At 36.6% G+C, this 57,671-nt stretch carries 52 protein-coding genes (1 of these 52 running past the window's edge); 41 read left to right on the forward strand and 11 right to left on the reverse strand.

Annotated elements, in window-relative coordinates; translation table 11 throughout:
* From dnaA to rpsR, 9 genes are all read left to right on the forward strand, one after another.
* A partial coding sequence (dnaA, locus tag IGJ18_RS00005) for a chromosomal replication initiator protein DnaA (RefSeq protein WP_010720504.1) occupies positions 1–1,335 on the forward strand: 1,335 nt, incomplete at its 5' end.
* Between the two features lie 189 nt (positions 1,336–1,524).
* Positions 1,525–2,655, forward strand: coding sequence for a DNA polymerase III subunit beta (gene dnaN, locus IGJ18_RS00010; protein WP_010720503.1), 1,131 nt, complete (start codon positions 1,525–1,527; stop codon positions 2,653–2,655).
* Positions 2,656–2,866: 211 nt separating this feature from the next.
* The gene (gene yaaA / locus IGJ18_RS00015) at positions 2,867–3,109 is read left to right on the forward strand and encodes a S4 domain-containing protein YaaA (protein ID WP_010720502.1); all 243 of its coding nucleotides are present in this window, start codon (positions 2,867–2,869) and stop codon (positions 3,107–3,109) included.
* Positions 3,096–4,217 carry a DNA replication/repair protein RecF gene (recF, locus tag IGJ18_RS00020; RefSeq protein WP_034697664.1) on the forward strand — a complete coding sequence of 374 codons (1,122 nt, stop codon included), beginning with the start codon at positions 3,096–3,098 and terminating at the stop codon, positions 4,215–4,217. The genes yaaA and recF overlap by 14 nt, the downstream gene beginning before the upstream one ends.
* Positions 4,218–6,164, forward strand: coding sequence for a DNA topoisomerase (ATP-hydrolyzing) subunit B (gene gyrB / locus IGJ18_RS00025; RefSeq protein WP_010736776.1), 1,947 nt, complete (start codon positions 4,218–4,220; stop codon positions 6,162–6,164).
* Between the two features lie 19 nt (positions 6,165–6,183).
* Complete coding sequence (gyrA, locus tag IGJ18_RS00030) at positions 6,184–8,682, forward strand: DNA gyrase subunit A (protein ID WP_010720499.1); 2,499 nt, start codon at positions 6,184–6,186, stop codon at positions 8,680–8,682.
* 398 nt (positions 8,683–9,080) lie between these two features.
* Positions 9,081–9,380, forward strand: coding sequence for a 30S ribosomal protein S6 (rpsF, locus tag IGJ18_RS00035; protein ID WP_010720498.1), 300 nt, complete (start codon positions 9,081–9,083; stop codon positions 9,378–9,380).
* A 51-nt stretch (positions 9,381–9,431) separates the two neighbouring features.
* Positions 9,432–9,944 carry a single-stranded DNA-binding protein gene (gene ssb, locus IGJ18_RS00040; protein ID WP_010720497.1) on the forward strand — a complete coding sequence of 171 codons (513 nt, stop codon included), beginning with the start codon at positions 9,432–9,434 and terminating at the stop codon, positions 9,942–9,944.
* Positions 9,945–9,969: 25 nt separating this feature from the next.
* Positions 9,970–10,206 (forward strand): 30S ribosomal protein S18, encoded by a 237-nt coding sequence (gene rpsR, locus IGJ18_RS00045; RefSeq protein ID WP_002288370.1) that lies wholly within the window; start codon positions 9,970–9,972, stop codon positions 10,204–10,206.
* Positions 10,207–10,353: 147 nt separating this feature from the next.
* Here the strand turns inward: rpsR and IGJ18_RS00050 are convergent, their stop codons facing one another.
* Positions 10,354–10,761 carry a hypothetical protein gene (locus tag IGJ18_RS00050; RefSeq protein ID WP_010736777.1) on the reverse strand — a complete coding sequence of 136 codons (408 nt, stop codon included), beginning with the start codon at positions 10,759–10,761 and terminating at the stop codon, positions 10,354–10,356.
* Between the two features lie 238 nt (positions 10,762–10,999).
* Between IGJ18_RS00050 and IGJ18_RS00055 the strand changes: the two genes are divergently transcribed.
* Both IGJ18_RS00055 and rplI read left to right on the forward strand, forming a co-directional pair.
* Positions 11,000–12,973, forward strand: a complete 1,974-nt coding sequence (locus IGJ18_RS00055) for a DHH family phosphoesterase (protein ID WP_063626389.1) — start codon at positions 11,000–11,002, stop codon at positions 12,971–12,973.
* Positions 12,974–12,978: 5 nt separating this feature from the next.
* Positions 12,979–13,431, forward strand: a complete 453-nt coding sequence (gene rplI / locus IGJ18_RS00060) for a 50S ribosomal protein L9 (protein ID WP_010720494.1) — start codon at positions 12,979–12,981, stop codon at positions 13,429–13,431.
* Between the two features lie 392 nt (positions 13,432–13,823).
* Here the strand turns inward: rplI and IGJ18_RS00065 are convergent, their stop codons facing one another.
* Positions 13,824–14,486: a glycine zipper family protein gene (locus IGJ18_RS00065; RefSeq protein WP_226062565.1), complete on the reverse strand. Its 663-nt coding sequence runs from the start codon at positions 14,484–14,486 to the stop codon at positions 13,824–13,826.
* Positions 14,487–14,954: 468 nt separating this feature from the next.
* Here IGJ18_RS00065 and dnaB point away from each other — a divergent pair, with 468 nt between their 5' ends.
* From dnaB to IGJ18_RS00095, 6 genes are all read left to right on the forward strand, one after another.
* Entirely contained in the window at positions 14,955–16,322 is a 1,368-nt protein-coding gene (gene dnaB / locus IGJ18_RS00070; RefSeq protein ID WP_010720492.1) for a replicative DNA helicase, read from the forward strand.
* Between the two features lie 437 nt (positions 16,323–16,759).
* Positions 16,760–18,052 carry an adenylosuccinate synthase gene (locus IGJ18_RS00075; protein WP_010720491.1) on the forward strand — a complete coding sequence of 431 codons (1,293 nt, stop codon included), beginning with the start codon at positions 16,760–16,762 and terminating at the stop codon, positions 18,050–18,052.
* 336 nt (positions 18,053–18,388) lie between these two features.
* Positions 18,389–19,252 (forward strand): DegV family protein, encoded by an 864-nt coding sequence (locus IGJ18_RS00080; protein WP_010736781.1) that lies wholly within the window; start codon positions 18,389–18,391, stop codon positions 19,250–19,252.
* 254 nt (positions 19,253–19,506) lie between these two features.
* Positions 19,507–19,611, forward strand: coding sequence for a putative holin-like toxin (locus IGJ18_RS00085; RefSeq protein WP_422717962.1), 105 nt, complete (start codon positions 19,507–19,509; stop codon positions 19,609–19,611).
* 349 nt (positions 19,612–19,960) lie between these two features.
* Positions 19,961–20,077 carry a putative holin-like toxin gene (locus tag IGJ18_RS00090; RefSeq protein WP_438842704.1) on the forward strand — a complete coding sequence of 39 codons (117 nt, stop codon included), beginning with the start codon at positions 19,961–19,963 and terminating at the stop codon, positions 20,075–20,077.
* A gap of 393 nt (positions 20,078–20,470) precedes the next feature.
* Complete coding sequence (locus IGJ18_RS00095; RefSeq protein ID WP_223603319.1) at positions 20,471–20,557, forward strand: putative holin-like toxin; 87 nt, start codon at positions 20,471–20,473, stop codon at positions 20,555–20,557.
* Positions 20,558–20,874: 317 nt separating this feature from the next.
* Here IGJ18_RS00095 and IGJ18_RS00100 read toward each other — a convergent pair whose 3' ends face one another.
* A complete protein-coding gene (locus IGJ18_RS00100; protein ID WP_010720489.1) occupies positions 20,875–22,497 on the reverse strand; it encodes an ABC-F family ATP-binding cassette domain-containing protein in 1,623 nt (540 codons plus the stop codon).
* A 393-nt stretch (positions 22,498–22,890) separates the two neighbouring features.
* Here IGJ18_RS00100 and IGJ18_RS00105 point away from each other — a divergent pair, with 393 nt between their 5' ends.
* Positions 22,891–23,412, forward strand: coding sequence for an HdeD family acid-resistance protein (locus IGJ18_RS00105; RefSeq protein WP_053766578.1), 522 nt, complete (start codon positions 22,891–22,893; stop codon positions 23,410–23,412).
* 100 nt (positions 23,413–23,512) lie between these two features.
* Here the strand turns inward: IGJ18_RS00105 and spxB are convergent, their stop codons facing one another.
* The gene (gene spxB, locus IGJ18_RS00110; protein ID WP_438842705.1) at positions 23,513–25,243 is read right to left on the reverse strand and encodes a pyruvate oxidase; all 1,731 of its coding nucleotides are present in this window, start codon (positions 25,241–25,243) and stop codon (positions 23,513–23,515) included.
* Between the two features lie 167 nt (positions 25,244–25,410).
* Between spxB and IGJ18_RS00115 the strand changes: the two genes are divergently transcribed.
* Positions 25,411–26,229 (forward strand): ZIP family metal transporter, encoded by an 819-nt coding sequence (locus IGJ18_RS00115; RefSeq protein WP_010720486.1) that lies wholly within the window; start codon positions 25,411–25,413, stop codon positions 26,227–26,229.
* Positions 26,230–26,328: 99 nt separating this feature from the next.
* Here the strand turns inward: IGJ18_RS00115 and IGJ18_RS00120 are convergent, their stop codons facing one another.
* On the reverse strand, positions 26,329–26,520 hold the full coding sequence (locus tag IGJ18_RS00120) for a hypothetical protein (protein WP_088745091.1): 192 nt from the start codon (positions 26,518–26,520) through the stop codon (positions 26,329–26,331).
* A gap of 216 nt (positions 26,521–26,736) precedes the next feature.
* Between IGJ18_RS00120 and IGJ18_RS00125 the strand changes: the two genes are divergently transcribed.
* Positions 26,737–27,318: a TMEM175 family protein gene (locus tag IGJ18_RS00125; RefSeq protein WP_438842706.1), complete on the forward strand. Its 582-nt coding sequence runs from the start codon at positions 26,737–26,739 to the stop codon at positions 27,316–27,318.
* A 90-nt stretch (positions 27,319–27,408) separates the two neighbouring features.
* Entirely contained in the window at positions 27,409–27,549 is a 141-nt protein-coding gene (locus tag IGJ18_RS00130; protein WP_014834373.1) for a hypothetical protein, read from the forward strand.
* A gap of 513 nt (positions 27,550–28,062) precedes the next feature.
* On the opposite strand, the gene IGJ18_RS00135 is transcribed toward IGJ18_RS00130, so the two are convergent.
* The gene (locus IGJ18_RS00135; protein ID WP_010720483.1) at positions 28,063–28,512 is read right to left on the reverse strand and encodes a hypothetical protein; all 450 of its coding nucleotides are present in this window, start codon (positions 28,510–28,512) and stop codon (positions 28,063–28,065) included.
* A 531-nt stretch (positions 28,513–29,043) separates the two neighbouring features.
* On the opposite strand from IGJ18_RS00135, the gene IGJ18_RS00140 reads away from it, so the two are divergent.
* From IGJ18_RS00140 to IGJ18_RS00155, 4 genes are all read left to right on the forward strand, one after another.
* Positions 29,044–30,492, forward strand: a complete 1,449-nt coding sequence (locus tag IGJ18_RS00140; RefSeq protein WP_034697678.1) for a helix-turn-helix domain-containing protein — start codon at positions 29,044–29,046, stop codon at positions 30,490–30,492.
* Between the two features lie 375 nt (positions 30,493–30,867).
* Complete coding sequence (locus IGJ18_RS00145; protein ID WP_081128382.1) at positions 30,868–31,419, forward strand: hypothetical protein; 552 nt, start codon at positions 30,868–30,870, stop codon at positions 31,417–31,419.
* Positions 31,420–32,222: 803 nt separating this feature from the next.
* Positions 32,223–32,942 (forward strand): spr1630 family ClpXP-sensitive toxin, encoded by a 720-nt coding sequence (locus IGJ18_RS00150; protein ID WP_034697686.1) that lies wholly within the window; start codon positions 32,223–32,225, stop codon positions 32,940–32,942.
* A gap of 36 nt (positions 32,943–32,978) precedes the next feature.
* A complete protein-coding gene (locus tag IGJ18_RS00155) occupies positions 32,979–34,145 on the forward strand; it encodes a spr1629 family repressor/antitoxin (RefSeq protein ID WP_081128379.1) in 1,167 nt (388 codons plus the stop codon).
* Positions 34,146–34,303: 158 nt separating this feature from the next.
* Here IGJ18_RS00155 and guaA read toward each other — a convergent pair whose 3' ends face one another.
* Together guaA and coaA are read right to left on the reverse strand one after the other, a co-directional pair.
* A complete protein-coding gene (guaA, locus tag IGJ18_RS00160) occupies positions 34,304–35,869 on the reverse strand; it encodes a glutamine-hydrolyzing GMP synthase (protein WP_010720480.1) in 1,566 nt (521 codons plus the stop codon).
* Positions 35,870–35,928: 59 nt separating this feature from the next.
* Positions 35,929–36,852 carry a type I pantothenate kinase gene (coaA, locus tag IGJ18_RS00165; RefSeq protein WP_010720479.1) on the reverse strand — a complete coding sequence of 308 codons (924 nt, stop codon included), beginning with the start codon at positions 36,850–36,852 and terminating at the stop codon, positions 35,929–35,931.
* A gap of 265 nt (positions 36,853–37,117) precedes the next feature.
* Between coaA and IGJ18_RS00170 the strand changes: the two genes are divergently transcribed.
* From IGJ18_RS00170 to deoD, 13 genes are all read left to right on the forward strand, one after another.
* Positions 37,118–37,723: a class I SAM-dependent methyltransferase gene (locus tag IGJ18_RS00170; protein ID WP_010736788.1), complete on the forward strand. Its 606-nt coding sequence runs from the start codon at positions 37,118–37,120 to the stop codon at positions 37,721–37,723.
* Between the two features lie 353 nt (positions 37,724–38,076).
* Positions 38,077–40,398 carry a hypothetical protein gene (locus tag IGJ18_RS00175; RefSeq protein WP_438842707.1) on the forward strand — a complete coding sequence of 774 codons (2,322 nt, stop codon included), beginning with the start codon at positions 38,077–38,079 and terminating at the stop codon, positions 40,396–40,398.
* A 168-nt stretch (positions 40,399–40,566) separates the two neighbouring features.
* Positions 40,567–41,583, forward strand: coding sequence for a LacI family DNA-binding transcriptional regulator (locus tag IGJ18_RS00180; protein ID WP_010720475.1), 1,017 nt, complete (start codon positions 40,567–40,569; stop codon positions 41,581–41,583).
* Positions 41,584–41,723: 140 nt separating this feature from the next.
* Positions 41,724–43,025, forward strand: a complete 1,302-nt coding sequence (locus IGJ18_RS00185) for a pyrimidine-nucleoside phosphorylase (RefSeq protein WP_438842708.1) — start codon at positions 41,724–41,726, stop codon at positions 43,023–43,025.
* A 14-nt stretch (positions 43,026–43,039) separates the two neighbouring features.
* Positions 43,040–43,702, forward strand: coding sequence for a deoxyribose-phosphate aldolase (gene deoC, locus IGJ18_RS00190; RefSeq protein WP_010720473.1), 663 nt, complete (start codon positions 43,040–43,042; stop codon positions 43,700–43,702).
* A 17-nt stretch (positions 43,703–43,719) separates the two neighbouring features.
* Entirely contained in the window at positions 43,720–44,118 is a 399-nt protein-coding gene (locus tag IGJ18_RS00195) for a cytidine deaminase (protein WP_010720472.1), read from the forward strand.
* A 73-nt stretch (positions 44,119–44,191) separates the two neighbouring features.
* Positions 44,192–45,274 (forward strand): BMP family lipoprotein, encoded by a 1,083-nt coding sequence (locus IGJ18_RS00200; protein ID WP_010720471.1) that lies wholly within the window; start codon positions 44,192–44,194, stop codon positions 45,272–45,274.
* A gap of 500 nt (positions 45,275–45,774) precedes the next feature.
* Positions 45,775–47,337 (forward strand): ABC transporter ATP-binding protein, encoded by a 1,563-nt coding sequence (locus IGJ18_RS00205; protein WP_010720470.1) that lies wholly within the window; start codon positions 45,775–45,777, stop codon positions 47,335–47,337.
* A complete protein-coding gene (locus IGJ18_RS00210; RefSeq protein WP_010720469.1) occupies positions 47,330–48,463 on the forward strand; it encodes an ABC transporter permease in 1,134 nt (377 codons plus the stop codon). The genes IGJ18_RS00205 and IGJ18_RS00210 overlap by 8 nt, the downstream gene beginning before the upstream one ends.
* Positions 48,463–49,419 (forward strand): ABC transporter permease, encoded by a 957-nt coding sequence (locus IGJ18_RS00215; protein WP_010720468.1) that lies wholly within the window; start codon positions 48,463–48,465, stop codon positions 49,417–49,419. Before IGJ18_RS00210 ends, IGJ18_RS00215 begins: the two co-directional genes overlap by 1 nt.
* Positions 49,420–49,516: 97 nt before the next feature.
* Positions 49,517–50,683, forward strand: coding sequence for a phosphopentomutase (deoB, locus tag IGJ18_RS00220; protein ID WP_010720467.1), 1,167 nt, complete (start codon positions 49,517–49,519; stop codon positions 50,681–50,683).
* Between the two features lie 212 nt (positions 50,684–50,895).
* Complete coding sequence (locus tag IGJ18_RS00225) at positions 50,896–51,714, forward strand: purine-nucleoside phosphorylase (protein WP_053766559.1); 819 nt, start codon at positions 50,896–50,898, stop codon at positions 51,712–51,714.
* A 21-nt stretch (positions 51,715–51,735) separates the two neighbouring features.
* Complete coding sequence (gene deoD / locus IGJ18_RS00230; RefSeq protein ID WP_010720465.1) at positions 51,736–52,443, forward strand: purine-nucleoside phosphorylase; 708 nt, start codon at positions 51,736–51,738, stop codon at positions 52,441–52,443.
* Positions 52,444–52,497: 54 nt separating this feature from the next.
* On the opposite strand, the gene gpmA is transcribed toward deoD, so the two are convergent.
* The 3 genes from gpmA to rpiA all read right to left on the reverse strand — a co-directional run bounded on the left by gpmA (position 52,498) and on the right by rpiA (position 54,895).
* A complete protein-coding gene (gene gpmA / locus IGJ18_RS00235; protein WP_010720464.1) occupies positions 52,498–53,184 on the reverse strand; it encodes a 2,3-diphosphoglycerate-dependent phosphoglycerate mutase in 687 nt (228 codons plus the stop codon).
* A gap of 308 nt (positions 53,185–53,492) precedes the next feature.
* The gene (locus IGJ18_RS00240; RefSeq protein ID WP_010720463.1) at positions 53,493–54,074 is read right to left on the reverse strand and encodes a recombinase family protein; all 582 of its coding nucleotides are present in this window, start codon (positions 54,072–54,074) and stop codon (positions 53,493–53,495) included.
* Positions 54,075–54,211: 137 nt separating this feature from the next.
* On the reverse strand, positions 54,212–54,895 hold the full coding sequence (gene rpiA, locus IGJ18_RS00245) for a ribose-5-phosphate isomerase RpiA (RefSeq protein ID WP_010736793.1): 684 nt from the start codon (positions 54,893–54,895) through the stop codon (positions 54,212–54,214).
* Between the two features lie 308 nt (positions 54,896–55,203).
* Between rpiA and rpsL the strand changes: the two genes are divergently transcribed.
* The 3 genes from rpsL to fusA form a co-directional block, all read left to right on the forward strand.
* Complete coding sequence (gene rpsL, locus IGJ18_RS00250; RefSeq protein WP_002294318.1) at positions 55,204–55,617, forward strand: 30S ribosomal protein S12; 414 nt, start codon at positions 55,204–55,206, stop codon at positions 55,615–55,617.
* 91 nt (positions 55,618–55,708) lie between these two features.
* Complete coding sequence (gene rpsG, locus IGJ18_RS00255; protein ID WP_010720461.1) at positions 55,709–56,179, forward strand: 30S ribosomal protein S7; 471 nt, start codon at positions 55,709–55,711, stop codon at positions 56,177–56,179.
* A gap of 78 nt (positions 56,180–56,257) precedes the next feature.
* Positions 56,258–57,671, forward strand: partial view of an elongation factor G gene (fusA, locus tag IGJ18_RS00260; protein WP_010720460.1) — the 5' portion only. The gene runs 671 nt beyond the window's last position; the window shows 1,414 of its 2,085 coding nt (coding positions 1–1,414); it begins with the start codon at positions 56,258–56,260; the stop codon falls past the right edge of the window.

The raw sequence follows: 57,671 nt of genomic DNA on the forward strand, positions 1-57,671 counted from the left end.
ATGGTATCCCTCGATGCTTTATGGAACGAATTAAAAACAACTTATCAAAAGGATCTCTCACCTGCGAGCTATAATACTTGGATCGAAACCGCTCATCCACGTTCATTGGATCAGAGTCAATTAGTCGTCGAAGTACCAAGTAAAATTCATAAAGAATATTGGGAAAAGAATCTAACAACCAAAATTGTTGAAGTTGGTTACATGCTAACTGGAAAAGAGATCATTCCAAGGTTTGTAACTGGTGAAGAGGTGGAGCAAGAAGTCGTCGAAGAAATCAAAAGTCCTAAAATACCTGTTGCAAATCCAATAAAGAAGGCGATGTTGAACCCGAAATATACATTTGATACCTTCGTTATCGGTAAAGGAAACCAAATGGCTCATGCGGCAGCTTTAGTCGTTGCAGAAGACCCTGGTTCCATTTATAATCCTTTGTTCTTTTATGGTGGTGTCGGCCTCGGTAAAACCCATTTGATGCATGCTATCGGACATCAAATGTTGTTAAGCGAGCCTGATGCAAAGGTCAAATACGTTAGTAGTGAAACATTTGCCAATGACTTTATTAACTCGATCCAAAACAAAACTGCAGAGGAATTTCGCCAAGAATACCGAAACGTCGATCTTTTGCTGGTCGATGATATTCAATTCTTTGCTGAAAAAGAAGCAACACAGGAAGAATTTTTCCATACTTTCAATGCACTCTACAATGAAGGAAAACAAATTGTATTGACGAGTGATCGTTTACCAAATGAGATTCCAAAATTACAAGAACGTTTGGTTTCACGTTTTGCGTGGGGATTGTCAGTTGATATCACACCACCCGATTTAGAAACGAGAACTGCGATTTTACGTAAAAAAGCAGCAGCCGAACGTTTGGAAATACCCGATGATACCTTGAGTTACATTGCCGGACAAATTGATTCAAACATCCGTGAATTAGAAGGAGCACTCGTTCGTGTTCAAGCATTTGCTGCGATGAATAGTGAAGATATCTCAACTAGTTTAGCTGCAGATGCACTGAAAACACTAAAATCTGGTAAAGGTCATCCGCAATTATCTATCTTACAGATCCAAGAAGAAGTCGCGAAATATTATCATATTCAGTTAAAAGACCTAAAAGGAAAAAAACGTGTCAAATCAATCGTTGTACCGAGACAAATCGCTATGTACTTAGCAAGAGAGCTAACGGATAGTTCTTTACCAAAAATTGGTGCTGAATTTGGTGGGAAAGACCATACAACAGTGATTCATGCTCACGAAAAAATCCAGCAATTAATGGAATCAAGTGTCAGCATGCAAAATGAAGTATCCGAAATCAAAAATTTCTTATTAAATTAACTTTGAAAAACGAAAAAACGCTTTGTGGATAAAATCAAAAAAAGCCTAAAAGTTATACACAGATTTTCCACAGCTGTTTTTTCTTTTATTTCTTGCATTTTTTTAGTTTTCCACAGAATCAACAGTACCTAATACTTTTATTATTTATATATTAACTAATAATAAATAAACGCTTAAAGGAGACACAACATGAAAGTAACTTTAAATCGAGCAAGTTTTATGCAAGAATTGCAAACTGTTCAACGTGCTATTTCAAGTAAAACCACTATTCCAATCTTGACTGGAGTCAAAATTACTTTGACTCAAGAAGGATTAACGCTAACTGGGAGTAATGCAGATATTTCTATTGAAACTTTTTTATCTGTTGAAAATGAAAAAGCCCAAATGCAAATTGAATCAACTGGAGCAATTGTGTTACAAGCTCGTTTCTTTAGTGAAATTATCCGTCGCTTACCAGAAGACACCTTTACTCTTGAAGTCTTAGAGAATAAACAAGTAGCCATTACTTCAGGAAAAGCCAACTTCTTAGTAAATGGGTTAGATGCAGACAATTACCCTCATTTACCTGTCGTTGAAAGCCATAATCAAATGAAATTACCGGTACATGTCTTAACGAAATTGATCAATGAAACAGTATTCGCTGTCTCACAACATGAAAGTCGTCCAATTCTAACAGGGGTCCATTTTATTTTAGAGGGAAATTCTCTTTTGGCTGTCGCAACTGACTCCCACCGTCTAAGCCAACGAGTGATTCCAGTTGAACAAGCAGCTGATCATTTTGATATCGTGATTCCTGGTAAAAGTCTGACTGAATTATCTCGTTCATTGACAAATGAAGAAGAAATCGTTGAGATCAGTATCATGGAAAACCAAGTACTCTTTAAAACAGAAAACATGTATTTTTATTCCCGTCTGTTGGAAGGAAACTACCCCGATACGAATCGGTTGATTCCTTCAAGCTTCAATACAGAAGTAGAATTTTCTGTTCCAAGTTTCCTTGCAGCGATTGAACGTGCCTCATTACTTTCTCATGAAGGACGTAATAATATCGTTCGTTTATCCATCCAATCAGATGCGGTGATTCTATATGGAAACTCACCTGAAATCGGAAAAGTAGAAGAAAGTCTGAATTATGTGGCAAGTAGTGGGGATCCTTTGGATATTTCCTTTAACCCTGATTACATGAAAGCTGCGTTACGTGCGTTTGGTGATATGAGTATCAAAGTGAAATTTATTTCTTCTATTCGTCCGTTTACATTAGAACCAACAGAAGATGGTGTTCAATTTATCCAGTTAATCACACCAGTACGTACGAACTAATCTGTATATCATTTTGAAAAAGTAATGAAAAAAACAAAAAATAAACAAAAAGCCATAAAATCACTTTTAAGGCTTTTTGTTTATTTTTGTTTAAAACACCTTTTTTCGCTTAAATCGTCTTATATGGAAAAATATATGGATAAATTTGTTTTATTGCCTAAAAAAAGGTATAATAGAGTATACATTTATTAATGAAAATGAGGGATGAACATTGAAACAACAAGTCATTCTAAAAACAGAATTTATGACGTTGGGTCAAATGCTAAAAGAAGTCACAGTAATTAGCAGTGGTGGACAAGCAAAATGGTATTTAGCTGAAAACACTGTCTTGGTAGACGGCGAACCAGAGAATCGTCGTGGACGAAAACTTTATCCCGGCATGATGGTTGAAGTTCCAGAAGTGGGAACTTTTTTTATGGTAAAAAAAGGAATAAACGATAATGAGGCTGAATAAGCTGTATCTAAAAAATTATCGAAACTATCAGGAATTAAAGATTACGTTTACTAAAAACCTTGTCATTTTTTTAGGAGAAAATGCCCAAGGTAAGACGAATCTTTTGGAAAGTATTTATGTTTTGGCTATGACGAGAAGTCACCGTACTAGCAGTGAGCAAGAATTGATCGGATGGCAAGGCGAGCAAGCACTGATCCAGGGCGAAGTGACAAAAGGAACCTCTAAGATTCCTTTGGAGATCCTTCTTTCAAAAAAGGGACGCAAAACAAAGATCAATCATATCGAACAAAAAAAATTAAGTAGCTATGTTGGTCAATTAAATGTCATTTTATTTGCACCTGAAGACCTTTCATTAGTAAAGGGTAGTCCGCAGATTAGGCGAAAATTTCTTGATATGGAGTTAGGACAGATCAATCCGATCTATCTTTACGATTTGGTTCAATATCAAGGTATCCTAAAACAAAGAAATCAATATTTGAAACAACTGAATGAAAAAAAACAAACAGATTTACTTTATTTAGATATTTTATCTGAACAGTTAGCTGAATTTGGAAGTAAAGTATTGAAAGCACGTGCACAGTTTGTTCGACGACTGGAATTTTGGGCAAATACATTGCACCAACAAATCACCCATCAAAAAGAGCAATTAGAGATTGAATATGTCACCTCGTTTTCTTCTTTAAGCACACAAACACAAGAAGAGATCCAAACACAATTTTTAGAATTGTTGAATCAAAACAAAAAGAAAGATATGTTTCGCGGAACAACGACAATTGGACCACATCGTGATGATCTTTCTTTTTTCGTCAATCAAAAAAACGTGCAAACGTATGGTTCTCAAGGACAGCAGCGGACCACTGCTTTAAGTGTCAAGTTGGCTGAAATTGATTTGATCAAAGAAGAAACTGGGGAGTATCCAATTCTTTTACTTGATGATGTAATGAGTGAGCTAGATGATAATCGCCAACTACATTTACTAGAAACGATTGAAGGAAAGGTACAGACTTTCTTAACAACAACGACACTTGATCATGTAAAAAACAAAATGACTGTTGAACCAGAGATTTTTTATGTTCAGCAAGGGGAAATAAAAGGAGAAGAAGGCTAAATGACAGATGAAAAAAGTTTAGTAGAACGTGCAAAAGAATATGATGCCAGTCAGATCCAAGTTCTTGAAGGACTTGAAGCCGTTCGAAAACGTCCTGGTATGTATATCGGCTCCACAAGTTCGGAAGGATTACATCACTTAGTATGGGAAATCGTTGATAACTCTATCGATGAAGTCCTAGCAGGATTTGCGACGAAAATCCAAGTAATAATTGAAAAAGATAACAGTATTACTGTCATCGATGATGGCCGAGGTATCCCCGTTGATATCCAAGCCAAAACTGGTCGTCCAGCGGTAGAAACGGTGTTTACGGTACTCCATGCTGGTGGGAAATTCGGCGGAGGCGGTTATAAAGTATCTGGTGGTCTTCACGGGGTAGGTTCTTCGGTTGTAAATGCGCTCTCCACTCAGCTTGATGTAAAAGTCTACAAAGATGGAAATGTGTACTATCAGGAATATCGTCGTGGTGCTGTTGTCGATGATCTGAAGATTATTGAACAAACCGATCGAAACGGGACAACTGTTCATTTTATACCAGATCCAGAAATCTTTACGGAAACAACAGTTTTTGATTTTAATAAGCTAGCGACCCGTATCCGCGAATTAGCATTCTTGAACCGGGGAATGAAGATCTCGATTGAAGATAAGAGAGAAGAATCTCCAGTAGTAAAAGAGTACCATTATGACGGTGGGATCAAGAGCTATGTGGAATATTTGAATGCAAATAAAACGGTCATTTTTCCAGAGCCAGTTTATTTAGAAGGAGAACAACAAGACATCACGGTAGAAGTTTCCATGCAATATACCGATGGTTACCACTCCAACATCATGAGTTTTGCAAATAATATCCATACTTATGAAGGTGGTACACATGAATCTGGCTTCAAGACAGCGTTGACACGTGTGATCAATGACTATGCACGTAAACAAAAATTGATGAAAGAAAATGATGATAACTTAACTGGTGAAGATGTGCGGGAAGGACTGACCGCAGTAATTTCGATCAAACACCCAGATCCACAATTTGAAGGGCAAACCAAAACAAAATTAGGTAATTCTGAAGTTCGGACAGTAACAGATCGTCTGTTTAGCGAGCATTTCATGAAATTCTTGTTAGAAAATCCAAGTGTTGGACGACAAATCATTGAAAAAGGATTGTTGGCTTCTAAAGCACGTCTAGCAGCGAAACGTGCCCGTGAAGTAACCAGAAGAAAAGGCGCATTAGAAATCAGTAATTTGCCTGGTAAACTGGCGGATTGCTCAAGTAATGATCCAGAAAAATGCGAATTGTTCATCGTCGAAGGAGATTCTGCCGGCGGTTCAGCAAAACAAGGGCGAAATCGTGAATTTCAAGCAATTTTACCGATTCGTGGGAAAATATTAAATGTTGAAAAAGCAAGTATGGATAAAATTCTAGCCAATGAAGAAATCCGCTCTTTATTTACCGCTATGGGAACAGGATTCGGTGAAGACTTCGATGTTTCCAAAGCTCGTTACCACAAATTAGTGATTATGACGGATGCCGATGTCGATGGTGCCCATATTCGAACATTGCTCTTAACCTTGTTTTATCGTTATATGCGCCCAATTGTTGAAGCGGGATATGTTTATATTGCACAACCGCCGCTATACGGGGTAAAACAAGGGAAAAAAATCACGTATGTACAACCCGGTAAAAACGCTGAAGAAGATTTGAAACAAGTAGTTGCTTCTCTACCAGCTACACCAAAACCAAGTGTTCAACGATACAAAGGGTTAGGTGAAATGGATGACCATCAACTATGGGAAACAACGATGGACCCTAGCAATCGTATGATGGCTCGTGTTAGTGTGGATGATGCTATCGCAGCTGATCAAATTTTTGAAATGTTAATGGGTGATCGAGTGGAACCTCGTCGTGCATTCATTGAAGAAAATGCCCATTATGTGAAAAACTTAGATATTTAGTCATGAAGGAGGAAAAAAGATGAGTGAAGAAATCAGAGAGAACATCCATGATGTCAATCTAACTAGCGAAATGAAAGACTCCTTCATCGATTATGCGATGAGTGTTATTGTTGCTCGTGCACTACCGGATGTTCGAGATGGGTTAAAACCTGTTCATCGCCGTATTTTATACGGGATGAACGAATTGGGTGTGACCCCAGATAAAGCCCATAAAAAATCTGCCAGAATCGTTGGGGATGTTATGGGTAAGTATCACCCCCATGGAGACAGTGCTATTTATGAATCCATGGTACGGATGGCACAACCATTTAGTTATCGGTACATGCTAGTGGATGGACATGGTAACTTTGGTTCTGTCGATGGTGATGGAGCAGCTGCGATGCGGTACACCGAAGCACGTATGAGTAAAATTGCCACGGAGATGCTACGGGATATCAATAAAAATACTGTAGATTTCCAAAGTAACTATGACGATACAGAAAGGGAACCAGTCGTACTTCCAGCACGCTTTCCTAATCTGCTAGTTAACGGAACAACAGGGATCGCAGTTGGTATGGCGACGAATATCCCTCCTCATAATTTATCTGAGGTAGTAGCAGCGATCGATCTATTGATGGAAAATCCAGAAGTAACAACCAATGAATTGATGGAAGTTTTACCTGGTCCCGATTTTCCAACCGGTGGTCTCGTAATGGGTAAATCAGGTATTCGCCGTGCTTACGAAACGGGGAAAGGCTCAATAACTGTTCGAGCAAAAGTAGAAATCACGGAGATGCCTAATGGCAAAGAACGAATTATCGTAACGGAACTTCCTTATATGGTCAATAAAGCAAAATTGATCGAACGAATCTCTGAATTACACCGCGATAAACGGATTGAAGGAATTACGGATTTGCGTGATGAGTCTTCCCGTGAAGGAATGCGGATCGTTATCGATATCCGCCGTGATGCAAGTGCTTCGGTTATTTTAAATAACCTGTATAAGTTGACTTCATTACAAAATTCATTTGGTTTCAATATGCTGGCCATTGAAAAAGGCGTTCCTAAAGTACTGAGTCTTAAACAAATACTTGAAAACTATGTAGAGCATCAGCGTGAAGTGATCACTCGCCGAACGATTTTTGAAAAAGAAAAGGCAGAAGCACGAGCTCACATTTTAGAAGGTTTACGGATCGCATTGGACCATATTGATGAAATCATTGCAATTATCCGTGGGTCTAAATCTGACGATGAAGCAAAAACAACGATGATTGATCGTTTTGAATTATCTGATCGACAAGCGCAAGCGATCTTAGATATGCGTTTACGTCGTCTAACTGGTTTAGAACGTGAGAAAATCGAAAATGAATACCAAGAATTATTACGATTGATCGAAGATTTAACGGATATTCTTGCTCGTCCAGAACGTGTGACCGAAATCATCAAAACAGAGTTAGCAGAATTAAACCAACGTTTTGGTGACAAACGTCGTACAGAATTACTAGTGGGTGAAGTTTTAAGTCTTGAAGATGAAGACTTGATCGAAGAAGAAGAAATCGTTATTACACTCACGAACAATGGGTATATCAAACGCTTAGCGAACAATGAATTTAGAGCACAACGTCGTGGTGGACGTGGTGTACAAGGAATGGGCGTGCATAACGATGACTTCGTCAAAAACCTTGTCTCTTGTTCGACACATGACACCTTGCTGTTCTTTACCAATAACGGGAAAGTCTATCGTGCCAAAGGATATGAAATTCCAGAATATGGTCGAACTGCGAAAGGAATCCCGATCATTAACTTGTTAGGGATCGATTCAAGTGAAAAAATTCAAGCAATTATTGCAGTCACCGGTGAAGCTCAAGAAGGACATTACCTCTTCTTCACTACTCGTCAAGGAACGGTGAAACGGACCACCGTAACTGCTTTTGCGAATATCCGCAGTAATGGATTGATTGCGATTGGCTTAAAAGAAGACGATGAATTAGTCAACGTGTTGTTAACAGATGGTCAATCAAACATTATCATTGGTACACATGATGGTTATTCGGTAACGTTTGCGGAAGGAGCTGTTCGGGATATGGGACGGACAGCGTCAGGAGTTCGAGGTATTCGTTTAAGAGAAGACGATTATGTGATTGGTGCTGCCTTGATGAATGAAAATCATGAAGTCTTGATCATTACTGAAAAAGGCTATGGTAAACGAACGAAAGTGAAAGAGTATCCAGTGAAAGGTCGCGGCGGTAAAGGGATCAAAACAGCCAATATCACTGAAAAAAATGGTCCATTAGCTGGACTAGCCACGATTGTTGGAACAGAAGATATCATGCTGATCACAGATAAAGGCGTTATTATTCGTTTCAATGTCTCAACTGTTTCTCAAACTGGACGTGCTACACTAGGCGTACGTTTGATCAAAATGGAAGCTGATACGAAGGTTGTGACAATGGCGGCCGTCGAGCCAGAAAGCACAGAAGAAACTGAGACACCAACAGAGACCGTGGAAGATACCACAATAGATAAAACAGAAGAATAGTCAAAAAACAGGGCTTGTCTCAGCGATGGGAAGCTTGTAAAAATAAGCCACAACCTCCGATACACAATGATTATCGGAGGTTGTGGCTTATTATTGTTTTATGTTCATGGATTCTTTTGCAACATAAAAAAGAATCCACCTACGAATAGCTCTTGTAGTTTTTATACTTTGTTATTGTAGGAGATCGTGTTTTTCAAGAGATTCAAAAAGAGAAGTTTCGGCAGTCATTTAGTAAAGCATTTTATTAAAACTTCTTTCTACACTATTTTCCCTTCAGCTTATTGCTTTTTTCACTCTATGCGTGTATAATTAAAGATTGTGAGTAGTCTAATTTATTAGAAAACTCTCCTTGCTCTTGGGAATCTAAGAGCCGAAAGTCCATAGGGAGGTGAAAATCAATGGAAAATACGAAATATGAAATCATGTACATTATTCGTCCAAACATTGATGAAGAAGCAAAAACTGCTTTAATCGAACGTTTCGATGCAATCTTGAAAGATAACGGAGCTGAAGTTATCGAATCTAAAGATTGGGAAAAACGCCGTTTAGCGTATGAAATGAACGGTTACCGTGAAGGTATCTATCACATCGTTAAAGTGTCTTCTCCATCATCAGCAACTGCTGTCAATGAATTTGACCGTCTTGCTAAAATCAACGACGATATCATTCGTCACATGATCGTGAAAGAAGAAGCATAATTTATTGTTTCATGTGGAACAATAGAACAACGATGAGAGGAGATGAATCTTTTGATTAATAATGTTGTACTAGTTGGACGTCTAACTAAAGATCCGGATTTACGATATACATCAAGTGGCACTGCAGTAGCAACGTTTACTTTAGCTGTTAATCGTAATTTTACTAGCCAAAACGGCAATCGTGAGGCTGACTTTATTAATTGTGTGATTTGGCGTAAATCAGCAGAGACATTAGCAAACTATGCTCGTAAGGGGACTCTTTTAGGAGTTACTGGACGTATCCAAACTCGTTCTTATGATAATCAGCAAGGACAACGTGTATACGTAACAGAAGTAGTTGCTGAAAACTTCCAATTATTGGAAAGTCGTGCTGCATCTGAAAATCGTCAACAAACTGGCGGTTACCAAAGCTCTGGTCAATCGACAAATGATTTTGGCGGAAGTAATAACTATAATCAAACATCTCAATCATCCAACGGTATGCCTGATTTTGATCGTGACAATTCTGATCCATTTGGTTCAAGTTCAACGATCGACATTTCAGACGATGATTTACCATTCTAAACGAATTTGATAGGAGGGAAATAGAATGGCACAACAAAGAAGAGGCGGACGTAAACGTCGTAAAGTAGACTATATTGCTGCTAACCATATTGAATATATCGATTATAAAGATATTGAATTACTAAAAAGATTTATCTCAGAACGTGGAAAAATCTTGCCACGTCGTGTAACAGGTACAGGCGCTAAAAACCAACGTAAAATTACTGTTGCTATCAAACGCGCACGTATCATGGGCTTACTACCTTTCGTAAGTGAAGATTAATTGAAATAATGAAACGAGGAAATGGTTTTACTACCGTTCCCTCGTTTTTTACTTTTTGAGAATGAATGTTTAGATGTTTTATTATCAAAAAAAAGAGTGTCATCTATACTTAGAAGAATCATAGAGAAAAGCATCCACGATTTTCGTTTAGGATTGGGGATAAAGAATACTATCTTTAAAAATTCCATCTCCCCAAATCTGACTTTCCGACAAGCTGCTCTCAATCAACTCGATCGGTTGCTGATTGACTAAGATCATTGCACAACGGTAGCCAGCGAAAGGTTGATAAAGAGGCATGATGATTTCTTGTCCTTTCAATGCTAGCTCAATGTTATCGACTGTAAAAGCAACATGAGCTTCTTTTTGAATGATTGGATCAAGACGACAATCGGGACCAAAGGCATGGAGTTCGATTGGCATAGATAAAGAATTTTTCACATCCAGTGAGTACATATCGAATAAAGGACTATACTTTGTTTCTGGATGATCTTTGATTTCTTCCAGATCGATTGGTTTACCGATATGATGGAAGCTTAATTTGTTCATTTTATTCATATAATGCTCCTTTGCCTTTTATAAATTGCTCATTTGAACATTCAAAGTAGTAATAATTTGCTTTATTTCGGTTTGAGGTTAGATGATAACTGTCATTTCAAGGTTGAAAACAAGTTATTCTACCATTTTTTTTAATACAGTGAAAAGTATTTTCAGTTAAATAATCAAGCATTTGTTTAGTCGCTTGAATACGGGAAGTTATGGTAAAATTAAACTAATCAACTATGGGAGGAAGAAGATGGAAAAAGAAAAAGAAAACTTAACCCCTAGACCTCTCTTCATTTTTTTATTTCTATTGCTTGAAGTACTGGTTGTATTATTTATGCCATTTCGTTTTGTTAGCGCTTTGGTTGTGCTTTTGATGAACCTTTTTGGCTTACGTTATTGGTTGAAATTAAAACGATGGCTAATGATAAAAAATCGTGAAAAAATCCAACAAGCCTCAACGGTGGCTGAGAACAATCTTGCTTATGTCTCCGAAGTGATGCCAGTAGGTGTGATTGCGTACCAACCAACAAGCCAAAAAATTGAATGGTTGAACCCACTCGCCTTAAAAATCAAAGATCAAAGCAGCTTAACAGAAGAAGAACTATTAGATGCTTTCTTTACGGCAAAAGAGAAAAAGAAAAAACAAGTATATTTAGCAGATCGAACCTTTCAATTTGAAATGGATACAGTAAAGGGGGTCGTTTATTTCAACGATATCACCCAAAATCAATTGTTGAAGCTCCATCAAACCAACAGCCAACCAGTGATTGGTATCTTATCAATTGATAATTATGCAGATGCTATTGATAAGTTAGATGACAAAGAAATTTCTTATCTCAATTCGTTTGTGACTACAATGGTGTCTGATTGGATGAATGAATACCATGTCTTTTTTAAGCGGATCACTGCAGAACGCTTTTTCTTTGTCGCACAAATGATTGATTTGAAAAAAATGATGGACAAAAAATTTGATCTGTTGGATCGTTTACGTGCAGAAGCAGAGCGACAAAATTTGCCAATTACTCTAAGTATGGGGATTGCTTACGGTCAAGATTCGTTAGATGAAATTGGGGGAGAAGCCCAAAATAATTTGGACATTGCTCTAGTTCGAGGTGGCGACCAAGTTGTCGTGAAAGAACTACGTGAGGGAGCAAAACCTGTTTACTATGGAGGAAAATCAGCTAAGTCAGTCAAACGAACCCGTGTACGTTCACGAGCGATGAGTACTGCACTTCGTAAGATTTTTACTGAAACTGGCGATGTATTTATCATGGGGCATAAATTCCCCGATATGGATGCCATTGGTTCAGCATTTGGGGTAAGTTGCTTAGCTCGTTTCAATCAAAAAAAAGCGTATATCGTACTTGATGAAAACGAGATTATTCCAGACGTAGAACGATGTTTAGAGGAAATTCATAAACACCCTGAACTAGAAGCACAGCTGATTTCGCCCAAAAAAGCGATGGAGCTTAAAAAAGAAGAAGACCTGCTAGTTATGGTAGATTACCACAAACCCTCGCTATCGATCTCTCAGAGCCTATATGAGCAATTTGATAAGATCGTTATTATTGATCATCATCGACGCGGGGAGGAGTTCCCAAGTAAGCCGCTGTTGACGTATATCGAATCTTCTGCTTCTTCTGCTTCAGAGTTAGTGACAGAACTAATTCAGTATCAAAGCAATCGCACGAATCGCTTAGATCGTTTTGAAGCGACGTTGTTATTGGCAGGCATGACTGTTGATACGAACAGTTTTAATGTACGCACAACGGCACGAACTTTTGATGTAGCAAGTTATTTAAGGTCTTGTAGTGCGGATGCTTCCCTAGTACAATATTTATTGAGTTCAGATTTAGCAACCTATTTGGAAATCAGCCATTTGATTGCACAGAGCGAATATGTAACTTCAGATATTGTCGTAGCAGCTGGGACAGATGAAAAGGAATATAATAGTGTGATCGCTGCGAAAACGGCAGACACCCTCTTATCAATGATCAATATCAATGGGGCTTTTGTCATCACGAAACGAACGGACGGGCTAGTCGGGATCAGTGCTCGTAGTTCGGGCACGATCAATGTTCAAGTGATCATGGAGTCTCTTGGCGGCGGCGGTCATTTCACCAATGCAGCGACCCAATTGGAAGGTGTCACAGTAGAAGAAACCAAACAGCGTTTACTTGCTGCAATCAAAGAAAATAGGAATCAATTATATGATAAGGAGTAATGGATATGAAAGTCATTTTCTTACAAGATGTAAAAGGTAAAGGAAAAAAAGGTGACGTTAAAGAAGTACCGAATGGTTACGCACAAAATTTCCTATTAAAAAATAATTTGGCAAAAGAAGCAAATAAAAGTAGTATTAGCCAATTAGCTGGACAAAAAAAGGCACAAGAAAAACAAGAAGCTGAAATTTTAGAAGAAGCAAAAGAACTAAAAGGATTTTTAGAAAAAGAAGAAACGGTTGTCGAACTGAAAGCCAAAGCGGGTGAAGATGGACGTTTATTCGGTTCAATCCCTTCAAAACAAATTGCTGAAGGATTGAACAAGCAATACAAAGTAAAACTAGATAAACGAAAAATCGAATTGAATAATCCAATCCGTACGTTAGGTTACACGAACGTACCAGTCAAATTGCATCATGAAGTGACTGCAACGATCAAAGTGCATGTGGTAGCAGAATAGCTACCTCACCAATCATTTCTGTTAGCAGTCTCTTGAGTTTTTGTAATAGGACTTGTTGAGAAATGATCGCAGAGACTGAGAGTTCTTTTCAAAAAGAAAATCAGCCGGATTTTGATGAATCATGTCAAAATCCGGCTAATTTTTTCATTTAATGGTAAAGATATTTGATAGGATGGTATAGAAAGCATACTTTCTTTTCGATTGATTTTAGCTACTTTATTCTTACAAGATTATGTGCTTTTTAATACCCTAGATCAAAAAAGTGGGACATTAACCAGATTTTTTTGTTCATGCCCTAGACTCTTTAAGCTTAGATTATTTTTTCTTGCGATATTTCAAAAATAGTAATATCATCACAAGGATTGTTGAATAAATTAATAAAGTTCCCAGTCTCATATACTACACTGCGTTTGTGACGTTAAACTGCAAATCGGAAATTCTGCTGTTAAAGTCATCCGCACTCCTCCATTTGATCTATTTTTACTAATCATTGTTTTTACATCACTTTGACCTTGATCGCAACGTTTGGCTAATACTGCAGCACCAATAATTGTCCCAACTACAGCTCCAATCACACCTCCAATTACAGCACCATAACCCGCACCATTTACTGCTAAACCAACAGAACAAAAACCTAAATAGTCTCTTAAATTAGCTAATCCTGTCTTACTAGTGGCATAATCGTTGATACCACCATTAACAAATTTTTCTGACCACCCGGTAGTATCGTAAAGTCCTCGTGCGAACGTATTGTCACCATAAGCATAGTGGACTTCAGCGCCATCATATTTTAAGATAAGAGACTGGATCAAAGCTTTTGTTTCTGCTGAGTCTGGCTGATTCATTAACTGTTGTTTGATCTCTGGACGATTCACTTCTTGCACAAAATTTTTGTATAATTCATTGGATTCGACAATCGTGACTTTATCTAGTTGAAAATGGTTTTCAGCTGGTACACTAGCGGTTTTCTCAGCTGCATCAACGATTTGTGTTACTCCTGGTACTACAGATCCAAATAAAGACAGACAAGACAATAAAATAGCAACGAGTTTCATTTTTTTCGTAACACATTTCCTCCTAAAATTTTTTGTGCGGACTAGAAAACGTTTTCTGTAATGAATTATAGCTCAATCAATAGTATATAGTATTAAATAATCATAAGTGATCTATTTTTTGTCAAAAATGAAAAAATAGGAAAAAATAAAAAAAGTTTCCTTTTTCTTCTTTTTCGATTATGACAAAACCTATTGAACATATAGCTAGTTTGGTACTAGCGTAAAGGATCACTTGACTGATATACTTTTTATAGTTGTTTCATTTTATCAAGGGATCTTCGTTCTCAAAGTTTTTGCTAGTTTAAGATTTTGATGAATCTACATATGTATTTTTTGTACTTATTCTTGGTATTGACTGTCTCTTTTATTGATTTCGAAAGATAAGCAACCATTACACTCACTTTTTTAAAGTGACTTTTTTACGATTTTCTTGTAAAATAAAGCAATTGAAGACAAGGAGCGATATGTATGAATGAAGTGTGGCAGGATCGAATTCCACCGCAAAATATTGAAGCTGAACAAGCGGTTTTAGGATCGGTTTTTTTAGATGCTGAAACGATCATTGATGCCATGGAGTACATAGAACCGAAAGACTTTTATCGTCGGGGACATCAAATCATTTTTGAAACAATGATCGAGTTAAATGACCGTAATGAAGCAATAGATGTAGTGACTGTAAAAGATCGGTTGGAGCAAGCGAACTTATTAGAAGATGCTGGTGGGTTAAGCTACCTTTCAGATTTAGCGTTAGCAGTACCTACTGCAGCAAATATCGTCTATTATGCGAAAATCGTTGAAGAAAAATCATTGCTCCGCACACTGATCCAAACAGCTACTGGGATCGTGACAAAAGGGTTTGAACAAGGGGAAGAAGTCCAGTCGATTCTGGATGATGCCGAGCGCAGTATTTTAGAAGTATCAGAAAAAAGAAACCGCAGTGGCTTTCTATCTATTGCAGAAGTCTTGAACTCAACCATTGAAAATATTGACCAACTGGCCCAAAATAATGAAGAAATCACAGGATTACCGACTGGATATCAAGGACTTGATAAAATGACAGCAGGTTTTCAACCTGAGGAATTGATCATCCTAGCAGCTCGGCCTGCGGTAGGGAAAACAGCTTTCGCATTAAATATAGCTCAAAATGTCGGGACAAAAACCGATCGTTCAGTTGCTATTTTTAGTTTGGAAATGGGGGCTGAATCGCTTGTCAATCGGATGCTTTGTGCGGAAGGATCGATCGAAGCAAGCCATTTGCGTACCGGTCAACTTTCTGAAGAAGAGTGGTCTAATTTGATCGTTGCAATGGGGAGTTTGTCACGGGCAAATATCTTTATTGATGATACTCCAGGAATAAAAATTTCTGAGATTCGTGCCAAATGCCGAAAATTAGCGCAGGAAAAAGGAAATCTTGGATTGATCTTGATTGACTACTTGCAATTGATTGAAGGAAACGGGAGAGAAAATCGTCAACAAGAAGTATCTGATATTTCACGTCAATTAAAAAAGCTAGCCAAAGAATTAAAAGTACCAGTTATTGCGTTGTCCCAGCTTTCCCGTGGAGTAGAACAACGTCAAGATAAACGTCCTGTATTAAGTGATATCCGTGAATCGGGTTCCATTGAGCAAGATGCTGATATCGTAGCCTTCTTATATCGAGATGATTACTATGAAAGAGAAGGTGGCGAAGACAATGAGGATAACGAACCAAAAAACGACAATGTCATTGAAGTCATCATCGAAAAAAACCGTAGTGGTGCCCGTGGTACAGTAGAATTACTGTTTATCAAAGAATACAACAAATTTTCGTCGTTATCCCCGAGAGAAGAATATTGATTATAAATTGACTATAAAGAAGCATTCTCCAAATTATCTCGTTAATTTGGAGGTGCTTTTTTAGCTATCGATCATTCCAACTGTTCTTTATCAAAAGAAAACGCAGCAGAATCACATTTGGGAAATAATAGTATAGTAAATTAGGAAGCAGTCTACCCTAGTAATCATTATTTCTAATAAGCAAAGATGTTTAGATTACGATTCTGTCAGTGGCAACGAGTAATAAACCCTAAAAAACTATCTTATTTGCTTTGTACTAAAGGAACTTTCTTCTCTGAATAGTTTTATTTACACTAGTTTCTATTTAAAATTTATCATCGTTCGTTTTTCAAGCGTTTTTATAAAATAAATAAAAGAATCATTCGATTTTAGTTGAATAAGTAATGAGTTATTGTTACAATAATTCAGGATTAAATAAAATAAAACGAGGTGTTCAAATGTCATCTGTAGTAGTGGTAGGTACACAATGGGGCGACGAAGGGAAAGGAAAAATTACTGACTTTCTTAGTGAAAATGCTGAAGTGATCGCACGGTACCAAGGTGGCGATAATGCAGGACACACGATCAAATTCAACGGTGTTACTTATAAACTGCATTTGATTCCTTCGGGGATTTTTTATAAAGATAAAATCAGTGTGATCGGGAATGGTGTGGTAGTCAATCCTAAATCATTAGTCAAAGAGTTAGCTTATTTACATGAAAAAGGTGTAACTACTGATAACTTACGTATTTCTGACCGAGCACATGTTATTTTGCCTTATCACATCAAGTTGGATCAATTACAAGAAGATGCAAAAGGTGAAAATAAAATCGGTACAACAATCAAAGGGATCGGACCAGCATACATGGACAAAGCAGCTCGTGTAGGGATCCGCATCGCTGACTTACTAGACAAAGAAATTTTTGAAGAACGCTTACGTTTAAACTTAGAAGATAAAAACCGTCAATTTGTAAAAATGTTTGATTCTGAGCCAATTGATTTTGACTCGATATTTGAAGAATATTATGAATATGGTCAACAAATCAAACAGTATGTTACTGATACATCTGTCATTTTAAATGATGCCCTAGATGCAGGAAAACGAGTATTATTTGAAGGCGCACAAGGGGTTATGCTGGATATCGACCAAGGAACCTATCCATTTGTTACTTCTTCAAACCCAGTCGCAGGTGGCGTAACGATCGGTAGTGGCGTAGGTCCATCTAAAATCAATAAAGTTGTTGGTGTATGTAAAGCTTATACTTCTCGTGTAGGAGATGGTCCATTCCCAACTGAATTGTTTGATGAGACGGGACAACAAATCCGTGAAGTTGGTCGCGAATACGGAACGACTACAGGTCGTCCACGACGTGTGGGATGGTTTGATTCAGTAGTGATGCGTCACTCAAAACGTGTTTCAGGAATTACTAATCTATCCCTTAATTCAATTGATGTCTTAAGTGGACTTGATACAGTAAAAATTTGTACAGCTTATGAGCTAGATGGAGAATTGATTTATCATTATCCAGCAAGTTTGAAAGAATTGAAACGTTGTAAACCTGTTTATGAAGAACTTCCAGGTTGGTCTGAAGATATTACAGCATGCAAAACACTTGCTGAATTACCAGAAAATGCACGTAACTATGTCAGACGTATTTCTGAACTCGTAGGTGTGCGTATTTCAACATTTTCTGTTGGACCTGATAGAACACAAACAAATATTTTAGAAAGCGTCTGGGCACAAATTTAAGCCATTCAGCTAAGTTCGTTGAGACAGGACATTCTTGTTCCTTAAGAATGAACGAAATAGCAGAAGTATAGGTAAGAATGCTCATGCGGTAAAGAAAGAAAACGTCGAAACTGCGAAATTTGTTTTTAACATTTTTGTAGATTTTGGCGTTTTTTTTCAATAAGTAATCAAAGTTGGTTTAGAGGTGAGCGTTGTTCTTCTTTTTAATCATCCATTAAAATTTTACGAAGACAATGGTTTTCCTTTTTACAAACATAGTTAACGTTATTTTCCATGCAAGAGATTTGCTATAATAGGAGTTAAGGGTAAAATGAAAAGTTGAAGGAGTTGAAGTGTGTGTATCAAATCGTAACCGATTCATGTTGTGATCTGCCATATCAAGTGCTACAAGCAGCCAAGGTTGATTATTTATCAATGAAGATCCAGTTAGATGAAGAAGAATTAGTAGATGATCTGGGAAAAACGTTTAATTATGATCATTATATGGAACAATTAAGAAATGGGGCTACCCCAACGACCTCACAAATCAATGTGGGTCAATACTTAGAATTTTTCCGTCCTTATGTTGAACAAAATATTCCTATCCTTTATGTTGCTTTTTCCAGTGCTTTAAGTGGATCCTATAGTAGTGCGTTACAAGCAGTAGAATTATTAAAAGAAGAATATCCAGATCCACAAGTAAAGGTCTTTGATACAAAAGCCGCAAGCGTTGGGGAAGGGTTATTAGTATTGGAAGCTGTTCGATTGAAAAACGAGGGGAAAACATTAGAAGAGAACTTAGAATGGTTAGAAAACAATTACTTAAAAGTACATTCTTGGGTAACCGTTGATGATCTCAAACACCTTGAACGTGGGGGACGTATCTCTAAAACTAGTGCTACACTAGGTAGTATTCTAAACGTGAAGCCAATTATCACAGTCGATCAGGAAGGACGTTTGACGAATATCAGCAAAGTACGAGGACGAAATAAATCGATACAAAAAATTGTTGAGGAAACTGTCAAAACCATTGTCGCCCCATTAGAACAAACTGTTTATATTGCTTATGCAGGCGATTTAGAAAGTGCTGAAAAAACAAAACAATTACTTGAAGAGAATATTAAGATGAAAGAAGTCAAGTTATATCCGCTTGGACCTACCATCGCAAGCCATACAGGATATGGATGTATTGCGATATTCTCAATGGGAATCACTCGATAAAAAATTGTAGTCATTGTAGAAGAAATGCTCCAAAAAAGAACCATTCAGAAGAAAAAGAATATTCTTCGAGTGGTTCTTTTTTAGAATATAAAATAACTAATTTATATTAAGTTAAATTTTTTGTCGATAGTAAGTACTTCCTAAATTTGCTATGATAAAGCCAGTAATTCGTGGAGTGTAAAAGATGGTAGCTAATCTCTTGAACAAGGGGTGATGCTTATGGTTAAGAGCTTTATCCCTGGAAAGGAATAAAGTTGTCAGTATATGAATCAATACAACTTATGCTCGCATTTGCGACATTTGTGCTGTTGTTAATTGACAAAAAAGACCAAAAAAATAACCATCTAAATCACTTTTAGCAGAGTTTTTAGATGGTTATCACATTAAAAACAAAGCTACCGTCTTTTTAACGGCGCGAATTACTGATGAAGGGGTTGTTAGAGCAATCCCTTTTTCACTATCCATTATAGCTTATCAATTGGAAAAAAGTAAAGCGGTTGATTAAAAAAATGAAGGCACACGAATCAAATACATGTCAGGTAAAAAATAACATTATTATTTAAAAATAAAGTTAATGAGGATAGTAAGTTTGTACTAAATTTGCTACAATAAAACCAGTAATTCGTGGAGTGTAAAAGATGGTAGCTAATCTCTTGAACAAGGGGTGATGCTTATGGTTAAGAGCTTTGTCCCTGGAAAGGAATAAAGTTGTCAGTATATGAATCAATACAACTCATGCTCGCATTTGCGACATTTGTGCTGTTGCTAATTGACAAAAAAGACCAAAAAAATAACCATCTAAATCACTTTTGGCAGAGTTTTTAGATGGTATATATACCCAAAAAATAAAGCTACCGTCTTTTTAACGGCACGAATTACTGATGAAGGGGTTGTTTGCGCAATCCCTTTTTCACTGTTCATTATAGCTTATCGATTGGAAAAAAGTAAAGCGGTTGATTGAAAAAAAGTTTTTAAAACCATTAAGAAAATAGATTAAATAGTTTAAAAAAAAAATGAGGCATACGATACACAAATCAACTAACTATCAGCTGAAAAATAACTATTTTATTTTAAGTTAAAGCTAATATTGATAGTAAGTTTTCGCTAAGTTTGCTACAATAAAACCAGTAATTCGTGGAGTGTAAAAGATGGTAGCTAATCTCTTAGATAAGGGGTGATGCTTATGGTTAAGAGCTTTGTCCCTGGAAAGGAATAAAGTTGTCAGTATATGAAGCAATACAACTCATGCTCGCATTTGCGACATTTGTGTTGTTGTTAATTGACAAAAAAGACCAAAAAAAATAACCATCTAAATCACTTTTAGCAGAAGTTTTAGATGGTCACCATTCTAAAAAGGCTACCGTCTTTTTAACGGCACGAGTTACTGATGAAGGGATTGTTTGCGCAATCCCTTTTTCATTTTCTATTATAGCTTACACATCAGAAAAAATAAAGCGGTTGATTAAGCGAAATAAGAGAAAATGATGAATATAGAAAGTAAATGGATCGAAGGTGTCTTGGTAGTTGTGAAAGACAGTGTTTATCGTAGAAGAAAAGGACATCTCACCGACTGATGAGATGCCCCCGATAGGCTATTTTCTTAAGTCTACAATGATGTTGTCTTATTTCCAAAGCTCATCCAATTGTTTTTGGATATCTTTATTTTCTAAAAATTCATCATAGGTTGTATCTGCTCGATCGATAACACCTTTATCAGAAACGGCAATGATACGATTAGCCAATGTTTGGATAAATTGATGGTCATGTGAAGCAAAAAGGATAGAGCCAGTAAAGGCCATCAAGCCATCGTTTAGTGCTGTAATCGACTCTAGATCTAAATGATTCGTAGGATCGTCTAAAACTAAGACATTTGCTTTAGAAAGCATCATTTTAGAAAGCATGCAACGCACTTTTTCACCACCAGAAAGGACATTGACAGGTTTTAATACTTCTTCTCCAGAAAACAGCATGCGTCCTAAAAAGCTTCGTAAAAACGTATTATCGTCTTCTTCTTTACTTGCGTATTGACGTAACCAATCTAAGATCGTCAATTCATTATCAAATTCTTTCGTTGTATCTTTTGGTAGATAAGAATTGCTCGTTGTTACGCCCCATCTTACAGTTCCAGTATCAGGAGTGATCTCACCCATGATTACTTTAAATAAAGTGGTTGTTGTAATATCATTTTCAGCAACGAACGCAACTTTATCTTCTTTACTTAAGTTAAATGATATATCATTTAATATTTTCTTACCATCGATCGTTACACTCACATTTTCGACTTGTAAAAGATCATTACCAATTTCACGTTCTGGTTTAAATCCAACGAATGGATAACGACGTGAAGAAGGTTGAATATCGTCAAGAGTAATTTTTTCTAACATTTTCTTACGAGAAGTTGCCTGTTTAGATTTTGAAGCATTCGCACTAAAACGAGCAATAAATTCTTGTAGTTCTTTGATTTGTTCCTCTTTTTTGGCATTGGCATTTGCTTGTAATTTTGCAGCAAGTTGACTTGATTCTAACCAAAAATCATAGTTACCAACGTATAATTTGATTTTTCCAAAATCTAAATCTGCCATATGGGTACATACTTTATTTAAGAAATGACGGTCATGAGAAACAACGATAACCGTATTTTCAAATTCAATTAAAAATTCTTCTAACCAGTTGATGGATTGGATATCTAATCCATTCGTAGGCTCATCAAGGAGTAACACATCCGGTTTACCAAACAATGTTTGAGCTAAAAGTACTTTGACTTTTTGACCACCAGTAAGTTCACTCATCAATTGATGGTGCAATTCTTCTGGAATATTCAGTCCTTGTAGTAAAACAGCAGCTTCAGGTTCAGCTTCCCAACCATTTAATTCAGCAAACTCGCCTTCTAATTCAGCTGCTCGGATACCATCTTCATCAGTGAAATCTTCCTTCATATAGATAGCGTCTTTTTCTTTCATAACTTCGTATAAACGTTTATGTCCCATAATAACTGTTTCTAAAACTGTATATTCTTCATAGTCATAATGGTTTTGTTTCAATACAGCCATTCGCTCATCTGGTCCCATGGAAACGGTCCCCGTAGAAGGTTGTAAGTCTCCTGATAATACTTTAAGGAACGTTGATTTACCTGCACCATTTGCACCTATTAAGCCATAGCAATTTCCTGGAGTAAATTTAATATTAACATCATCAAATAGTTTGCGGTCTGAAAAGTGCAAACTTACATCATTTACAGTAATCAATTTTTTTCCTCACTTTATCTTTATAATATTTAACGAGCCTCCTAGAATTATATAGGGGAAAAGAGAAAGTTTCAAGGTAATCAATTATTCTTTGTGTTTCACGTGGAACATGACGACAAAAACTCATGAAAGAATGGAAAAAATTGTACCTATGAAGCAATGATGAGATTCGAAAGTGGTTAAGAAAGACAAAATGTTTATTATTTAGTAGAAGAATAAGTTGGTAATGAATATACGCAAATTATAAGAAGTAGTAGCTTTTACTAAAAATAATAGCAGCAAAAGCTGATCAGAAAAGAAATTACTTTTGCTTTTCATCACCAGCATATGTTTTGACGTTATTTAAAGTGAGCGTTAGTATAATAATAGATTAAAATGAAAGTTGGAATGAAAATGAATGAAAGAAAAACACTAGACTGGGGATCATTAATTTTAGGGATTTTATTTGTCCTTGTTTCATTAATCTCTTTTCAAGATCCTGTTGGTAATTTAGTGGCGATTGTCGTTGTTTTTGCTATTTTTGCCTTTTTAAAAGGAATTTTTGAATTATTTGTACGAAATCGCATGAAAGAATTGACAGGATATAAAGGGAAAATGCCGTTGGTTATTGGTATCATTGATATTTTAGTCGGGATTTTCTTCTTGTTCAATATTGGTGCAGGAGTAGTTGCTTTACCGTTTGTTTTTGCCATTTGGTTTATTGCCGATTCTATCTTAGCTTTATTTACAGCTGATTTAGCGAAAGGTTATAGCACAGGCTACTATTGGTTTACAGTAATCATCAATATTTTGGGTGTGGTATTAGGATGTATACTATTGTTTAATCCTATTTCCTCCGCTTTGACTTTAAGTTTTCTTGTCGGTTTTTATTTTATGATCTTTGGGATCAACCATATCGTATATGCGTTCAGATAAACAAAGTAAAGTATATAAAGAAGCAATCAGGCTGAATTTTCCTGGTTGCTTCTTTTTTTATAGTTGATATGTCTGAATCTCTCAAAGAGTAGAGGTTCAATTATTTCCTTTTTTCATATAATTCATTCAATACAGGTAAATCATGCACTTCGTATTTTTCTTTGAATTGTTTGATTTCTTCTTCTGTATATTTTCTTGGATCAAGATGAAGATCTTCAACCGGTAAAGGACGTTTGTTATTGATTTTTACATCAATTACTACTGGTCGTTGGGATTTTTTAGCTGCATCAAATGCAGGTCTTAATTGGTGATACTCAGTAATCGTGAAACCATCAGCTCCCAGTGCTTCACTCGCTTTTCCGAAGTCAGCCTCTTCTAAAAACACACCAAATTTTTTCTGTTCAGTATCTTCTTGTTCTGCTTCAATAAACCCAAACGATGTATTCGATAAAACCACATTAATAATCGGTAGTTGGTATTTCACTTGTGTAATGATATCTTGCATCACCATTGCAAAACCACCATCACCGCTTAAAGTAAAGACTTGTCGATCAGGATAACTTAATTGTGCGGCAATGCCACCTGGAACACCATTCCCCATTGTAGCGAACCAACCAGAGGTCGTGTGTTTTTGTTTGCCGTTCATGTCTAATAATCGAATGGAATGGATTGTCGTATTCCCAACATCTGTTACAAAAATCGCATCTTCTTCAGCGATCCGATTGATTTCTTTATAAACAGCTTCAGGACGAATCGGTTGGTCTTCAAGGTCAGCGAATGAGTTTAACCAGTTTACCCAATTCGCTTTATTTTCTTGGTTGGCTAGATACCAGCGATCTTCAGGACGTGGTTCGCCCAGCTGTGTTAATCTAGCTAATGTGGTATTGGCATCCCCTAAAATGGTATGAGAGGTAGCATGTCTTCGACCAAATTTTGAAGCATCGATGTCCACTTGGACAAATTCAGCCTCTGGGTTAAAGAACGCACGACCAAAAGGAAAGTCACTACCCATAAATAAAATCAAGTCGGCCTCTGCTAATGCTTCATTTGCAGGTTTTGTGGCCACACGTCCAGCAAAGCCTAGAAAGTTTTTATAGTTATCTGGAATGATGCCTTTCGCTAAAACAGAAGCAACAACTGGCATGGAAAAGTGTTCTGTAAAATCTTTGATTTGTGAAAAGCCATTACGAGTGCCTTGTCCAATGTAAAGTACAGGCTTTTTAGCTTTTTCAATAAAAGGAAGAGCAGCAATTACATCTTTTTCATCAGGAAGGATAGTACCTGTTTTATGAGTAGCTGCGTTAGATATTTTCTCTTCTTCAATGTCTGCAAAACCTAAATCAACAGGAATGGTTACAATAGCTACTCCTTTATTTTCATAGGCTGCTTTGATTGCTTCGTCCACTACATGAGGTAAACTTTCAGGTGTCATAACTGTTCGATTATAGACACTAACATCTGCAAAAATTGGATTTTCATTTAATTCTTGGAAAGAGTTATAGTTCATAGCAGTAGTTGCAACTTGTCCAAGCAACGCAACAACTGGAACATGATCCATTTGTGCATCATACAAACCATTGATCAAATGCGTGGCACCTGGTCCAGCAGAACCAAAAACAGCGCCAACTTTTCCTGTTAGTTTCGCATCGGCTGCTGCGGCTAGCGCTCCTACTTCTTCGTGACGTACTTGGATATATTTTATTTGATCTTTTTCATGATAAAGAGCATCCATGATTGAATTAAACGAACCGCCAGGAATCCCATAAATATGCTCGATTCCCCAACTTTCCATTACTTTGACCATTGCGATACCAGCATTGATTGTTGCCATATTCTCCCACTCCTTTATCAAATGAATGATAAAATTTCGTAACTTTATTAATTAAAGTATAGTGCTTTAAGAATAAAAGCCCAACTGATTCGCTTTTTTACACAAACAGTAGTCATGATTTTTTGAATATGCTAGAGTAATAAGTAAAGGCACGAAAGGAGAATAAAATGACAGAATGGCTACTAAGCTTAGCCCCGTGGCAACAAGCATTAGCGGGGACAGCATTTACGTATTTTATGACAGCTCTGGGGGCTGGGTTGGTATTTTTCTTTAAAGAAATCAAAAAAGAAGTATTGAATCTCATGCTTGGTTTTGCTTCGGGGGTCATGATTGCTGCTAGTTTTTGGTCATTGCTTGATCCTGCGATTACAAAAGCTGAAGAAAATGGCGATATCGCTTGGCTGGTCGTTAGTATTGGTTTTGGATTAGGTGGTGTCTTTCTTTATATCGCTGATAAAACGCTTCCCCATATGCACTTTGGCCCACAGCACGAAAAAGAAGGTCTACCTACGCATTTAAAACGAACAATCTTATTAGTTTTTTCGATCACCTTGCACAATATCCCTGAAGGTTTGGCTGTAGGGGTAGCATTTGGGGCTGCCAGTACAGCCGATAATCCAACAGCGGCCGTTTTGGCAGCCATTTCGGTTGCATTGGGTATTGGAATTCAGAATTTTCCGGAAGGTGCAGCTGTTTCGATTCCTTTAAGACAAGAAGGATTGAGTCGAACAAAGGCATTTATATATGGACAAGCTTCAGGTATTGTTGAACCGATCGCAGGTGTGATTGGTGCGGTGCTAGTGACACGAGTAACCATCCTTTTACCTTATGCACTGGCATTTGCAGCAGGTGCGATGATCTATGTGGTTGTTGAGGAATTAATTCCCGAAGCCCAACAAACATTATCAAGTAAACGACATTTTGCCGTTTTTGGGGTGATGTTAGGTTTTATCATTATGATGGTACTAGATGTAGCTTTAGGGTAATACCGTCAAATGATATATCATTTGGAACAACTGACAAAAAATACAACGAAAAAAGCAGCACAAGACTGGGGAATCTGTCGTGTGCTGCTTTTTTCAATATTAGTAATATTTTCGATGATGTCGACGATTTGTTCCAGAAATTACACGAATTAGCCAAATAATGATTGCAATAGGAATGAGTAATTTAATTGCAAACCATAAAATACTAGTAAAAAGGCTAATTACAAAACTACCTATAATGAATACCATTACTAGCATGAAAATAGTTGAAAAAGTATTTCTTTGTCCCATACAAACCCCTCATTTCTTTCTAGTTCCCAAAATAAGTTAAATTTAATAAAAATGTACTTAGAACTTAGCTTATTTATTAGAGAACTACGATAGTTAAATCCTCTTGTTTCATTGAGTATAGCAGTATAAAGTGAGCGTTACCTCCAACTATAGACTGATTTAGTTGCTTTTTTCTAGCTATCTTTACTACAATAAGTCAGAAAAGGAGGCAAAAATATGCCAAAAAATCGTTTAGAAGCTTTTACCGATGCAGTTATCGCAATCATTATGACTATCTTGGTCTTAGAGCTTCACCAGCCGAACACTGACACTTGGCAAGCGCTAAGTGCCTTAGGATATCGTTTTATGATCTATATTGTCAGCTTTTTTACATTGGTCATCTATTGGAATAATCATCATCATATGTTTCAAGTCGTTCATAAAGTAAATTGGCGAGTTTTATGGGCGAATAGCTTTTTTATCTTTGCTTTATCATTTTTTCCCTTTGTCACGTCTTGGATCAGCGAGTATAGTCATAGTTTAGCGCCAGAAATCACATACGGTGCAGTAACTTTAGGAGCTAATATTGCTTACTATATTTTAGCAAGAGAGTTGGTTCAGTCTGATCCTAAAAATAAAAAGAATATCAAAGAATTACTAGATAACTATCGAAAATCCTACTGGTCAATTGGGTTAAATATTTTAGGAATTATTTTAGGCTATGTCATTACACCAATAGCTGTTTTAGTAACGAATGCTGTGATTTTACTTGGTTGGCTGATTCCTAGCCGTAAAATCGAATCTCAATATAGTAATTAAAGATGTTCAAAAAAATTAAGAGAAATATAACAAAAAGATAAAAAAATGGTCGAACTTCTAGAGGAAAATCTTCCTTGAAGAGGGATGCTTATGATCAATCAAAAAAAATTGAATATCGGTCTAACTACGAGCATGATAACGATCCTTATCTATATAGATCATCGGCAATGTAGTTTATTGGTTATTTTGTTATCTATGATGATTCCATTTGTTGTAGCATTAAAGAAGTAAGAAGCGTTTATTTTTGATCCCGGATCTTTCAGTCTAAAGAATTGAAAGATCCGGGATTCGTTGTATCTAATTATACACAGATACGTATCAGAGAGGTAATCTGTTCTGAAAGTTTTCCACAGGGTATAACGAAAACGAAAAGTTCCAACCTATCGATAAAAGCAGGTATACAATATTTTTGTATAAATATTAAATGAATAGGCAGACAACAATTTATATAGATTAATCCATCTGATTAAATAACTTTTAGCTTTTGAGTATAGTGTTATTTTATCTTTTTAAAATAACGGATTTAATAATTTGTTTATTTTCTTCACAAGAAGGATCAAATAAATTAGGAAAAATGACGAAAAACAAAGGAAACAAGCCGTCTCGAATTAAATAGTTAGTATAAAAGATCAATGGTCGAGTGGGAGAAGAAAAAAAGAATAAACAGAAAAGTTATTCGAGGTTCTTTCCATTGAAAAAGATAAAAGCCAATTAAATATACCCCTACAAGGTATATTTAATTGGTCAGTCTGTTGTATGAGTGGCACTTGCGACAGGATAATTTTTTTTATAAGCAAAGTAGCGTGCTTCTTTTTTTGCTAAGCCAAAAGAATCAGAGAGCTGTAAATTTTGAGGTGAGAATTGTATGGCGGGGATTGAAAATGTCTGTTTTTGTTTGTCTATAATTGAAATAGAAAAGTTGATTTCTTCTTGTTCGGCATTTGCTAACGTCACATAAGAATGTCTGTCGAAATGGATACCAACTACTGTGTAAATGCCCAGTAATTGAAGTTGATCTCCTTCAATTTTTACTAGTTCATCTTTTGTTGGCACATATTCCATCTTGGCTCCAGTAGTCATTTTCATTTCAGCTTTTGAAGTAACATCTTTTACAGGAGAAGCAAAGTATTCAATCATAAAAAATAAAGCAATTAAACCTAAAAAACTACTAACTATAATAATTGTTTTCTTCACCTTGGACACTCCCATCTAACAGTTATGACGTAAAAAAGTACATTTATGATAAAAATAGTTTTTTAATCATTTAAAATGGTATAATATATGCCTTTTTTTATTAATTTTTGTTATTAATTAATTGCTTTAAAAACAGTATAAATTTAAATATAAAAAAAATAAAGCATAAAATACTTAATTTTAGCAGTTTATTTTACTGAATAAATGTTTCAATCAAATAATTTATTTCGCTAAAATAATTTATTTAGTTATTTTTTAAAATGAGAAGGCGAATGATACTATTTTCTGTTGGCAAGATCAGCATTCTGTTTATTTGCAAGGTCTAAGGGCAAAAAAAGGCCATAGATGATCTATTTATAAAATTGGTAGATAGGATTGCTTATTTTTCATATTTTTTATACCCATTTTTACTATTTTTTTGAAAAAAAAATTCTAATTCGTTAAAAATTTTCTTTAAAATATAAATAGGAACATTCAAATAGAAAAAAGTGAATGCTTTTTTCTATTTGGTAAAAAGAGGGGAGGAAGTAAATGTTAAATATTTTATCGAAAAAAATGAAACGGCAGTTACTTCTACTGGAATTGCTTTTTGAAGGAGAAACCTATCGCTTTCAAGATTTAGAATCTCAATTAAAGTGTTCTTCAAAAACATTGAGAAATGACTTGATGGATATCGATTCTTATGCAAAAGAAATTAATATACATACTGATCGTGAGAATGGGATATTTGCAGAAATTGCTCCTCATGTCACAGAAGAATATATTTACCGAATTATTATGAATGAATCGATTGAGTATCAATTTTTAGAAGCAATCGTGTTAAATAAATATACGAACTACTTGGAAGTAACGGAACAACTATTTATTTCAGAGAGCACTCTAAGACGAATGGTGAAGCGCATCAACCTTTCCTTAGAGCAATATCACTTAAGAATTCGAGGATTGATTCGATTAACGGGAAATACACAATTAATTGAAAAGTTGACGATCCAGTTACTTTTAGAAAAATATGTGTGTTTAGAAGAGGCCTTCAATGAAGAAATTTGTCAAAAAAGTCGTCAATTATACTTAAAATACATAACGAATAATCAACTTCAAGATATAATTCGTAAACTGGAACACCGAAAACATAATCAGCTTTTATTTTATATTGCTATGAAAATTTACCAAGTAAAAAATGAAAAACAATTCATTGAAAAAGAGCAGAATAATCTTTTATGCCTAGAATCAAATGAGAAACAAAATACTTCTTTATGGTTATCTCTCGAAGAGGATCAGGATCTGATAAAATACATCTTTGAACAGCCGTTTGTTTGTTCGCTACTGGATATACAGAACAGCAGCGATGACTACCAACAAAAACCTTATTTAACAAAGATGGTTGGGATATTGCTTGATTATTTGGAAATAAAATATCAGATCAAATGTGAAGAACGACAAGAAATCTGCTATAAAATAATTAATGATGGCGACTATATGGAAAATCTTTCTTTTATTTTATATGATAAACATCATCAGTTTTTAAAACAGATACTTCCAGAAATCGAAAGTATTCAAGTAGGACTAAAGAATTATTTAATTAACAAGGATCAAAAAGAGTTATTAAAGTATATGAAAAATGACGAATTTACCAGAAAACTAGTCGCTTTGTTACTTGTCTACTGGCATGATCTACTAAAAAAGATTGAAACGAGTAAACAAATTAGGGCGTTGATTGTAACCAATTCTGAACAATATGCTAGCTACATTATTGCAAAGCTTGAGCTTTATCTAGGAGGACGATATCGTTTTGTAGCCAGCAAAACCCCGGTAGTTACAGATCAGATGCTACATAAGGAAAATTATGATTGTATTGTTTCCAATACGATGCTGAACAGACAGTTTAATATCCCTATATTTGGTATTTCTATTTATCCCAAATCAAGAGAAATTCAAAACTTGATTTTCTTTTATCAACAAACAAGAACAGAAATTACATAGCGTGTTTGATAATTTATTAACTTTGAGAAATTGTTAGTTTGAACATAGGTGGTCAATAAGGGGAAACGCTGATCAATGGTGAATGAATATTCCACAGATAAAAGAAACAAAAAGAAGAGATAGGTTAAAAGTTAACCTAATTTTATGGGCTCTTTGTTAAATGATAGGATATTGGTGAAGAGAAATCTTAGAATCATTTGGACAGAAAGAAGAAAAACTTCTTTCTGTTCTTTTAGAGAAGGCAAATATTTCCTCATTGTTTTGGTAGTAATTCAAGTAAGTTTGCAGTAAAAATTACTCATTTAATATTAATGAAAAGTTTAATGTACTTTGCTATTATGGACTAATTAATTAGGAAACAGATGGAGGTTCTCAATGGAAGTACTGAGATTAATTAGTCAATTTTATGCAATTATAGCGATACCCATTTTTATTTTTTGTGGTTTTAGATTACGTAATCAAAGAAGGGCTATGGAAAAGAAGAAAAAAAATAAAGTGAGTGAAATGTTCCCCGAACTTAGTAACGAGGACTTAAAGCTGAGAAAAACAGCAATTATAAATTATCAAAATATGTATTTGAATACCACTTTTAAAAGAGGTATTCAAATGTTATTGACTGTTGCATTACTTGCAAGTATTATAGGCGCTTTGGTCACTAGTATGCTTTATCAAGATTTTTCGACTAGTTTCCTATTTATCATTGGATTAACCTTTTGTATTTTACTTCTTAGTATAATCGCTCCGTCAAGTCAGAACCAAGCACAGTTTTGGGAGAATTATCTAAATCAACATCCCGATAATCCATTGAAAATCGTTCTGTTGGACAGGGAAGATGTCGAAAAGATTACTGCAATAAGAAAAAAACAAGTTATTAACTTTATGGTTATCGAGTTAGCTTTTCTGATTTTTTACGTTCTTTATTTTTAGCAGGATCTCCGATTTTATACGAATAATCAATTGATTGTCAAAGATAAGAGTGGCAAGAAATTAGAACGATTGACTGGAAATGGAGATAGAAAGAATTTTATCAAAAGGCTGCAGGTAATTTTTATAAAGAAAATACATGCAGCCTACCATTATTTTGTTGATTGGGTGGCTTCACATGAATGGGATAATCCTCTTTGATAGTATTTATAAAAAACAGGAAGTAGATTGTCTTTGCTAGAGAGTTACAAAGATTCATTGTTTGAAAAAAAGAACCGTGAGCACCTTTGATGTCAAAGGCTTCACGGTTCTTTTTAAATTTATTTCTATTTAAAATTAATCTATCTAATGCCACTTGTTGCTGTTTCTTGCAACTTAATCCATAAACTTTTTTCTTTCTTCAACAATTCCTTTTTGCTCAATGCTATAAACAAATTACTTGCGACACTTTCATCATTTATTAAAGCGAAATTTTAAAATACATAATCAATCTTATTTTTTGAAGCAAATGAATTTTTTTGTTCCATATTCGTAGAAATACTGCTTATTTGGCTGCGAAAACTGTCGTCTTTGTTTTCTTCTAAGGTGATACTATGAAAATAAGAAAAGAGTATTTATTTTATTGCTATGTTGTATTTGTTTCAGCCTAGAACTATAAGAATAGAAGTACATGTTGATAATGACTTCTATTTTTTTAATTTTTAAATCTCACTTTAAAAAAAACAGCTTTTTTGTATTCTTTTGTTTAATTTTAAAAAAATATAGGATATAATTGCTTCAAATATAAGTAGATTGGAGTTGGACAGATGGCAAATGAAGTTCTAAATGCAGAAGAAGCACAATTGGTTGTTGATGGGTTATTACTTGGTTACAAAGAATATCTAGATATTCGTAAAGAGATGAAAGAAAAATTGAAAGTTTCTGCTGGATTTGCTTTTACAAAAGGGAACTTTATTGATGACGGTGTTGCTAGAAAAACTTTTAATTTTGCAGAAAATAAACGCGAAAAAGCAGGCGAAAGTTGGGAATATTTAGAGTTTTCCTTTGGTGGAGAAAAACCCTCTCTTTTTATCGTAAAAAATGACTATAGATTAAATCAAACTTTCTCAAAAGAAAAAAAGAAAAAAGTAAGTAAATATTTGTCTGATTATGCTAAGATAAATAAACCTATCCTTAATTCAGTTCGTAAAGGTCAAAAGAAAGTGCCTAATACCTCAATTCAATTAGAGCTTCCATTGGAAGAACCAATGATTTCAGAACAAGAGTTATCAAAATATGAAAATTTTTACATAGTGGTTTATAAAACGAATACGGCAAAAGTGATAGAATCAGTTTCACTTGTTTTACCTGATGACGAAACAAAAGAACTACATATAATTCAAAATTTAACACCGTATTTGCAAACTACGTCTATAATTATAGAAGATGAAGAATATTCTGCTGTAGTTGGTGAAAAAGAAGAAATTGGTGATCTCTATGATTATGATTATACAATTCCTAAAGAGGAAAAAGAAATCTCCAATTAGTTTCCCAGTGCAGTGTATTAAGAAAGGAAGAGCACAATGTTTTATGGGAAAAATCTGCAAATAATTAGGATGTTGCATGGTCTTTCACGTAAGGAACTTGGAGAAAAACTACGAGTATCTGAACAATCGATATGGCAATTTGAAAAACAAATGATAGAACCATCATTTGAAAATATCTTACAAATGAAAGAAATTTTGCAAGTGAAATCCACTTTTTTCTTTGAAGAATTCCGTGTTGAAAAGACCTTTTTTGAAAATAATGTTGCGTATAGAAAAGCAGATATTTCTTCTAGAAAAAAAACTAATAGTGAGATAGTCTATTTAAATGTGGCTTCTAAAGTGATTAATTATTTAGAAAGCTTTCTAAATGTACCACCTAATAAGTTATTAGATTTTAGACAAAAAAGTTCTGAAATTTTATTTGATGAAATAACAAATGAGAAAATAGAAAAGATTGCTACTCTTTCTAGAAAGTTTTTAGAAATTCAATCTGATAATGGTAACCTATTATTATCATTAGAAAAGTCAGGAATTTATGTTTTAGAAAAAAATGTTGGTGGGAAGGCAGATGCTTATAGTGCATGGTCAACAGAAGATGTCCCAATCATTGTATTAGGTATAAAAAAATCGGCAGTGAGAAGAAATTTTGATTTAGCTCATGAATTAGGACATTTGTTACTACACCCGTATGTTGACTTTTCTCTGTTAGATAAAAATGAACGACAACAAGTAGAAAGAGAAGCAGATTATTTTGCTTCATGTTTTTTATTGCCGTCAGAAATTATTCAAAAAGACTTAGAAAAAATAAAGAAGATATCAAATCCAGATAGTTATATCTCTTTAAAGGCCAAATACAATGTATCCATTCAAGCTCTTGAAATGCGAGCTTATAAATTAGGATTTCTTACACCAAAACAACATAGCTATTTTTATCGACAAATTGCTATAAAAAATTACAGATTAGAAGAACCCTTGGATAGGGAAATTGTATTTAAGCGTCCTGGAAAAATCCGAAGTATTTTCAACTTGGTTCTAACGAATAAGTTAACTGATTTATCAAGCATTGAAAATAATTTTAGGATTAATAGAAGCTTGTTAGAAAAAATGTTTTCGATTGAACCTGATTTCTTCGGTCCCTTTGCAAAAGAAGAAAATTTTACAGATTTAAATAATGTTTTGAAACTTAATTTTGGTTCTGTATAGTTTACAAGTTTTATCAAAGGATAGATTTGATTTTAGAAACGAAGGATCCATTATCGACAGAAAAAAGAATAATAAACACAAGTGTGACCAAACTGTGATCACACTAAAAGAAACCCGCTAGAAAACCTATGACATAGGCTTTTCTAGCGGGTTGTTTCTTATTCCCACTCCACAGTTGCAGGTGGTTTAGAAGTGATGTCGTACACGATACGGTTGACGTGAGCGACTTCGTTTACGATGCGGACAGAGATTTTTTGTAAAACATCCCATGGGATACGGGCAAAGTCTGCTGTCATCCCATCAATAGAAGTGACTGCACGGATACCTACTGTATAGTCGTAAGTACGGCCATCGCCCATTACACCGACAGAGCGGATTCCTGGTAGAACAGTGAAATATTGCCAAATGTCACGATCTAAGCCAGCTGCTGCGATTTCTTCACGTAAGATCGCATCTGATTCACGGACGATTTCTAGTTTTTCTTCACTGATTTCTCCCAAGACACGGATACCTAGACCAGGACCTGGGAAAGGTTGACGCCAAACGATTGAATCTGGCATTCCTAGTTGTGTTCCTAATTCACGGACTTCATCTTTGAATAATGTGTTCAAAGGTTCGATCAATTGGAATTGCATGTCTTCTGGTAGACCACCCACGTTATGGTGAGATTTGATCGTTTGAGCAGTTTCCGTTCCACTTTCGATCACATCAGTATAAAGTGTTCCTTGGGCTAAGAAAGCAATTCCTTCTTCTCCCGCTAATTTTGTTGCTTCATCATCAAAAACATACACAAATTCATTACCAATGATTTTACGTTTTTGCTCAGGATCAGAAACGCCGGCTAACTTGTCTAAGAAACGTTTTCTTGCATCCACTTTGATAATATTTAGACCAAATTTCCCGCCTAAGCTTTCCATTACTTGGTCTGCTTCGCCTTTACGCAATAAACCATGGTCAACAAAGATGGAAGTTAGCTGATCACCGATTGCTTTTTGTAAAAGAACACCAACGACACTAGAATCCACGCCGCCAGAAAGTCCAAGCAATACTTTTTTATCGCCAACTTGTTCACGAATTTTTTCGATTTGCATATCGATGAAGTTATTCATTGTCCAGTTTCCTTCACAATGACAAACATCAAAAGCAAAATGACGGAGTAATTCGATTCCGTATTCAGAATGACGAACTTCTGCATGGAATTGGATACCATAGAAATTACGTTTTGTGTCTTGGATGGATGCGATCGGGCAGTCTTTACTTGTACCAACGATTTCAAATCCTTCAGGAACTTGGGTTACTAAGTCCCCGTGGCTCATCCAAACGGTTTGTTGTTTAGGTGTGTCATTGAACAATACTGCATCGTCACTGGTTACTTCTAACTGAGCTTTTCCGTATTCACGGTTTTTAGCTGGTTCAACTTTCCCACCTAGCTTATACGTAATCAATTGCATACCGTAGCAAATACCCAATACAGGAATCCCTAAGTTAAAGATTTCTGGATCGATTCCAAAAGCATTTTCATCATACACACTGTTAGGACCACCGGAAAGAATGATTCCTTTTGGATTCATTGCTTTTACTTCTTCAGCAGAAACCCGATGGCTCAATAATTCAGAAAAAACTCCTAAATCACGGATGCGTCGTGTAATCAATTGGTTATACTGGCTACCGTAGTCTAATACGATAATCTTTTCAACGTTTGTCATGTCGGCAACGTTTGTCACATTTATTACCCCTATCCCTTTAAATTTTATCTCAAAATAGAATAAACTATTTTAAAATGCTAATATTTTCGCATGAAAATCGAATCAATAATATGATTTTCAGTTTTATGGAGAATTATATCTGCTCTGCCACGAGTAGGCAAGATATATTCGTTTAAATTTTTCAAATTCACATTTTTCCATACTTCTTGCGCCATTTTAAATGCATCGTCACGATCGCCAATAGCAAATTGATAGTAATAATTTTGTGGATTTTGAAAAGCGGTGTCGAGTAAGGCACCGAATCGATCTAAATACCATTTTTCAATTAATGATGAATCAGCATCAACATAAACAGAAAAATCAAAAAAATCACTGACATAGATTTGTTGATTAGCAGGCAGTTGCAGCGTGTTGATTCCTTCAACAATCAGAATATCAGGTTGTTGGATCAATTCATATTCGCCAGGAATGATATTGTAAATGTCATGTGAATAAACAGGTACTTTTATTTCTTCCTGACCGGATTTTACTCGATTAAGAAAATCGATCAACATCTCCATATCATAACTTTCTGGGAATCCTTTACGATTCATGATCCCTCGTTCTTTTAACGTTTCATTAGGATACAAAAAACCATCAGTTGTAATCAACTGAACATTCCTGCGTTTAAATGTACGTGATAAGATCGTTTGTAACAGGCGAGCTGTTGTGCTTTTTCCAACGGCAACACTCCCAGCAATTCCAATAATAAATGGCGGTACTTCGACATATTTATGAAGAAATAGACCTTTACTTAATGAAAGAGATTCAAATTCTTTCATGTATAGATAAATCAAATGAGCAAGAGGAACATAGATATCTCGAACATCTTGCATTGAAATACGGTCATTTAAACTTTTGATGTTATCTAGCTCGTCTTGGGTCAAAGGTGCTTGTCCATTACGATAAAATTCACGCCATTCTTCTCTTGCCACACGGTAGTAGTTCATTGGATCATTCATAATAGCCTCCTGCATTCTCCCATCAATGGAATCATTTTAACATAAAACACGGCTAAACCCCACCACTAAACGAGAATGGTTATAAGTCTCTTATTTTTAAGTGAATAACTGTTAACTGAATAAATAAAAAGGATGACATATCAAAATTCATTCTGTTCGTGTTTCTGATCAACTATTTATTTAAACTAGGAAAAATAGACATTGCATGCCAATTGATAAAAGGATAGACTAAGAAACAAGAAACAATATAAAAAGGATGAACGATATGACGAATCATTATTATTCGCAAGAGCCAACGACAGAACATGACTTTGAACAATGGTCATTTGAATTAAAAGGAAAAAACTTCCAATTTGTAACAGATTCAGGAGTATTTTCACGTGAAACAGTCGACTTTGGTTCACGAGTGTTAATTGATACCTTTAATTGGGAAGAGTTGCCAGCTGATGGCAAAATTTTGGATGTTGGTTGTGGCTATGGTCCGATTGGATTGGCGATCGCTTTTGCTAGTCAGCGATTTGTTGAGATGGTCGATATTAACTCTCGGGCAGTAGAATTAGCTCAAGGAAATGCGAACCGCAATGGGATCAAACAGGTGGATATTCATCAATCGAATATCTATGAAGCAGTTCATGAAGAAACTTATGCAGCAATCGTCAGCAATCCGCCAATTCGTGCCGGTAAAAAAGTGGTACACGAAATTTTAACCGAAGCATATCCAAGGTTAAAATCGGGTGGAACACTAACCATTGTCATTCAAAAAAAACAAGGGGCTCCTAGTGCAAAAAGCAAAATGGCAGAGACCTTTGGGAATGCTGAAATCGTCCATAAAGAGAAAGGGTACTATATCATCAAAAGTATCAAAGAATAACTGTTTGATTGTGGGTGTTTGAGACTAAATAAAAAGCTATGACAAAATAACACACTCTAAAAGCAACCGAAGAATCCTAAAATAGAAGTAACTATTTGCGGGTTCTTCGGTTTATTTTTGTCCCTTTCTTTCTATTAAAAAACAGGCGATAGGTACTCTAGGTCATGGGAATATGGAGATCGTAAAAAAGTTGATGAAAGGAGTGAGACACTTCGCTAACTAGTGGAACTTTTTCCTATTGAAAAGTGGCGTATTTCAAGGAGCTAATAATTGAATAACGTTTCTTCCTTTTTTAGAAAACAAAACTAGCATGGTATTGAAAAATTTGAGTGACTTGAAAGGAGAATAAAAAGATGACACAAACCAGAATGATAGTAGATACTAAATCTATTTTAGAATTACCCATGTATAACCAGGAAAACGTATTAAGGTATTTAGAAAAAGACCATGTCGAAATGGCTACAACATTTAAAGCATGGGAAGAAAAGGCGAAGGGGATCGTCCAGAACAATAAAACGAAAAGAGAAAAATTAAATAGCAAAAGAGAAAAAAGTGAAGTTCAGCCAGATGATCAACATGTTGCTTTAACAAATGAACTTTTAGATCTCTTAGATGGATTAGTACATCATGGTTTGCATCAGTATCGTCCCACGTTGGTGTCTAAGTATAAAAATCTATTGATATGGAAAGATCAAGAAAAATTTGATTTCTTACTTAAGAATCGAGATGCTAAGAACGGGTTCACTCAAATCATGAACGACAAGCCTATGATTAAGCTTTACCAAAAAAAGCCAAAGAAATTTGCTCAGATCAAAAAAGGCTACCATTCTCAAAAAAACAACGATGTCCTATTTGTTGGAAACATGCTGCTGTTTGAACTACTTGATTTTTCTCGCTCAGAGAGGGAACAACTGGTAAAAGAATTTCTAACCCATACGATTCCCAATGATCAGCGACGAGACAACTTAAATCAAGAAATTCAAAATCGTCCTGCGGCAACGCTTGACAAGCTTTCACAGAGAAATAAAACAGTCTATTGGGAGTTTGTTAGTATTAGAAGTGTGGCAGATTATTCTAAAGTAAAACATGTGAAAGAACAAATTGATCATCAAGATGGATTGACTCCAGAAGAAAAACAGGCCCTTCATAACGATTTAGATGCACGTATCGCCAAATTTAATAGTCAAGCTATACTGTTTGAAGAAGCAGTCGCGGATCTAAGTGAAAAAAATAAGGATTTACATAAGATGTTCAAAAAAGATGTACCACAAGAGCGAATTGACTTGCTCAAACGAATCAAAGATGAGTCAAATTTGGATTGGCTAACAAAGAATGTGTTGACCGAAGAATTAGTAAGAAAACAAGTGGCTCAAGAAAAACTAGATACATATAAAGCACTGATGAGTGACAAACAATTGACCCGAGAAGTGATAGCTAGCATCAAACAAAGCAAAGAGTATTCAGAAGAAATAAAAAAAGCTCTCATTTCTGAAATTAATCCCTCAGAGGAAGCGAAAAAGAACAACATCAAAAAAATATCAGTTATCAAACAGGAATTTTTCATTAGAAAGCAACTGTTAGAAGTACTAAAAGAACGAGTGGCAACGGATAAAACCTATCAGCCGCTTTTTGAACAAATAGAAAAAGCCACGAATAGTAATGAAAAACAAAAGGAACATGTAACTGCTCAAAGTGATATCAAAGAGTGCCAAAAGTTTATAAGTGAAAATAAATGGGAAAAGGAAATGATTAAAAGAATCAATCAAGAGGAACGAATCCCTCCACATTTGAAAGTAATCGTTTTATCTGAGTTAAAGGAACCAACAGCAAAAAATCAACGAGTTGGTGGAGAAAATCGGCAAGATTCCACACTTGTTGCTCTTGTTTTAAAGTCTCACGTTCAAAATATACAACTAGGATACCAACAAGAGGTTTCTCAAAAGACGAAGAAGGAGCAACAAATTGATCATCGCATGATTAAATACGAACAAAAGTTACAAAAAATTCTAAAGATAAGAACAGGACTCTTTGATGCCATAAATAGATTTGAGAGCCAAGAGAAACAACTGATAGGGGATGGGGGAAAGATTTCTGTTCCCAAGGATGAACAAGAAAAAGCCAGTCAACAAGCTACGCTGACTAAAAAAGATTTGCAAGAGAATGAAGAGCAGAGGCTAGCTATGGATATCGGAGAGCTTCTTATGAAAGGAAATACGGCAGACTATTTTCAGGCAGTCGATAAACATGATTTAAACTTTTTAAATCTTAGGCAACAAGTAAGGCAAGATCCAAAGATTCCTATTGAAAATAAAAAACCTTTCCTTGAACAGCTAACAACGATGATCGCCACGGATCGAACGGCAGGTTATCAAAAAGAGCTTCAACTTTTTTCATCTGTTCGAGAAAAGATTCTAGAACTCCATAATGAAATCTTAAACGATCAGGAAATAGCTCATGATGAGAAAAAAATACTTCTCAAGCAGGTAGATGGAATGGTAGGAGCGATTGAAAAACGGGATTCTGAACATATAGCTGCTGATCATTTAGTAACCCAAAGTCAGAAGTCTTCTTTGAGTGAGAAAGTAACTAGTGCAATCAATAATAGAAAAGATCAATCGCTAGTTACTCAAGCCAATGAAAAAACTCCTATGAAAGAGAAGAACAATGACAGATGATCGGCAGTTGCAGAAGTTTTTAAGAAGTCAGTTTAGGAAATTGGCACTTTCCAAGCTATTTATTTTTATTAGTGAATAAAAGATTTTTTCTTATTTTTTTCTATCTATTCTTTTTTATATGCTTTTGGTAAACTAAAAAAGAATTTACATCATAAAGGAGGAGAAGAAGTGAAACTAACGATCCGAGACATTGCAGAAATGGCAGGTGTTTCAGTCACCACTGTATCACAAATTTTAAATAATAAAGGGAGCCGCTTTAGTGATAAAACACGAAAAAAAGTCCTGAATATTGTTAACGAGCACCATTATAAACCAGATTACTTTGCCTCGAATGTGATCAATCGTCATTCTAAAACGATTGGTATGATCGTGCCAGATGTCACTGACTTCTTCTTTTCTAAATTGATTGAAGGGGTCGAGAGTTACTTGAATCCACTGGGGTATGTGATCATGCTTTGCAACTCTCGTCATAGTCAAGAAAATGAGATCAAGTATTTAAAAGAATTGGCTCATCGCTCAGTGGATGGAATCTTATTGGCTACGCCCAATGTTTTGCCAGATGACTATTCTTTAGATAGTGGTTTTTATAAAAATATGCCGATTATTTTGATTGATCGTGGATTGAATACCAGAGATAATGGTCGGTTGATCGTAAAAGAGTATGAGGGGGCTTATCAAGCAGTTTCTTTGTTTATTAAGAACGGTCATACCAAAATCGGTATGCTCAAAGAAACAACAGGCTATTACCAGTTAGAAGAACGGTTCAACGGGTATCGTCATGCACTAAAGGATCATGGAATCCCTTTCAATGGAAAGTATGTAGAACAAGGGGAGTTGACGGTCCAAGGTGGATACGAGGCGTCTAAACGGCTCTTAAAGCACAAAGATCTTACAGCAATTTTTTGTGGAAATGATGCAATGGCGATTGGTTGTTACCAAGCGATTGATGAATTAGGCAAAAAAATCCCCGATGATATTTCAGTTATTGGTTTCGATGGGTTGAAGTTATCCGAGTATATGATCCCTCAATTGACAACAGTGAAACAGCCAAGTTCTGATATTGGATTTTATGCCGCAAGATTTTTGATCGACACGATCGAGTTCCCGCAACGCAAAGTTCCGAACAAAGTCTTTGAAACAAAATTAATTATTCGTGAGAGCATAAAAACATTGACAAAGGGATAACTCAGCGTTATATTGCTTATGTAAGTGTTTACAAAGGCGGTGAGTAGCTCTTTGTATTCTTAGTAAACTGGTTTACTAAAGTGGTTTACCTTTTGGAAAATTCCTGTATAATACCGAATGAAGACGAGGAGGATCAAGCAATGCGAATGGTGGATCTGATTGAAAAAAAGCGAGACGGAAATGAATTATCGACAAAAGATATCGAGTATATTATTACAAAATACACGAATGGTGAAATTCCAGATTATCAAATCAGCGCATTGTTGATGGCGATCTTTTATCAAGATATGACCGATAGAGAAATCACGGATTTAACACTTGCCATTGCCCACTCAGGAGATGTCATTGATTTAAGTCCTTTAGATGGGATCAAAGTGGATAAACACTCTACAGGTGGTGTGGGAGATACGACAACGTTGATCTTAGCACCTTTAGTCGCAAGTGTGGGTGTTACAGTTGCCAAAATGTCTGGTAGAGGTTTGGGGTATACAGGTGGTACGCTGGATAAACTAGAAGCAATTCCTGGATTTCAAATCGAGCTTTCTGATGAAGCGTTTATCCGAATTGTCAATGAGAGTAAAGTGGCTGTTATTGGACAATCAGGAAATCTTGCACCAGCAGATAAAAAACTTTATGCTTTGCGGGATGTGACTGCGACAGTGGATTCGATTCCTTTGATTGCCAGTTCGATCATGAGTAAGAAAATTGCCGCAGGAGCAGATGCGATCGTTTTAGACGTGACGACAGGTGACGGCGCCTTTATGAAGAATATTGAAGATGCTAGACGTTTAGCAAAAACAATGACTAGTATTGGAAAATTAGCTCATCGTCAGACAGTAGCCGTAATTTCTGATATGTCTGAACCTCTTGGTGAAGCAATTGGTAATAGTCTTGAAGTTGTGGAAGCAATTGAAACGTTAAACGGCAATGGACCAGAAGACTTGCTGGAAATGTGTTATGCATTAGGGAGTCAGATGGTGGTCTTAGCCAATCAAGCAGCAACAATCGAAGAAGCTAGAAGTTTACTGCAAGAAGCACTAGAATCTGGCAAAGCCTTAGACAAATTTAAGGAAATGATCCGTAATCAAGGTGGAGATGACTCTATCGTAGACCAACCAGAACGATTACTGACAGCTAAGTATGTTGTTGAGTTGCCAGCCAAATCGAGTGGTATTGTCTCAAAACTCGTTGCGAATGAGTTGGGGATTGCAGCTATGATGTTAGGTGCAGGACGCAAAACTAAAGAAGATGATATTGATCACGCAGTTGGTCTTAAATTAAATAAAAAAATTGGTGATCCTGTAAAAGAGGGAGAATCATTGTTGACAATCTATAGTAATACAAAAGAGATTTCTTCTGTTCAAGAATTGCTCTATCAAAATATCCAAATTAGTGACTCGGCTGAAAAGCCTACATTGATACATGATATCATCACCGAATAAAAGGAGAGAAAAAAATGGAATTGAACCGAATGATCGATCACACCATCTTAAAAGCAGATGCTTCTCAAGAAGACGTTATGCGAATTATTGAAGAAGCAAAGAAATACCATTTCTATTCTGTTTGTATCAACCCAACATGGGTCGCACTAGCAAAAGAACAATTAAAAGGCGAACCAGTGGCAGTATGTACAGTAATTGGCTTTCCTTTAGGAGCTAATACTGCTGAAACTAAGGCTTTTGAAACTACAAATGCGATTGAAAATGGCGCAGATGAAGTGGATATGGTCATCAATATTGGGGCAATGAAGTCTCAACAGTTTGATAAAGTCCAAAAAGATATTGAAGCAGTGGTTGCAGCGGCCAAAGATCGTGCTTTAGTCAAAGTCATCATCGAAACAGCTTTATTAAATCATGAGGAAATTGTAAAAGCTTGTGAGCTGGCAAAAGCTGCTGGGGCAGACTTTGTTAAAACTTCTACAGGATTTTCAACTGGCGGAGCAAAAGTCGAAGATGTTCGTTTAATGCGTGAAACTGTTGGACCTGAAATGGGTGTGAAAGCATCTGGTGGTATCCATAACGAAGCTGAAGCTTTGGCAATGATTGAAGCTGGTGCGACAAGAATTGGCACCAGTGCAGGAGTTTCGATTATGTCAGGATCTACTGGCGAAGGCTATTAAGTAGTAAGGGGAAGCTTATGACAGAAGTGAAGCAAGAATGGATCAACATTGCAGTAGAAGCATTGGATAAAGCATATGTACCATATTCACATTTTCCAGTAGGTGCATGTTTAGTCACTGAATCTGGAAAAACGTATCAAGGGGTCAACATCGAAAATGCCTCGTTTGGTTTAACCAATTGTGCGGAGCGCACGGCTTTTTTCAAAGCTGTTTCTGAAGGAGAAAAAGAGTTTACTCATTTAGTAGTGGCTGGTCATACGCCAGAGCCAATTTCTCCTTGTGGTGCTTGTCGTCAAGTAATGGCTGAGTTTTGTGTACCAGACATGCCGGTAACTTTAGTAGGGGATAACGGTGTGACTAAGGCAATGACGGTTAAAGAACTATTACCTTACGCCTTTACAGAAAAAGATCTATAGAATTATCACTCATGTTCATTCAGTCAGCTGACTGTTGAAAAATAAAACAATTATTTTAGGGGGCTTTACAGAAATGAAAAAAGCAAAATTATTTGGTTTAAGTGCTGTAGCGTTATCTGCTGGGTTATTATTGGGCGCATGTGGCAGCGGATCAGATTCAACTGATTCAACCGGTGGAAACAGCGGTTCAAAAACAGCAACTGCAGCATTGATCACAGATACGGGCGGTGTTGATGACCGTTCATTCAACCAGTCAGCTTGGGAAGGACTACAAGCTTGGGGGAAAGATCATGATCTATCACGTGGGAATGATGGGTTCCAATATTTCCAATCAGCAAATGAATCAGATTATATCCCTAATATTGACCAAGCTTTGAATGCAGGTTTTAAAACAATCTTTGGTATTGGTTATAAATTGAAGCCAGCTATTGAAGAGCAAGCTGCATCAAATCCTGAAACAAACTTTGCTATTATTGATGACGTTATCGACGGCAAAGACAACGTGGTTTCAGCAACATTTAAAGATAACGAAGCTTCTTATCTTGCTGGGATTGCCGCAGCTTACACAACTGAAACAAACACTGTTGGTTTCATTGGTGGAGTAAAAGGTGAAGTAATCGATCGTTTTGACGCAGGATTCAAAGCTGGTGTAGATGCTGGTGCAAAAGCTTTAAACAAAGAAATTAAAGTCTTGAATCAATATGCAGGAGACTTCTCAGCGCCAGATAAAGGACGTTCAATTGCTCAAGGAATGTATGCACAAAATGCAGATATCATTTTCCACGCATCTGGTGGTACTGGTAACGGTGTATTCCAAGAAGCGAAATCATTAAACGAATCAGGCGACAAAAAAGTTTGGGTTATCGGGGTTGACCGTGACCAATCGGACGAAGGCGAATACACTTTAAATGGTGAAAAGAAAAACTTTACTTTGACATCAACTCTAAAAGGTGTAGGAACTGTTGTTGAAGACTTAGCTCAAAAATCAGCTGATGGTGATTTCCCTGGTGGGGAACATACCGTTTACGGATTGAAAGAAGACGGTGTTGGTATCACAAAAGGTCAACTTTCAGAAAAAGCAGAAAAAGCTGTGAATGAAGCAAAAGAAAAAATCATCTCAGGAGATATCAAAGTACCAGAAACTCCTGAAAAATAATCAAACGAATTTCTATAGCCTTGTTGGACAATTGTTTGACAAGGCTATGGTTTAGTAAATAACTAACGATTGTTTCTTTATCAAGATGTTGCTGAAAAGCTATTGAGATTTCCTTCCTTAATGCTCAGGTCAAAGCGCTCTTTTCACAGCCTCTTGCTAAACGGCGTTCACAGCATTACTTCTGCGGAATTAAGCCCCAAAAAACAAAAATATGAAAAGCTATTTTCGTTTTTTTGTTCTTAATTCTTGAAGTAGAACATGCTGCTCACAGCCTCTTGCTAAACGGCGTTCAAAGAGCTGACCTTCGGCATTAAGTCAAAAAATCTCAAAACATGAAAAGCTGTTTCGAGATTTTCTTCCTTAATGCTCAGGTCAAAACGCTCTTTTCACAGCCTCTTGATAAGGGAATAATCCCCTGAAGTTTTTGCTTCAATTTGAGATTTTATGAAAAATCTTTGTTAATCGTTGCCTAGATAGAAATCGTTAGGATGTGAAAAATTGTGGTTCAAGAAAATATTGTCATCGAAATGCGGAATATCACCAAACAGTTTGGTACGTTCAAAGCAAATGACAACATCAACTTGCAAGTGAAAGCAGGAGAGATCCACGCTTTACTTGGAGAAAATGGTGCCGGAAAATCAACCTTGATGAATGTGCTCTCAGGCCTTTTAGAGCCAACATCAGGTGAAATACTGATGCATGGGAAAGAAGTGAAAATTACAAGTCCGACAAAAGCGAACCAGCTAGGTATCGGAATGGTCCATCAGCACTTTATGCTTGTGGATGCATTTACTGTTACTGAAAATATTGTTTTGGGAAGTGAGCCAAGTCGAGCAGGGGTACTTGATCGTCGCCAAGCACGTGAAGAAATCCAAAAGCTTTCTGAACAATATGGTTTATCGGTCAATCCTGATGCGTATGTCCGAGATATCTCTGTTGGGATGGAACAACGGGTAGAAATCTTAAAAACACTTTATCGTGGGGCAGATGTCTTGATTTTTGACGAACCTACAGCAGTATTAACGCCACAAGAGATTGACGAACTGATTGTAATCATGAAAGAGTTGGTCAAAGAAGGAAAATCGATCATTTTGATCACCCATAAGTTAGATGAGATTAAAGCTGTAGCAGATCGTTGTACAGTTATCCGTCGTGGTAAAGGGATTGGTACAGTAAATGTAAAAGATGTCTCTTCACAACAATTGGCAGATATGATGGTTGGACGTACGGTTTCATTTAAGACAATGAAGAAAGAAAGTCAGCCTCAAGAAGTTGTGTTATCGATTGAAAATCTAGTGGTTAAAGAAAACCGAGGATTGGACGCAGTCAAAGACCTAAGTTTAGAAGTACGAGCAGGAGAAGTTTTAGGAATTGCTGGTATTGATGGTAACGGACAGTCAGAATTGATCCAGGCGTTAACCGGTTTACGTAAAGCAGAAAGTGGAACGATTCGCTTAAAAGATGAAGATATCACGAATAAAAAGCCAAGAAAAATTACGGAGGCTGGTGTAGGACATGTGCCCGAAGACCGTCATAAGTATGGCTTAGTGCTGGATATGACGTTAGCGGAGAATATTGCTTTACAAAATTATTACCAAAAACCTTACAGTAGAAATGGCTTATTGAATTATTCTTTGATCAATGAACATGCACGAGAATTAATCGAAGAGTATGATGTTCGAACAACGAATGAACTTGTGCCAGCAAAAGCATTATCAGGTGGGAATCAACAAAAAGCAATTATTGCTCGGGAAATCGATCGTGATCCTGACTTGTTGATCGTTGCTAATCCGACACGTGGGCTAGATGTTGGAGCAATCGAGTTTATTCATAAACGTTTGATTGAACAAAGAGACAAATACAAAGCGGTCTTATTGATTAGTTTTGAATTAGAAGAAATTTTGAATGTTTCTGATCGTATTGCGGTACTCCACGAAGGAAAAATCGTGGGAATCGTTGATCCAAAAGAAACTTCTGAAAATGAACTAGGATTACTTATGGCGGGCTATTCTTTAGAAGAAGCAAGAAAAGAGTTAGAAAAGGTTGGTGGCGCACATGAATGATCGCAATGAAAAGATACGTAATCTCCTAGTTCCTATTTTTTCGGTAATTCTAGGTTTAGTTTTAGGTGCTATCTTGATGGCAGCTTTTGGTTATAACCCAGGGCAAGGTTATTCTTCAATGTTAAATGCGTCCCTTGGTTCTCAAAGAAGTATTGGTGAAACATTACGGCAAGCAACACCGTTGATTTTTACTGCATTAGGTTTTTCTGTTGCGAACTCAGCAGGATTCTTCAATATCGGGCTTTCGGGACAAGCACTCTGTGGTTGGATCGTTAGTGTGTGGGTAGCACTTGCCTTTCCTGATCTGCCAAAAGTCATTTTATTACCGACTTGTGTGATTTTAGGTGCTTTGGCAGGAGCCTTGGCTGCGGCTATTCCAGGGGTGTTAAGAGCCTTTTTCGGTACAAGTGAAGTAATCGTCACTATTATGATGAACTATATTTTACTTTATTTAAGTACTTTTGCTTTACATGACATCATGCCAGATACGTATCGTTCAAGCTTAGATTCTTCAAATTTGATTGGGCAAAATGCTTCTCTTAGATTACCTTGGCTGACACAAATGTTTGGCGGTTCTCGTGTAAATGCTGGTTTGTTTTTAGCATTGATTGCACTGGTTGTTGTTTGGCTATTGATGAAGAAAACGACGTTAGGCTTTGAAATTCGTTCGGTAGGTCTAAATCCTTTTGCTTCTGAGTATGCTGGAATGAGTAGTAAACGTACGATCGTCTTCTCCATGATGATTTCAGGCGCTTTAGCAGGACTTGGTGGAGTAGTCGAAGGATTAGGAACGTATCAAAACTTTTTCGTCCAAACAACTTCATTAGCCATCGGATTTGACGGAATGGCTGTGTCACTGTTAGGTTCTGGTTCAGCGATTGGAATTTTACTTTCAGCACTCTTGTTCAGTATCTTGAAAATCGGTGGTTTGGGGATGCAAACAGGTGCCGGTATACCATTTGAAATCGTAAATGTATCGATTGCATTGATTATTTTCTTTGTTGGGATCAACTTCTTGATTCGTTTCATTATGGCGAAATTCTTCCAAGGTAAAAAACAAGAAGCGATTGTGGAGACTGTTGAATCGAAACCAACAAATCAGAGTCAAGAAGGAGGAGAATTATAATGTCAACAACTGAGTTAATTGCTTTAATCCTCACTTCAACGTTGGTTTATTCAACACCATTAATTCTTACATCTTTAGGTGGAACTTTTTCTGAACGAAGTGGGATTGTCAATGTAGGTTTAGAAGGCATCATGGTTATGGGTGCTTTCAGTGCGGTAGTATTTAATCTAACCATGAGTCCTACCTTAGGAGACATGACACCATGGATCGCTATTTTAGTCGGTGGGATAGTTGGTGTGTTATTCTCTTTATTACATGCAGTAGCAACTGTTAGTTTACGTGCAGACCATATCATCAGCGGGACAGTTATCAACTTGATGGCACCAGCTTTGGGTGTATTTTTGATCAAAACATGGTATGGAAAAGGACAAACTGATAATATTTCAGTTAACTTAGGATATTTCTCATTTCCTGGATTATCAAAAATCCCTGTGATTGGACCAATTTTCTTTAAAAATACATTTTTACCAGCTTATTGTGCCATTTTAATTGCGATTCTTGCTTGGTTTATTATCTTTAAAACAAAGTTTGGACTTCGCTTACGCTCAGTGGGTGAAAATCCTCAAGCAGCGGATACATTGGGAATCAATGTTTACGCGATGCGTTATTCTGGGGTATTGATCTCTGGTTTACTTGGCGGAATGGGTGGCGCAGTATTCGCTCAATCGATTTCAGGGAATTTCTCTGCCGGAACGATCGTAGGTCAAGGGTTTATCTCAATGGCTGCTATGATCTTCGGTAAATGGAATCCACTAGGGGCAATGGGCGCTTCTTTATTCTTTGGCTTTGCGCAAAGTTTAAGTATCATCGGGGCTCAATTACCAGTGATTTCTTCGATACCGCCAGTATTGTTGCAGATTGCACCTTACCTATTAACCGTTATTGTGTTAGTAGCGTTCTTAGGAAAAGCATCTGGACCTAAAGCAAACGGTAAAAATTATATAAAATCAAAATAAACTTTTAGTGAATAAAAAGGGTGGGTTACGGGAAATGTTTTTTCGACTCGCCCTTTTTGATTTAATAGCAATAATAAAAAAGAAAGAAGGAATAATCATGTTTAAACGCGTACATTTGATTGTCATGGATTCAGTAGGAATCGGCGAAGCGCCAGATGCTGAAAAATTTGGTGATAAAGGTTCAGATACACTAGGGCATATCGCAAAAGAAGCTGGTTTGACAATTCCTCATTTAGAACAGTTAGGATTAGGAACGATTCGCCCATTAGAAGGTGTCGAAGCGGTTAAAAACCACCAAGGCTATGCCACTAAATTGGAGGAAGTATCTGTAGGAAAAGATACAATGACCGGTCACTGGGAAATCATGGGTCTGAACATCAAGACACCATTCCGAGTATTTCCTAACGGTTTCCCTGATGAATTACTTAAACAAATCGAAGACTTCTCAGGACGCAAAATTGTTTGCAATCAACCATATAGTGGAACCGCTGTTATAGATGACTATGGTGAACATCAAATGAAAACTGGTGATTTGATCGTCTATACGTCCGCAGATCCGGTTCTACAAATTGCTGCGCATGAAGAAATTATTCCTTTAGAAGAACTTTATCGGATTTGTCAGTTCGTTCGTGACATTACTAAAGACGACCCATACATGATTGGTCGAATTATTGCGCGACCTTACGTTGGAGAACCTGGTAATTTTACTCGTACGAGCAACCGACATGATTACGCATTGGATCCATTCGGGCATACGGTTTTAGATTCATTAAAAGAAGCAGGAAAAGACGTTATCGCTGTTGGAAAAATCAACGATATCTTCAACGGTCAAGGGATTACAGAGTTCGTCCGTACGAAAAGCAACATGGATGGCGTTGACCAATTATTAAATGTGATGAAAAAAGAGTTTACAGGGATCAGTTTTACTAATTTAGTTGATTTTGATGCATTATTTGGACATCGTCGGGATGTTGTGGGTTATGCCCACGCAATTGAAGATTTTGATTTACGTATTCCCGAAATATTAGAGGCAATGGCAGAGGACGACTTACTGATGATTACTGCTGATCATGGAAACGATCCAACATTCCCTGGAACAGATCATACACGTGAATATGTACCATTATTAGTTTTCAGCAAAAAAATGCAAGGACAAGGAAGCTTGCCACAAGGCTACTATTCAGATATCGCAGCAACGATTGCTGAAAACTTCGATGTTCCTGCTACCGAAAACGGCGAAAGTTTCTTAAAACTTTTGAAATAGGAATGACAGACCGCGTTTGAAAATTTGACCTGAAAAAGCGTAACTAAGATAGGTCAATCATTTTGTTCAAAGAGCCATCTTGCTTTAACAGTATCAATCAAGAGGTGAAAAAGCCTTGTTAATCAGGCATACCTGTTTTTTTAGCTAGTCGAACGACAGGGCTTCTAACCTCTTGACTTCTGTAGAAAAAAATAGTTAATAGGAGAAAGTAAATGACCCAATTAAGCGAAATGTTACAAGAAACGACTCAATTTATTCTAGAAAAGGGCGTAAAAGAAATTGATTTTGGTTTGATCTTAGGTTCAGGTTTAGGAGAGTTAGCGGAAGAAATCGAGGAAGCAATCGTGATTCCTTATGACCAAATCCCATTTTTCCCAACATCAACAGTTGTCGGCCATGCTGGTCAATTAGTCTATGGTACCTTGTCTGGTAAAAAAGTTCTGGCAATGCAAGGACGATTCCATTTTTATGAAGGTCATTCAATGCAAACTGTCACTTATCCTGTGCGGGTAATGGCAGCATTAAAGGCTCATTCGGTGATTGTCACGAATGCATGTGGTGGGGTAAATGAATCATTTGTTCCTGGCGATTTGATGTTGATTACTGATCATATCAACTTCACAGGTCAAAACCCATTGATTGGTCCTAACGAAGATGAGATCGGTCCACGCTTCCCTGATATGAGCGAGGCGTATACCTTAACTTACCGTGAAGTAGCCAAAGAGGCTGCGAGCCAATTAGATTTGACTCTTAAAGAAGGGGTATATATGGGCTATTCTGGACCAACATACGAAACACCTGCAGAGATTCGGATGTCACGTACGATGGGAGCAGATGCAGTCGGAATGTCCACTGTGCCAGAAGTGATCGTTGCAGCACATAGCGGATTGAAAGTTCTCGGCATTTCATGTATCACTAATTTAGCAGCAGGCATGCAAGCGAACCTTAACCATGAAGAAGTGGTGGAAACAACGCAACGTGTCAAACAATCATTTAAGGCATTGATTAAAGAAGTATTAGTATTACTATAACTGAATCAAGGAGAGTGTCAGATGAGCGTACACATTGAAGCAAAACAAGGAGAGATCGCTGATAAAATACTACTTCCAGGCGATCCTTTACGAGCAAAATATATTGCTGAAACATTTTTAGAAGATCCAGTATGTTACAACCAAGTTCGTGGGATGTTAGGTTTTACTGGAACCTACAAAGGCGAACGTGTTTCGGTACAAGGAACGGGGATGGGGATGCCGTCAGCGACGATCTATGCCCATGAATTGATTCATTCATACGGTGTGAAAAAATTGATACGAGTGGGTACATGTGGTGCATTATCTAAAGATGTCCATGTTCGTGATCTTGTTTTAGCTCAAGGAGCAGCTACTAGTTCTTCGATGATCGAGAAAAATTTCCAAGCCTTTCATTTTCCGCCGATCAGTGATTTTAATTTATTGTTGAAGGCGTATGAAATTTCAAAAGACAAAGGATTTACCACACATGTAGGAAATGTTCTCTCGGAAGATTCATTTTATAAAGATGATTCAACAGAAACGTTTAAATTAGCGGAATTAGGTGTGCTAGGTGTGGAAATGGAAGCAGCTGCTTTATACTATTTGGGAGCAAAATATCATGTCCAAACATTAGCAATCATGACAGTGAGTGACCATTTGCTTACCGGAGAAGAAACAACTGCAGAAGAACGACAAACGACATTTAACGAAATGATCGAAGTCGGATTAGAAACAGCAATCGCAGATTAATAAAAGAAGTGAGCGAGTGATTCAATTGAATCGCTTGCCCACTTTTTTTATTTATTATAAATAGTATTTTTTAGCAACTGTCAAGTCATCGTTTAATTCATAAACAAGTGGTTGACCAGTTGGAATTTCAAGATCCATGATATCTTCATCAGAAATTCCTTCGATGTGTTTTGCTAAAGCACGTAGAGAGTTACCATGTGCAGCTACTAAAACAGTTTTGTTGTCTAGTAAAGCTGGAGCAATTTCGTCTTGCCAGAATGGTAAAGCACGTTCTAAAGTAACTTTCAAGTTTTCGCCACCAGGAATATCGCGTTTGTCTAACATTGCATAACGACGATCGTTTGCAGCAGAACCTTCGTCACTTTCGTCCATCAATGGAGGAAGAGTGTCGTATGAACGACGCCAAATGTGTACTTGGTCATCTCCATATTTTTCAGCTGTTTCTTTTTTGTTCAATCCTTGTAATTTACCATAATGACGTTCGTTTAAGCGCCATGATTTGATTTGAGGAACCCAAAGTTGATCTGAGTGTTCTAAAATCAAATTACATGTTTTGATGGCACGAGTTAAAACTGAAGTGTAAGCAACATCAAATTCAATTCCAGCTTCTTTGATTTTGCGTCCGCCTTCTTTGGCTTCTTCGATTCCTTCTGGTGCTAAGTTTACGTCAGCCCAACCAGTAAATTGGTTTAATGCATTCCATTCACTAAGACCATGACGAGAAAAAACTAATTTTGGCATGTTTAGCTCTCCTTTAAAATAGGTTATATTTCTGAAAATTTCAGTTCTGCTTTATTGTACAATTTTTTTGACTAGATTTCCATTGAAAAATGAAGTTAATGAAAGGGAAAATCAGAAGATAGACAGATAAAAAAACAAAAATAATTCTTACAGTGACAGATAAACAGAGGTAGGTGGATCAATGGCTGCACTGTCATTGATCCACCTACCTATTCATTATATACAGTTGATTCGTCTTTAGCAGACAGTCTGCGTTTGTTGCGCCAATCCATTTTTAAATGAAAGAATATCAAGATGTAGGCAGTCGTTTAAGATAATTGCTGAATCTCTTTTTCTGGAAGATTGATATATTTATAACAGGTTCCGACTGATACACCACATTTAGTAGAAATTAATTGGATCGTTTCTTTTTTTTCATAATAAAGCCGACGAATTTTTTTAATTGTTTTTGGATCGATTTTTGGACGACCCCCGATTTTACCTTTTTTACGTGCTTCATCTAACCCGACAAGTGTCCGTTCCTTGATTAAAGAGCACTCCATAATGGCTAATCCTTCCATTAGTTGAAAATAGATTTTCCCCATCGGTGTACGCGTATCGATCTCTTCTTGGATACTAACTAGGTGTAAGCCACGATCTTTGAATAATTGTGTGAGTTCTGTTAGCTGACGAGTAGACTTCCCTAGACGATGAAGTTGACAGATAACTAAAGTATCGCCTTGTCGCATTTCCTTGATTACTTTTTCTAAACAAATATTATTAGACACCGCATCTTTAGACTTGTATGTCTCGTGAAAAATCTCCTGACAACCAAAATTAGAGAGTTGCTCCACTTGTGTTGTAAGATCAACATCATTTATGGTTGTGCGTGCATAACCAATAATCTTCATGGTGATTCCTTTCTAGCAATGATTTTCTGTCTATAGATAACAGTAAAAATGTAGCATAAAGTCCATTGAAAAGATAGTTTTTTTATGTTTTTAAAATGAACTATTTTTGCTAATTTTTATAACTAATATCAGGGTTGTTATTTTTGATGAGGTGAGTCGATAATTGATACGCCTTGTGCGGAGCCGACGACGACTTTTGAAACCATATTTAAAAACAGTCCATGTTCAACGACACCAACCAGTTGATCAAGGTACGTTGCCAAAGCTTCAGGGTCATTGATCACTTCTAAATGTAAGTCAATAATGTAATGACCACTGTCTGTTTTGACTATCTGACCTGTTTCGGTCTGACGTAAAACAGGTTGGTAACCTTTCTCATCAAAGATCCGCATCAATTGTTGAGCGCCATAAGGAATCACTTCTACTGGAAGAGGGAACTGCCCAAGCTGCTCCACTAATTTTGATTCATCAACGATCCAGATGACTTGTTTTGAATACGTAGCAACAATTTTTTCAAAAAGTAATGCTGCGCCACCACCTTTAATTCCTTGAAATGCTTTACTGATTTCATCAGCACCATCGATCGTGAGATCAACTACGGGTACTTCATCAATACTCTTAAGAGGGATACCTAATTTTTCTGCTTGTTCTTTAGTGGCATTCGATGTAGTGACACCAGTGATATTTAATCCTTCTTCACGCATTCTTCTACCGATTTCTTCTACCATATAATAGGCTGTAGAACCGGTACCCAAGCCAACGATCATTCCGTCCTTCACAAATTTAGCTGCTTCAATTCCAGCTGCTTGTTTCAAATTCATCTGTTGTTCCCACCTTTTCTTTCGTCTCTATTCATAGCTATTTTATATTGAATGATTGGAAAAAGATAGCGTCCTTTTTTTAATTTCAAATGGCTAAAAAAAATACATAACACTGGTTGACAGAGTACTTTATTCATGATATCCTAACCAAGGTGCTTTATCTACAGGTCTCTGGTAAAGAGACGTGCTGACTGTTTATCAAAGCATATTTGATAAAGATGCAGAATTGCATTTATTTTTTATCGCAAAAAAAGAACCACCTGGATGTGTGGAACTAGACGCGAATCGTGGGAAGGAGGAAACAAGGAATGCCTACAATTAACCAATTAGTACGTAAACCTCGTAAATCAAAGGTGGAAAAATCTAATTCACCTGCTTTGAACAAAGGATATAACAGCTTTAAGAAAACTCAAACAAACGTGAACTCTCCTCAAAAACGTGGGGTAGCAACACGTGTGGGTACAATGACACCTAAAAAACCGAACTCAGCTTTACGTAAATATGCTCGTGTTCGTTTGTCAAACTTAATTGAAGTTACTGCTTATATCCCAGGGATTGGTCACAACTTACAAGAACATAGCGTAGTATTACTACGTGGTGGACGTGTAAAAGACTTACCAGGGGTACGTTACCATATCGTTCGTGGTGCACTTGATACAGCTGGTGTAAACGACCGTAAACAAAGCCGTTCTAAATACGGAACTAAAAAACCTAAAGCTTAATTTTAATTATTAAACAAATGAAACTTGTTCTTACTATGTTAAGAGAGTAAGGCAATTACTATGAAGAATATTTCGGAAGGAGGAGTTACGGATGCCACGTAAAGGTCCTGTTGCAAAACGTGATGTTTTACCAGATCCTATTTATAACTCAAAATTAGTAACTCGCTTGATCAACCGTGTAATGGTTGACGGAAAACGCGGTGTTGCAGCTAGTATTATTTATAACGCCTTTGATTTGATTAAAGAATCTACAGGTAATGATCCATTAGAAGTGTTTGAACAAGCTATGAAAAATGTTATGCCTGTTCTTGAAGTTAAAGCACGTCGTGTTGGGGGTTCAAACTATCAAGTACCAGTTGAAGTTCGCCCTGAACGTCGTACAACTTTAGCTCTTCGTTGGGTAGTAAACTACGCTCGCTTGCGCGGTGAACACACAATGGAAGAACGCTTAGCAAAAGAAATCATGGATGCTGCAAACAACACTGGTGCTTCTGTTAAAAAACGTGAAGACACTCATAAAATGGCTGATGCCAACCGTGCATTTGCTCATTATCGTTGGTAAGATCCTCTCTGCCTGTTGGGTTAAACGACAGCAGAAAGTCAATTTACAATCGATTTAAATAAAGAGAGGAGTAAGAAAATGGCAAGAGAATTTTCGCTAGAAAAAACTCGTAATATTGGTATCATGGCTCACGTTGATGCAGGTAAAACTACAACAACAGAGCGTATCTTGTACTATACTGGTAAAATCCATAAAATTGGTGAAACCCACGAAGGAGCTTCACAAATGGACTGGATGGAACAAGAACAAGAACGTGGTATCACAATTACATCTGCTGCGACTACAGCGCAGTGGAAAGGTTACCGTGTAAACATCATCGACACACCAGGACACGTAGACTTCACAATTGAAGTTCAACGTTCTCTACGTGTATTAGATGGTGCGGTAACTGTACTTGACTCACAGTCAGGTGTTGAACCTCAAACTGAAACAGTTTGGCGTCAAGCAACTGAGTACCGAGTGCCTCGTATCGTATTCTGTAACAAAATGGATAAAATCGGTGCGGACTTCTTGTACTCAGTAAAATCATTGCATGATCGTTTGCAAGCAAACGCGCATCCAATTCAATTGCCAATCGGTGCTGAAGAAAACTTCACTGGTATCATCGACTTGGTTAAAATGAAAGCTGAAATCTATACAAATGACTTAGGAACAGATATTCAAGAAACTGAAATTCCTGAAGAATATTTAGAACAAGCTCAAGAATGGCGCGAAAAATTAGTCGAAGCTGTTGCTGAAACAGACGAAGAACTAATGATGAAATATCTTGAAGGTGAAGAAATCACACAAGAAGAATTGATTGCTGGTATCCGCCGTGCAACAATTAATGTTGAATTCTTCCCTGTATTAGCTGGTTCAGCGTTCAAGAACAAAGGGGTTCAATTAATGTTGGATGCCGTTCTTGATTACTTGCCTTCTCCAGTTGATATCGAAGCAATCAAAGGGATCGATACAAAAACAGACGAAGAAACAACACGTCCAGCTGACGATGAAGCTCCTTTTGCTTCATTAGCGTTTAAAGTAATGACTGACCCATTCGTAGGTCGTCTAACTTTCTTCCGTGTTTATTCTGGTGTCCTTGAAAGTGGTTCATATGTATTGAACGCTTCTAAAGGCAAAAAAGAACGTATCGGACGTATTCTACAAATGCACGCCAACACTCGTCAAGAAATTGATAAAGTGTACTCAGGTGATATCGCCGCTGCTGTTGGATTGAAAGATACAACAACTGGGGATACATTATGTGCATTAGACTCACCGGTTATTCTTGAGTCAATCGAATTCCCTGACCCAGTTATCCAAGTTGCTGTTGAACCTAAATCAAAAGCAGACCAAGATAAAATGGGTGTTGCGTTGCAAAAACTTGCTGAAGAAGATCCTTCATTCCGAGTTGAAACAAACGTTGAAACTGGTGAAACTGTTATCTCAGGTATGGGTGAGTTGCACTTAGACGTTTTAGTAGACCGTATGAAACGTGAATTTAAAGTTGAAG

This window comes from Enterococcus sp. AZ078 (assembly GCF_051714985.1).
In the GTDB taxonomy this organism is placed as follows: domain Bacteria; phylum Bacillota; class Bacilli; order Lactobacillales; family Enterococcaceae; genus Enterococcus_B; species Enterococcus_B hirae.

Coding starts and splice junctions, on each gene's coding strand:
- gyrA (WP_010720499.1), top strand. CDS start 6,184: ATGAGTGAAGAAATCAGAGAGAACATCCATGATGTCAATCTAACTAGC.
- gpmA (WP_010720464.1), bottom strand. CDS start 53,184: ATGCCAAAATTAGTTTTTTCTCGTCATGGTCTTAGTGAATGGAATGCA.
- IGJ18_RS00065 (WP_226062565.1), bottom strand. CDS start 14,486: ATGAAACTCGTTGCTATTTTATTGTCTTGTCTGTCTTTATTTGGATCT.
- deoC (WP_010720473.1), top strand. CDS start 43,040: ATGGAATTGAACCGAATGATCGATCACACCATCTTAAAAGCAGATGCT.
- IGJ18_RS00115 (WP_010720486.1), top strand. CDS start 25,411: ATGACAGAATGGCTACTAAGCTTAGCCCCGTGGCAACAAGCATTAGCG.
- gyrB (WP_010736776.1), top strand. CDS start 4,218: ATGACAGATGAAAAAAGTTTAGTAGAACGTGCAAAAGAATATGATGCC.
- coaA (WP_010720479.1), bottom strand. CDS start 36,852: ATGAATGATCCAATGAACTACTACCGTGTGGCAAGAGAAGAATGGCGT.
- IGJ18_RS00075 (WP_010720491.1), top strand. CDS start 16,760: ATGTCATCTGTAGTAGTGGTAGGTACACAATGGGGCGACGAAGGGAAA.
- IGJ18_RS00120 (WP_088745091.1), bottom strand. CDS start 26,520: ATGGGACAAAGAAATACTTTTTCAACTATTTTCATGCTAGTAATGGTA.
- IGJ18_RS00170 (WP_010736788.1), top strand. CDS start 37,118: ATGACGAATCATTATTATTCGCAAGAGCCAACGACAGAACATGACTTT.
- deoD (WP_010720465.1), top strand. CDS start 51,736: ATGAGCGTACACATTGAAGCAAAACAAGGAGAGATCGCTGATAAAATA.
- IGJ18_RS00240 (WP_010720463.1), bottom strand. CDS start 54,074: ATGAAGATTATTGGTTATGCACGCACAACCATAAATGATGTTGATCTT.
- IGJ18_RS00140 (WP_034697678.1), top strand. CDS start 29,044: ATGTTAAATATTTTATCGAAAAAAATGAAACGGCAGTTACTTCTACTG.
- IGJ18_RS00195 (WP_010720472.1), top strand. CDS start 43,720: ATGACAGAAGTGAAGCAAGAATGGATCAACATTGCAGTAGAAGCATTG.
- rpsG (WP_010720461.1), top strand. CDS start 55,709: ATGCCACGTAAAGGTCCTGTTGCAAAACGTGATGTTTTACCAGATCCT.
- IGJ18_RS00130 (WP_014834373.1), top strand. CDS start 27,409: ATGATCAATCAAAAAAAATTGAATATCGGTCTAACTACGAGCATGATA.
- IGJ18_RS00145 (WP_081128382.1), top strand. CDS start 30,868: ATGGAAGTACTGAGATTAATTAGTCAATTTTATGCAATTATAGCGATA.
- recF (WP_034697664.1), top strand. CDS start 3,096: ATGAGGCTGAATAAGCTGTATCTAAAAAATTATCGAAACTATCAGGAA.
- IGJ18_RS00225 (WP_053766559.1), top strand. CDS start 50,896: ATGACCCAATTAAGCGAAATGTTACAAGAAACGACTCAATTTATTCTA.
- spxB (WP_438842705.1), bottom strand. CDS start 25,243: ATGGCAACAATCAATGCTGGTATCGCAATGGTCAAAGTAATGGAAAGT.
- IGJ18_RS00185 (WP_438842708.1), top strand. CDS start 41,724: ATGCGAATGGTGGATCTGATTGAAAAAAAGCGAGACGGAAATGAATTA.
- IGJ18_RS00200 (WP_010720471.1), top strand. CDS start 44,192: ATGAAAAAAGCAAAATTATTTGGTTTAAGTGCTGTAGCGTTATCTGCT.
- IGJ18_RS00055 (WP_063626389.1), top strand. CDS start 11,000: ATGGAAAAAGAAAAAGAAAACTTAACCCCTAGACCTCTCTTCATTTTT.
- rpiA (WP_010736793.1), bottom strand. CDS start 54,895: ATGAATTTGAAACAAGCAGCTGGAATTGAAGCAGCTAAATTTGTGAAG.
- IGJ18_RS00150 (WP_034697686.1), top strand. CDS start 32,223: ATGGCAAATGAAGTTCTAAATGCAGAAGAAGCACAATTGGTTGTTGAT.
- dnaN (WP_010720503.1), top strand. CDS start 1,525: ATGAAAGTAACTTTAAATCGAGCAAGTTTTATGCAAGAATTGCAAACT.
- rpsR (WP_002288370.1), top strand. CDS start 9,970: ATGGCACAACAAAGAAGAGGCGGACGTAAACGTCGTAAAGTAGACTAT.
- deoB (WP_010720467.1), top strand. CDS start 49,517: ATGTTTAAACGCGTACATTTGATTGTCATGGATTCAGTAGGAATCGGC.
- IGJ18_RS00050 (WP_010736777.1), bottom strand. CDS start 10,761: ATGAATAAAATGAACAAATTAAGCTTCCATCATATCGGTAAACCAATC.
- dnaB (WP_010720492.1), top strand. CDS start 14,955: ATGAATGAAGTGTGGCAGGATCGAATTCCACCGCAAAATATTGAAGCT.
- rplI (WP_010720494.1), top strand. CDS start 12,979: ATGAAAGTCATTTTCTTACAAGATGTAAAAGGTAAAGGAAAAAAAGGT.
- IGJ18_RS00105 (WP_053766578.1), top strand. CDS start 22,891: ATGAATGAAAGAAAAACACTAGACTGGGGATCATTAATTTTAGGGATT.
- IGJ18_RS00125 (WP_438842706.1), top strand. CDS start 26,737: ATGCCAAAAAATCGTTTAGAAGCTTTTACCGATGCAGTTATCGCAATC.
- IGJ18_RS00210 (WP_010720469.1), top strand. CDS start 47,330: ATGAATGATCGCAATGAAAAGATACGTAATCTCCTAGTTCCTATTTTT.
- IGJ18_RS00155 (WP_081128379.1), top strand. CDS start 32,979: ATGTTTTATGGGAAAAATCTGCAAATAATTAGGATGTTGCATGGTCTT.
- IGJ18_RS00175 (WP_438842707.1), top strand. CDS start 38,077: ATGACACAAACCAGAATGATAGTAGATACTAAATCTATTTTAGAATTA.
- IGJ18_RS00215 (WP_010720468.1), top strand. CDS start 48,463: ATGTCAACAACTGAGTTAATTGCTTTAATCCTCACTTCAACGTTGGTT.
- rpsL (WP_002294318.1), top strand. CDS start 55,204: ATGCCTACAATTAACCAATTAGTACGTAAACCTCGTAAATCAAAGGTG.
- rpsF (WP_010720498.1), top strand. CDS start 9,081: ATGGAAAATACGAAATATGAAATCATGTACATTATTCGTCCAAACATT.